The organism is Thalassovita litoralis, assembly GCF_900182725.1.
In the GTDB taxonomy this organism is placed as follows: Bacteria; Pseudomonadota; Alphaproteobacteria; order Rhodobacterales; family Rhodobacteraceae; genus Thalassobius; species Thalassobius litoralis.
The window spans coordinates 167507-212874 of the sequence record NZ_FXTO01000004.1; the positions used below are offsets into that span (position 1 = coordinate 167507).

At 58.6% G+C, this 45368-nt stretch carries 43 protein-coding genes (1 of these 43 cut by a window edge); 23 read left to right on the forward strand and 20 right to left on the reverse strand.

The features are described from left to right. The 6 genes from FN828_RS05690 to FN828_RS05715 all read right to left on the reverse strand — a co-directional run. Positions 1–1124, reverse strand: the 5' portion of a protein-coding gene (locus FN828_RS05690; RefSeq protein WP_142492428.1) for a branched-chain amino acid ABC transporter permease. The gene continues 178 nt to the left of window position 1, outside the view; the window shows 1124 of its 1302 coding nt (coding positions 1–1124); it begins with the start codon at positions 1122–1124; its stop codon lies beyond the left edge, outside the window. After that, a complete protein-coding gene (locus FN828_RS05695) occupies positions 1121–2131 on the reverse strand; it encodes a branched-chain amino acid ABC transporter permease (protein ID WP_142492429.1) in 1011 nt (336 codons plus the stop codon). Before FN828_RS05695 ends, FN828_RS05690 begins: the two co-directional genes overlap by 4 nt. A gap of 4 nt (positions 2132–2135) precedes the next feature. Beyond that, positions 2136–2963, reverse strand: a complete 828-nt coding sequence (locus FN828_RS05700; protein WP_185958941.1) for an ABC transporter ATP-binding protein — start codon at positions 2961–2963, stop codon at positions 2136–2138. Next, positions 2963–3745, reverse strand: a complete 783-nt coding sequence (locus FN828_RS05705) for an ABC transporter ATP-binding protein (RefSeq protein WP_142492430.1) — start codon at positions 3743–3745, stop codon at positions 2963–2965. Before FN828_RS05705 ends, FN828_RS05700 begins: the two co-directional genes overlap by 1 nt. Positions 3746–3835: 90 nt before the next feature. Continuing rightward, positions 3836–5023, reverse strand: a complete 1188-nt coding sequence (locus tag FN828_RS05710) for an ABC transporter substrate-binding protein (RefSeq protein WP_142492431.1) — start codon at positions 5021–5023, stop codon at positions 3836–3838. Positions 5024–5563: 540 nt separating this feature from the next. Continuing rightward, entirely contained in the window at positions 5564–6568 is a 1005-nt protein-coding gene (locus FN828_RS05715) for a GlxA family transcriptional regulator (protein WP_142492432.1), read from the reverse strand. A gap of 178 nt (positions 6569–6746) precedes the next feature. On the opposite strand from FN828_RS05715, the gene FN828_RS05720 reads away from it, so the two are divergent. Continuing rightward, complete coding sequence (locus tag FN828_RS05720) at positions 6747–8114, forward strand: class II 3-deoxy-7-phosphoheptulonate synthase (RefSeq protein WP_142492433.1); 1368 nt, start codon at positions 6747–6749, stop codon at positions 8112–8114. Between the two features lie 134 nt (positions 8115–8248). Here the strand turns inward: FN828_RS05720 and FN828_RS05725 are convergent, their stop codons facing one another. Further along, a complete protein-coding gene (locus FN828_RS05725; protein WP_235891410.1) occupies positions 8249–8959 on the reverse strand; it encodes a PAS domain-containing protein in 711 nt (236 codons plus the stop codon). A 260-nt stretch (positions 8960–9219) separates the two neighbouring features. On the opposite strand from FN828_RS05725, the gene FN828_RS05730 reads away from it, so the two are divergent. The 10 genes from FN828_RS05730 to phoB all read left to right on the forward strand — a co-directional run bounded on the left by FN828_RS05730 (position 9220) and on the right by phoB (position 18841). Further along, on the forward strand, positions 9220–10107 hold the full coding sequence (locus FN828_RS05730) for a YicC/YloC family endoribonuclease (RefSeq protein WP_142492434.1): 888 nt from the start codon (positions 9220–9222) through the stop codon (positions 10105–10107). A gap of 4 nt (positions 10108–10111) precedes the next feature. Beyond that, positions 10112–10762 carry a guanylate kinase gene (gene gmk / locus FN828_RS05735; protein ID WP_142492435.1) on the forward strand — a complete coding sequence of 217 codons (651 nt, stop codon included), beginning with the start codon at positions 10112–10114 and terminating at the stop codon, positions 10760–10762. Further along, positions 10759–11289, forward strand: coding sequence for a gamma carbonic anhydrase family protein (locus tag FN828_RS05740; RefSeq protein WP_142492436.1), 531 nt, complete (start codon positions 10759–10761; stop codon positions 11287–11289). The genes gmk and FN828_RS05740 overlap by 4 nt, the downstream gene beginning before the upstream one ends. Positions 11290–11320: 31 nt before the next feature. Continuing rightward, the gene (locus FN828_RS05745) at positions 11321–12361 is read left to right on the forward strand and encodes a sensor histidine kinase (RefSeq protein WP_142492437.1); all 1041 of its coding nucleotides are present in this window, start codon (positions 11321–11323) and stop codon (positions 12359–12361) included. Positions 12362–12658: 297 nt separating this feature from the next. Then, positions 12659–13699, forward strand: coding sequence for a substrate-binding domain-containing protein (locus FN828_RS05750; protein ID WP_142492438.1), 1041 nt, complete (start codon positions 12659–12661; stop codon positions 13697–13699). A 62-nt stretch (positions 13700–13761) separates the two neighbouring features. After that, positions 13762–15222 carry a phosphate ABC transporter permease subunit PstC gene (pstC, locus tag FN828_RS05755; protein WP_142492439.1) on the forward strand — a complete coding sequence of 487 codons (1461 nt, stop codon included), beginning with the start codon at positions 13762–13764 and terminating at the stop codon, positions 15220–15222. Beyond that, complete coding sequence (gene pstA, locus FN828_RS05760; protein ID WP_142492440.1) at positions 15219–16577, forward strand: phosphate ABC transporter permease PstA; 1359 nt, start codon at positions 15219–15221, stop codon at positions 16575–16577. The genes pstC and pstA overlap by 4 nt, the downstream gene beginning before the upstream one ends. Before the next feature lie 14 nt (positions 16578–16591). Next, the gene (pstB, locus tag FN828_RS05765; RefSeq protein ID WP_142492485.1) at positions 16592–17389 is read left to right on the forward strand and encodes a phosphate ABC transporter ATP-binding protein PstB; all 798 of its coding nucleotides are present in this window, start codon (positions 16592–16594) and stop codon (positions 17387–17389) included. A gap of 21 nt (positions 17390–17410) precedes the next feature. Continuing rightward, positions 17411–18145 carry a phosphate signaling complex protein PhoU gene (gene phoU / locus FN828_RS05770; RefSeq protein ID WP_142492441.1) on the forward strand — a complete coding sequence of 245 codons (735 nt, stop codon included), beginning with the start codon at positions 17411–17413 and terminating at the stop codon, positions 18143–18145. Between the two features lie 3 nt (positions 18146–18148). After that, positions 18149–18841: a phosphate regulon transcriptional regulator PhoB gene (gene phoB / locus FN828_RS05775; protein WP_142492442.1), complete on the forward strand. Its 693-nt coding sequence runs from the start codon at positions 18149–18151 to the stop codon at positions 18839–18841. 45 nt (positions 18842–18886) lie between these two features. Here the strand turns inward: phoB and FN828_RS05780 are convergent, their stop codons facing one another. Next, positions 18887–19795 carry a LysR family transcriptional regulator gene (locus FN828_RS05780; RefSeq protein WP_142492443.1) on the reverse strand — a complete coding sequence of 303 codons (909 nt, stop codon included), beginning with the start codon at positions 19793–19795 and terminating at the stop codon, positions 18887–18889. 113 nt (positions 19796–19908) lie between these two features. Between FN828_RS05780 and FN828_RS05785 the strand changes: the two genes are divergently transcribed. From FN828_RS05785 to FN828_RS05795, 3 genes are all read left to right on the forward strand, one after another. Beyond that, on the forward strand, positions 19909–21129 hold the full coding sequence (locus tag FN828_RS05785; protein ID WP_142492444.1) for an acyl-CoA dehydrogenase: 1221 nt from the start codon (positions 19909–19911) through the stop codon (positions 21127–21129). Between the two features lie 114 nt (positions 21130–21243). After that, positions 21244–22497: an NAD(P)/FAD-dependent oxidoreductase gene (locus FN828_RS05790; RefSeq protein ID WP_235891411.1), complete on the forward strand. Its 1254-nt coding sequence runs from the start codon at positions 21244–21246 to the stop codon at positions 22495–22497. 170 nt (positions 22498–22667) lie between these two features. Next, positions 22668–23450, forward strand: a complete 783-nt coding sequence (locus FN828_RS05795; protein ID WP_142492486.1) for a LuxR family transcriptional regulator — start codon at positions 22668–22670, stop codon at positions 23448–23450. A gap of 471 nt (positions 23451–23921) precedes the next feature. On the opposite strand, the gene tsf is transcribed toward FN828_RS05795, so the two are convergent. Beyond that, positions 23922–24797: a translation elongation factor Ts gene (gene tsf / locus FN828_RS05800; RefSeq protein ID WP_142492446.1), complete on the reverse strand. Its 876-nt coding sequence runs from the start codon at positions 24795–24797 to the stop codon at positions 23922–23924. Positions 24798–24879: 82 nt separating this feature from the next. Further along, positions 24880–25641 carry a 30S ribosomal protein S2 gene (gene rpsB, locus FN828_RS05805; protein ID WP_142492447.1) on the reverse strand — a complete coding sequence of 254 codons (762 nt, stop codon included), beginning with the start codon at positions 25639–25641 and terminating at the stop codon, positions 24880–24882. Between the two features lie 309 nt (positions 25642–25950). On the opposite strand from rpsB, the gene FN828_RS05810 reads away from it, so the two are divergent. The 3 genes from FN828_RS05810 (at position 25951) to FN828_RS05820 (ending at position 28556) form a co-directional block, all read left to right on the forward strand. Further along, positions 25951–26835 (forward strand): PfkB family carbohydrate kinase, encoded by an 885-nt coding sequence (locus FN828_RS05810; protein WP_142492448.1) that lies wholly within the window; start codon positions 25951–25953, stop codon positions 26833–26835. Beyond that, a complete protein-coding gene (locus FN828_RS05815) occupies positions 26832–27749 on the forward strand; it encodes a pseudouridine-5'-phosphate glycosidase (protein WP_142492449.1) in 918 nt (305 codons plus the stop codon). Before FN828_RS05810 ends, FN828_RS05815 begins: the two co-directional genes overlap by 4 nt. Before the next feature lie 99 nt (positions 27750–27848). Beyond that, on the forward strand, positions 27849–28556 hold the full coding sequence (locus FN828_RS05820; protein WP_142492450.1) for a DUF502 domain-containing protein: 708 nt from the start codon (positions 27849–27851) through the stop codon (positions 28554–28556). A gap of 8 nt (positions 28557–28564) precedes the next feature. On the opposite strand, the gene FN828_RS05825 is transcribed toward FN828_RS05820, so the two are convergent. The 3 genes from FN828_RS05825 to FN828_RS05835 all read right to left on the reverse strand — a co-directional run bounded on the left by FN828_RS05825 (position 28565) and on the right by FN828_RS05835 (position 32171). Next, the gene (locus tag FN828_RS05825; protein ID WP_142492451.1) at positions 28565–29605 is read right to left on the reverse strand and encodes a patatin-like phospholipase family protein; all 1041 of its coding nucleotides are present in this window, start codon (positions 29603–29605) and stop codon (positions 28565–28567) included. A gap of 66 nt (positions 29606–29671) precedes the next feature. After that, positions 29672–30445: a 3-hydroxybutyrate dehydrogenase gene (locus tag FN828_RS05830; RefSeq protein ID WP_142492452.1), complete on the reverse strand. Its 774-nt coding sequence runs from the start codon at positions 30443–30445 to the stop codon at positions 29672–29674. A 175-nt stretch (positions 30446–30620) separates the two neighbouring features. Further along, positions 30621–32171, reverse strand: a complete 1551-nt coding sequence (locus FN828_RS05835) for a helicase HerA-like domain-containing protein (protein ID WP_142492453.1) — start codon at positions 32169–32171, stop codon at positions 30621–30623. 440 nt (positions 32172–32611) lie between these two features. On the opposite strand from FN828_RS05835, the gene FN828_RS05840 reads away from it, so the two are divergent. Continuing rightward, positions 32612–33217, forward strand: coding sequence for an invasion associated locus B family protein (locus FN828_RS05840; protein WP_142492454.1), 606 nt, complete (start codon positions 32612–32614; stop codon positions 33215–33217). Positions 33218–33305: 88 nt separating this feature from the next. Here FN828_RS05840 and FN828_RS05845 read toward each other — a convergent pair whose 3' ends face one another. From FN828_RS05845 to FN828_RS05860, 4 genes are read right to left on the reverse strand one after another with little or no spacing between them, the layout of a single operon-like run. Further along, the gene (locus tag FN828_RS05845) at positions 33306–34514 is read right to left on the reverse strand and encodes a beta-ketoacyl-[acyl-carrier-protein] synthase family protein (protein ID WP_142492455.1); all 1209 of its coding nucleotides are present in this window, start codon (positions 34512–34514) and stop codon (positions 33306–33308) included. After that, entirely contained in the window at positions 34511–34771 is a 261-nt protein-coding gene (locus FN828_RS05850) for an acyl carrier protein (protein ID WP_142492456.1), read from the reverse strand. The genes FN828_RS05845 and FN828_RS05850 overlap by 4 nt, the downstream gene beginning before the upstream one ends. A gap of 32 nt (positions 34772–34803) precedes the next feature. After that, on the reverse strand, positions 34804–35895 hold the full coding sequence (gene lpxD / locus FN828_RS05855) for a UDP-3-O-(3-hydroxymyristoyl)glucosamine N-acyltransferase (RefSeq protein WP_142492457.1): 1092 nt from the start codon (positions 35893–35895) through the stop codon (positions 34804–34806). Positions 35896–35930: 35 nt separating this feature from the next. Next, positions 35931–37544 (reverse strand): L,D-transpeptidase family protein, encoded by a 1614-nt coding sequence (locus FN828_RS05860; RefSeq protein WP_142492458.1) that lies wholly within the window; start codon positions 37542–37544, stop codon positions 35931–35933. Positions 37545–37889: 345 nt separating this feature from the next. Between FN828_RS05860 and FN828_RS05865 the strand changes: the two genes are divergently transcribed. Together FN828_RS05865 and FN828_RS05870 are read left to right on the forward strand one after the other, a co-directional pair. Further along, a complete protein-coding gene (locus FN828_RS05865) occupies positions 37890–38459 on the forward strand; it encodes a YcbK family protein (RefSeq protein ID WP_142492459.1) in 570 nt (189 codons plus the stop codon). Between the two features lie 102 nt (positions 38460–38561). Further along, a complete protein-coding gene (locus FN828_RS05870) occupies positions 38562–40112 on the forward strand; it encodes a fused MFS/spermidine synthase (RefSeq protein ID WP_185958942.1) in 1551 nt (516 codons plus the stop codon). 67 nt (positions 40113–40179) lie between these two features. Here the strand turns inward: FN828_RS05870 and FN828_RS05875 are convergent, their stop codons facing one another. After that, positions 40180–40842 (reverse strand): cytochrome b/b6 domain-containing protein, encoded by a 663-nt coding sequence (locus FN828_RS05875; protein ID WP_142492460.1) that lies wholly within the window; start codon positions 40840–40842, stop codon positions 40180–40182. Then, a complete protein-coding gene (locus FN828_RS05880; protein ID WP_185958943.1) occupies positions 40835–42475 on the reverse strand; it encodes a tetrathionate reductase family octaheme c-type cytochrome in 1641 nt (546 codons plus the stop codon). The genes FN828_RS05875 and FN828_RS05880 overlap by 8 nt, the downstream gene beginning before the upstream one ends. Positions 42476–42648: 173 nt before the next feature. Between FN828_RS05880 and FN828_RS05885 the strand changes: the two genes are divergently transcribed. Then, positions 42649–43383, forward strand: coding sequence for a glutamine amidotransferase (locus FN828_RS05885; RefSeq protein ID WP_142492462.1), 735 nt, complete (start codon positions 42649–42651; stop codon positions 43381–43383). On the opposite strand, the gene FN828_RS05890 is transcribed toward FN828_RS05885, so the two are convergent. After that, positions 43371–44381: an LLM class flavin-dependent oxidoreductase gene (locus tag FN828_RS05890; RefSeq protein ID WP_142492463.1), complete on the reverse strand. Its 1011-nt coding sequence runs from the start codon at positions 44379–44381 to the stop codon at positions 43371–43373. The two genes, FN828_RS05885 and FN828_RS05890, sit on opposite strands and share 13 nt — an antisense overlap. Before the next feature lie 198 nt (positions 44382–44579). Between FN828_RS05890 and FN828_RS05895 the strand changes: the two genes are divergently transcribed. Beyond that, positions 44580–45023 carry a MobC domain-containing protein gene (locus tag FN828_RS05895; RefSeq protein WP_142492464.1) on the forward strand — a complete coding sequence of 148 codons (444 nt, stop codon included), beginning with the start codon at positions 44580–44582 and terminating at the stop codon, positions 45021–45023. Then, positions 45020–45277, forward strand: a complete 258-nt coding sequence (locus FN828_RS05900; RefSeq protein WP_185958944.1) for a hypothetical protein — start codon at positions 45020–45022, stop codon at positions 45275–45277. The genes FN828_RS05895 and FN828_RS05900 overlap by 4 nt, the downstream gene beginning before the upstream one ends. Positions 45278–45368: the final 91 nt, after the last annotated feature.

The following is a 45368-nucleotide window of genomic DNA, read 5'->3' on the forward strand; positions in this document are numbered from 1 at the left end:
CACAGGAACCAAATCAGGAAACCACCCAGAACCGCGCCCAGATTGTTGCCGGACCCGCCGACGATCACCATCACCCAGATCAGGAAGGTAAAGCGCAGCGGTTGATAGGTGCCGGGGGTCAATTGCCCGTCCAGCGTGGTCATCATTGCCCCGGCAATCCCGCAAACGGCAGAACCAAGGATGAAGATTTGCAGGTGGCGGCGGGTGACATCCTTGCCCATTGCCTCGGCGGCGGTTTCGTTATCGCGGATCGCCCGCATCATCCGGCCCCAGGGCGAATGCAGCGCCATCTGGGCCATCCACAGGATCACCAGCAGCACCACGGTAAACAGCACCGCATACAGCCCCTTGACCCACAGCGTTGACGCCGTGGTCGGGTCCAGCCCCAGCGATGTGGCTTTTTCCACGAAACTGGCGCTTTCCTGCAAATCAATCTCATAGGGAACCGGGCGGGGCAGGCCGATCACGTTTTTCACGCCACGGGCCAGCCAATCCTCGTTCTTCATGATGGCGATGATGATTTCAGCAATGCCCAGCGTGGCAATCGCCAGATAATCGCTGCGCAGGCCAAGGGCGGTTTTGCCGATGATCCACGCGGCCCCGGCAGCCAGAACACCGCCAACCGGCCACGCCAGCAACACAGGCAGGCCCAGACCACCCAGATTGCCCTGTGCGGCGGGGTTTATGGCTTCGACCGCTTCGACCGACGGATCAAACACCCAGCGGTAGGCCAGAAAGCCCACGATCAGGATTGCCAGAAGCGCCAATGTGCGTACCGCGCCTTTGGGTAGTTTTCTGTAAGCTGCGCTGGCCAGCACAATGGTGCCAGCCCCCATCAGCAGGGCAATCAGGATGCCGGGGCCGCCTGCTTTCCATGCCTCGGGGACGGGATCGGTGGCGACAAGAACCGTGGCCAGCCCGCCCAGTGCGACGAACCCCATGACGCCGACGTTAAACAACCCGGCAAAGCCCCATTGCAGGTTCACCCCCAGCGCCATGATGGCGCTGATCAGTCCCATGTTCAGAATCTGCAAGGCCGAGTTCCAGCTTTGCATAAGTCCGGTCAGCACGATCAGCGCCCCGACAAGGGCAAACAGACCGATTTTTCTGGTTGTATCGCTCATACCGATTTCCCCTTGAACAGACCCGTGGGCTTAAACAGCAGCACCACCAGCAGGATCGCAAAGCTGACCGCGAATTTATAATCAGTGGACATCAGTTGCACCAACCCATCCGGTTCCAGACTTTCCGGCATCAGATAGCCCAGCACCTTTTTCCACGCATAGGTCACTGTCACTTCGGAAAAGGCGATGACAAAACCGCCAGCAATGGCCCCCAGCGGGTTGCCCAAACCGCCCACGATGGCCGAGGCAAAGATCGGCAGCAACAGCAGGAAATAGGTGAAGGGCTTATAGCTTTTATCCAGCCCGTACAGCGTACCGGCCACGGTGGCCAGCGCGGCTACGATCACCCATGTGATGACCACCACCCGTTCAGGATCAATGCCCGACAACAGCGCCAGATCCTCGTTATCCGAATAAGCTCGCATAGATTTGCCGGTGCGGGTGCGGTTCAGGAACCAAAACAGCAGCGCAACAACGATCACGGCGGTGATTACGGTGATGCCTTGCGTGGTTTTGATGGCCAGACCTTCGTTAAGCCCGGTCAGTTTCTTGAATTCGCGCGCGCCGATGATAAACCGTTCCCCATCCGCGAAATTCTGTTCATTGGTCCCCAAAATGATGCGCACCAGCGCGTTCATGATGAACATCACGCCCATAGACACGATCACCAGAATGACTGGCTTGGCCTTTTGGGCGCGATAGAACCGATAGACCGTGCGATCCGTCAGCAGCACAAGCGCCGCACAGCCCGCAATCCCAAAGGGCAGGGCCAGCAGCGCGGTGGGCAACGGACCCAGCGAGATACCCCAGCTTTGAAACAGCCATGTCACCAGCACCACAACCATGGTGCCAAAGGCCATCGTGTCCCCATGCGCAAAGTTTGAAAAGCGCAGGATACCATAGATCAGCGTGACCCCCAGCGCCCCAAGCGCCAATTGGCTGCCATAGGCGATGGCCGGGACCAGCACGAAATTCGAAAGCGCCACAAAGGCGTTGAGCAAATCCATATCCTCAGCCCCCCAAGAACGATTGGCGGACTTCGGGATCGGCCAGAAGATCCTTGCCGGTGCCGGTATGGGCATTCGCCCCTTGCACCAGAACATACCCCTTGTCCGCGATTTCCAGCGCTTGCCGGGCGTTTTGTTCCACCATCAGGATGGAAATGCCGGTCCGCGCCACTTCGATGATGCGATCAAACAGCTCATCCATGACGATCGGGGACACGCCTGCCGTGGGTTCATCCAGCAGCAGCACCTTGGGCTGGGTCATCAGGGCGCGGCCCACGGCCACCTGTTGACGCTGCCCGCCGGACAATTCGCCCGCCGCCTGCCGCCGCTTTTCCTTGAGGATCGGGAACAGGTCATACACCTGTGCCATCGTATCGCGGTAATCGTCGCGCCGGATAAAGGCACCCATTTCCAGATTTTCCTCGACCGTCATCGAGGTGAAGATATTGCTGGTCTGCGGCACGAAGCCCATGCCCTTGACCACGCGATCCTGTGGCGACAGGTCGGTGATGTCTTCGCCGTCCAGCCGCACCGCGCCCTGACGCAGGTTCAGCATCCCAAAGGTGGCCTTCATCGCGGTGGATTTGCCAGCGCCGTTGGGACCGACGATCACCGCGATTTCGCCCTTGTTCACGGCGATGGTGCAATTGTGCAGAATATCGGGGCCGGTTTTGCCATAGCCGCCGGTCATGCTGTCCCCGATCAGGAAAGCGTCGCCCGTGTGCATCTTCGCAGCCGATCCGGGAGCAGAATCCATATGCCCGCCGCCGCTGCGATTGGTGATCGAGGCATCGTGATTGCCGTGATCGTCCTGATAGGGATTACCGCTCATCACGCACCCACCTTATCTTTGTTTTTCAGTCCGGTGCCCAAATAGGCCTCGATCACTTGTTCGTTGGCCTTGATTTCCGCCAGTGTGCCCTCGGCCAGAACCTTGCCTTCGGCCATGCAGATCACCGGATCACAAATCTTGTCGATGAAATCCATGTCATGTTCGATCACCACAAAGGTATAGCCGCGTTCGGTGTTCAACTGTTTGATCGCGTCGGCGATGGTGTACAGCAGCGTGCGGTTCACACCTGCACCCACCTCGTCCAGAAACACGATCTTGGCATCCACCATCATGGTGCGGCCCAGTTCCAGCAGTTTTTTCTGCCCGCCCGATACCTCGCCCGCCTTCAGATCGGCGATATGTTCGATGGTCAGGAATTCCAGAACCTCGTCCGCCTTGGCGCGCAGGGCGCGTTCTTCGTCCGCGATGCGTTTGCGCCCGAACCAAGTGTTCCACAGGGTTTCCCCCGATTGCCCGCCCGGCACCATCATCAGGTTTTCGCGGCAGGTCATGGAACTGAATTCATGCGCAATCTGGAAGGTGCGCAGCAGCCCCTTGTGAAACAACTCATGCGGCGGCAGGCCGGTAATGTCTTCGCCCTGCATGGTGATGCGGCCCGATGTGGGCGGCAAAACCCCGGCAATTACGTTGAACAGGGTGGTTTTCCCGGCGCCGTTTGGCCCGATCAACCCGGTGATTGATCCCTGTTGAATGGTCAGCGAGGCGCCATCTACGGCATGGAACCCGCCAAAGTGCTTATGAACGTCCTCGACGACAATCATAGGCATCCCCCGTCTATATGCGCATTTTCGCGCTGTCTTATGGAAACAGCCCGGCACATGGCCGGGCTGTTCAGTGGCGTCAAGCCTGACTTAGCGGTATTTCACCGTGGTGATCTTACCGTCTTTCAGTTCGATTTCGCGATAACCACCAGCCGCTTCGCCGCCGCCGATCATTTCCACTGCGGTTGCGCCGACATAGTCAACGTCACCGCCAGCGGCCAGAATTTCCAGCGCCTTGCCCAGTTGGCCGGGATAGATTTTTTCACCGGGTGCGTTGGCCACATCCATGATTTTGCCTTTGTAGTCGCCCGGTTCCATCGAACCAGCCGCCTGCATGGCCAACAGGATCAGGGCCGCAGCGTCATAGGATTCACCGACATAGGGGCCGTCACCGTTTTCGATGCCTGCCGCTTTGACGATGTCCGCCATCATGGCCGCGCCTTCGCTTTCGGTGCCGGGAACGGTGCCGATCGAGCCATCAATATCCGCGCCGAAATTGGTTTCCAGCGCCGAACCGATCATGCCGTCGGGCATGACGAACATGTCAAATGCGCCGGTATCCAGCGAAGCGCGGATGATGCCTGCGCCGCCCTGATCGACGTAACCGGCCACAACCAGCGCATCGCCACCAGCCGAGGCCAGTGCGCCCACTTCGGCGGAATAGTCGGCTTTGCCATCTTCATGTGCGGCGGTGGTGGTGACTTTGCCGCCTGCGGCTTCGTAAGCAGCGGCAAAGCTGTCGGCCAGACCCTTGCCATAGTCGTTGTTGGTATAGGTCAGCGCAACCGATTTGATCCCGCGTTCAATCAGAACCTCGGTCAGAACCTGACCCTGACGCGCATCCGACGGGGCGGTGCGGAAAAACAGGCCGTTATCTTCGACGCTGGACAGCGCCGGAGAGGTCGCAGAGGGCGAAATCATCACCATGCCATTCGGCACGGCCACATTGGCCAGAACCGCGCCGGTCACGCCCGAACAATCCGCGCCCATGATGCCTTTGACACCTTCCGAGGTAATCAGACGTTCGGCAGCAGCAGCGGCAGCGCCGGAGTCAACGCAGGTCGAATCCGCGCGCACGGGGGTTACGGTTGCACCACCCAGCAGTTTACCGCTGGCGGATACTTCCGCCATGGCCAGTTCGCCACCTGCGGCCATGGCCGGGGTCAGCGATTCGATTGGGCCGGTGAAGCCCAGAATCACGCCCAGTTTAACTTCGTTGGCCAAAGCCGGGCCTGCCATCAGGGCCGTCGCAACCGAGGCCATCAGAAACTTTTTCATAACTATCTCCCAAGTGTTGGAACAAAGGTCCGGTCTGAACCCTATCCGCGGCTTTTCAAAAAGAAAAGTGCCTTCGAGCGCTGTCAGGGGCGCGGGGGGATGTCCGGGACATTCGATATTTTCAGACTGCGGTCTAATCGGGAAAAGCGCAAGAAAAACCAAGAAAGAAGCCATATTTTCAAGGGGAAAATGCTTGCCGCATAAAGGTGAGGAGGGCGTAATGCTGTGGTTTGGATGGGGCCGCCAAAGCCATTGCCGATTTTGGCGCCCAAAGCTGACGTAAGGGCAGAGCGGGCCTGCGACCGTCTGGCTGTCAAGGTTTTCCGGGGGCGATTCTGCTTGTCGACGGCCGGATCAGCGCGGGGCAAAGCGGGTTGTGCCGCCTTGGCCTTTGGCTGTGCCTTGGAGGGCGTCATGCGTATTTTTGGCAAGATGAAACGCAAGGCCGCTTTCCGTTTCGGTGCATGAACCTTCGCTGTTGGTAAGGCTAATGCATTTGGGGCGGGGCAGAAGACTACGCCCGCCGCCTGTGTGTGGCGTTCAGCTTTCTGGCTTGGCACCGTGGCTGCCGCGTTCACGATAAGGGGTCGTGCTGTAATGTGCGCGATAGCATTTTGAAAAATGCGACGGGCTGGCAAAACCGCAGGCCAGTGCCACATTGATGACGCTCATATCCGTTTGCATCAACAGGTTGCGCGCCTTTTGCAGCCGCAGTTCCATATAATAGCGTTTGGGAGAGCGGTTCAGGTAGCGCCGGAACAGACGTTCCAACTGACGGGTGGACATGCCCACCTCTTGCGCCAGCGTGGCGGGGCTGATCGGTTCTTCGATATAGGCTTCCATTTTCTGAATGACCTGACCCAGTTTGGGGTGCCGTACCCCGATCCGGGTGGGGACGCTCAGGCGCTGGGTGTCCTGATCGGTGCGGATCGAACTGTAAATCTGCTGATCCGCGACCGCATTGGCCAATTCCGGGCCATAATCATCCGCGATGAAATTCAGCATCAGGTCAATCGACGACGTACCGCCCGCTGTGCTGAAACGGTTCCCATCCACCACGAAAACCGATTTCGTCAGGTCCACCTCGTCGAATTCTTCGGCAAAGCTATCCTGATTTTCCCAGTGGATCGTGGCGCGTTTGCCATCCAACAACCCGGCCTTGGCCAGCGTATAGGTGGCGGTACACAGGCCGCCCATCATCAGCCCTTTGCGGGCTTCGCGGCGCATCCATGAAATCAACCGTTTGGTGGTGGCTTTCTGAACATGGATGCCGCCGCAGATCAGCACGGTATCATCGCGCAGAAGATCCACCAGATCGTCATCCAGTTTGAATTCGGTTCCGGCGGAACATTGGATCATGTCACCGCCTTCGCCGATCAGTTTCCATGTGTACAGTTCCCGCCCGGCCATGCGGTTGGCAATGCGCAGGCTGTCCAACGCCGAGGCAAAGCTGAGCAGGGTAAATTGCGGCAACAAAACAAAGACGAACCGGCGCGGTTTACCCGGTTGCGGTGTCACATCCACGATTTGGCGGTTGTCTTCCATGACGAGGGGTCTTTCTGCAAACTGGCGGATACTTGATCAGGTTTGCGCGTCCCCTTCAAGAGCCGCTGAACGCGACGGACCAATGTCGTAAAAAGAAGTCCGTTTTTGCGTATGGCCTAGCCCTTTGTGATTCTGTATAGATAGCCACCTGAAACACAAGACCAACCGGAGTGGAACGATGAGTGAGTGGCAAAAAACCGATTGGCGCGCCAAGCCCAGGGTTCAGATGCCCGACTATACGGATGCGGCAGCCCTGAACACTGTTGAGGCGCAGCTTTCCAAATATCCGCCTCTGGTCTTTGCCGGGGAAGCACGCAAGCTGAAAAAAGCGCTTGGGGCCGCGTCGCGGGGCGAGGCGTTCTTGTTGCAGGGCGGCGATTGCGCCGAAAGCTTCGACCAGTTCAGCGCCAACGCGATCCGCGACACCTTCAAGGTGATGCTGCAAATGGCGATGGTGCTGACCTTTGGCGCCAAGGTGCCGGTGGTCAAGGTGGGCCGGATGGCAGGCCAGTTCGCTAAGCCGCGTTCAGCCCCAATGGAAACGGTGGATGGGCTGGAACTGCCCAGCTATCGCGGTGACATCATCAACGAGCTGGATTTCAATGCCAAGGCGCGTATTCCCGATCCGGCCAAGATGTTGCAGGCCTATACCCAATCAGCGGCGACGCTGAACCTGCTGCGGGCGTTTTCGACCGGCGGCTATGCGGACGTGCATCAGGTTCACCAATGGACGCTGGGATTCACCGAAAGCGAAAAAGCTACCAAGTATCGCGAAATGGCGAACCGGATTTCCGATACGCTGGATTTCATGAAGGCCGCAGGCGTTGACAGCGCGTCGAACCATTCGCTGCAAACCGTGGATTTCTATACCAGCCACGAGGCGTTGCTGCTGGAATACGAAGAGGCGCTGACGCGTCTGGATTCCACCAGTGGAAAATGGCTGGCCGGGTCCGGGCATATGCTGTGGATCGGCGACCGTACCCGTCAGCCTGACGGGGCGCATGTGGAATTCCTGCGTGGGGTGCTGAACCCGATTGGTCTGAAATGTGGGCCGACCACAACCGCCGAAGATCTGAAGGTGCTGCTGAACAAGCTGAACCCAACGAACGAGGCCGGTCGCCTGACCCTGATCGCGCGGTTTGGCGCGGGCAAGGTGGGGGAACACCTGCCGCGCCTGATCAAGGCGGTTCAGGAAGAAGGCGCGAATGTGGTCTGGTCTTGTGATCCGATGCACGGCAACACGATCAAATCGGCTACGGGCTATAAAACCCGCCCGTTTGAATCCGTGCTGCGCGAGGTGCAGGAATTCTTTGCGATCCACCGCGCCGAAGGCACGATCCCCGGCGGTGTGCATTTTGAAATGACCGGGCAGGACGTGACCGAATGCACCGGCGGCGTCCGTGCCGTGACCGAAGAAAACCTGTCGGATCGGTATCATACCGCTTGCGATCCGCGTCTGAATGCCTCGCAATCGCTGGAACTGGCGTTTCTGGTGGCCGAAGAATTGTCGGCGATGCGGCAGGAAAAGCAGGCCGAAGCCGTCTGATCCTGCAACCGTGCCGAATATAGAAAACGCGCCCCATCCGGGCGCGTTTTTTGTTTGTGCTTCACCTTGGACCGGGACGCGGGGCGCAAGGTTCGGCATTGAGTATTTTTGGCAAGATGAAACGCAAGGGGCGCTCACCCTTCGGGCTGAACCAAGCGCAGATACGGGTGCCGGGCCGTGCGGTTCGGGTGGCGCTGGTCCGGTTGGTCAAAGGGCTGCGGCGGTTCCGCCATGCTGTATATCTGGTTGGGCGTTGCACGGGGAAGCGGCACCGCACCGGAGAGCGGGTGCAGATTTTGGGCCGCCATGACAAAGCGGCGCGGGGCGCGACCGATGCAGCCTTGGGTACACAGACACCCAAGCGCCTGCGTGATCCGATTGTCACGGTCGGTCAGCGGCAGGATGATCAACCGCGCCTGACATTTAGGTTTGCCAAGCGCCCGTTCTGCGGACAGGTCCATGATCAGCCGCGCCGGGGCGCTGAACACCTGTTCCAGATAGTCGGCAAAGCGGCCACGGTTTTGTGGGGCGATCAGGGCCGACAAGGGCATTCCGCGCACATCCATGCCCATCAGGTCGTTCAGATGCGATCCGGCCAGCCGCAGCCGCGCGATACCCGGCGCAATCCGTTCCACAAGAAAGGCATGGGATAGCGCGCCTTCGATTCCGCGCGGGTCGATTTCCAGCCGCTCCGGCACCTGACGCGAGCCTTTTAGCGCGGTCCAATAGGCCTCGACCTCGGATATTTGCGGGAAACCGCCCTGCATCAGATGCGCCCCGATCCCGATCACATTTCCACCAAAAGGGCCGCGCCCCCGGTGGGTTTTATTTCCACCAAATACCATGACAAACCACCCCAGGTTTTTCGTGTCCCCCCGCTTTGACCTGAAACCATTCGTTTACATAGGTTTCACATTCAAAGCTTACCCAAGTGTTAACTTAACCGGATTGATAAAAATTGCAGTCGAAATCGAGGCAAATGGTTAACCCCTTGGGGGATAGCAAGGGGCGGGGCGTGGTGCTTCGGCTTGCCCCCGGTGGTCAAAATGGCATAGGGCATAGCGCAGCCTGTTCCATAAGGGGCCGCCAGAAGAAGGAGACTGCCTTGATCAGATCAATGACCGGATTTGCCTCGGGCACCGGAGAGCGCGCGCCCTTTTCATGGGCGTGGGAATTGCGGTCGGTGAATGCCAAGGGGCTGGATTTGCGCCTGCGGGTGCCGGACTGGATCGAAGGGCTGGAAACGGCCCTGCGCGGGGTTCTGGGTAAATCACTGGGGCGGGGCAGTGTCACGCTGTCGCTTCGATTGTCGCGTGATGACACCGCCGGAACGCTGACCCTGAACGAATCCGCGCTGGAGGCAGCGCTGGAGGCCATGAAGCAGATAGAAGACCGCGCCATCGCTGCGGGGCTGTCGCTGACACCTGCCAATGCGGCCGATTTGTTGGGGTTGCGCGGCGTTGTGGAAACCCGCAGCGCCGACGATGACACAACCGCGCTGCAAAAGACGCTGGTGGCCGATTTTCAAACCGTTCTGGCAAAGTTTCTGGATATGCGGGCGTCCGAAGGGCGGGCGTTGCAGGATATTCTGACCCGTCAGACCGATCAGATTGCCGCATTGGTTCAGGCCGCCCATACTGCGGTAGTGACCCGCAAGGACGATATGGATCGCAGCCTGCGGGCCGCGTTGGAACGGGTGCTGACCCATACAGATGCGGATGAACAGCGGATCGCACAGGAATTGGCGATGATCGCCGTGAAATCCGATGTGACCGAGGAACTGGACCGTCTGACCGCCCATATTGATGCCGCCCGCGAATTGCTGGCGCAAACCGGGCCGGTGGGCCGTAAGCTGGATTTCCTGATGCAGGAGTTCAACCGCGAAGCTAATACGCTGTGTTCCAAATCCCAAAATACCGACCTGACCCGCGTGGGGCTGGAATTGAAAACCGTCATCGACCAGATGCGCGAACAGGTCCAGAATGTTGAATAACCCAATGACACAGCCAATTCCCCGCCGCGGTCTTTTGATCATTCTGTCCTCGCCCTCGGGGGCTGGGAAATCCACGCTGACGGGCCGCCTGCGCGACTGGGATCCTGAAATCAGTTTCTCGGTATCCGCGACCACCCGCGACCCGCGCCCCGGCGAGGTGAACGGGCAGCATTACCATTTCATGACGCAGGACGATTTCCGCGCTGCCGTGGATCAGGACGACATGCTGGAACATGCACGGGTGTTCGGGAATTACTATGGTTCGCCCAAGGGGCCGATCCAGCAGGCGATAGAAAGCGGGCGTGATGTGCTGTTCGATATTGACTGGCAGGGGGCGCAGCAAATCCGCAATTCGTCGCTTGGGGCGCATACGCTTTCGATCTTTATCCTGCCGCCGTCGATCACTGAATTGCACCGGCGTCTGGTGTCGCGCGGGCAGGACAGCGCCGAGGTGATTGCCGGGCGCATGGCCAAAAGCTGGGACGAGATCAGCCATTGGGGCAGCTACGATTATGTGCTGATCAATGACGATCTGGACAAGACCGCCGCAGAATTGAAAACTATCGTCAGCGCCACACGTCTGCGCCGGGTGCAACAGCCCGCGCTGGTGGATCATGTGCGCAAATTGCAAACCGAATTCGAGGACTTGAAATGACCCTGTACGCTTTGGATGGTAAATCCCCGCAAACCCCGGAAAACGGTGATTTCTGGGTGGCGCCCGATGCCAATGTGATTGGCGATGTGGTGCTGGGCGAAGGGGCGTCGGTCTGGTTTGGCGCCACGTTGCGCGGCGATAACGAGGTGATCGCAATCGGGACCGGATCGAATGTGCAGGAAAACACCGTGATGCACACCGATATGGGCTATCCGTTGACGATTGGTGTGAACTGCACCATCGGCCACAAGGCCATGCTGCATGGCTGCACCATCGGCGATAACACTCTGATTGGCATGGGGGCGACTATTCTGAACGGCGCCAAGATCGGTAAAAACTGCCTGATCGGTGCAAATGCCCTGATCACCGAGGGCAAGGAAATCCCCGATGGCAGTCTGGTCATGGGCAGCCCCGGCAAGGTGGTGCGTGAACTGGACGCCGACGCAATCCAGCGCCTGACGATGAGCGCCCTGCATTATCAGGAAAACGCGCGTCGGTTCCGGGCCGGATTGACCCCGGTCGCGTAATTCTATCGAACGGGCAGGGGCCGCGCGGGATATGACGGAAACGCTGATTTCGGATACGGTTGCCGCGATCCCTATGCCTGCGTTGCTGGTGGGCACAGGGGAACGGGTGCTGGGCGGAAACCAGTTGGCGGCGAAGCTGCTGGCGACCGATCAACTGACCGGGCGGCATTTGCTGACGGTGCTGCGCCAGCCTTCGGTTCTGGATGCGATTGATGCCTGCCGCCAGTCCGGGCAACCGCGCGACACCCGGTATCTGACGACCGTGGGCCGCAATGATATGACCTATAAGGTGCATTGCGGGTTTATCCGGCACGGCGATCAATCGGGTGTTTTGGTGACATTCGAGGATGTCACCCATCTGGAAACCGCCGAACAGATGCGCCGTGATTTCGTGGCCAATGTCAGCCACGAATTGCGCACACCATTGACGGCGTTGCTGGGGTTTATTGAAACCTTGCAAGGCCCAGCCAAGGATGATGCCAAGGCACGGGAACGGTTCTTGGGCATCATGGCGAACGAAGCCGGGCGCATGGGGCGGCTGGTCAAGGATTTGCTGTCCTTGTCACAGGTGGAATCGCAGGAACGTATCCGCCCGGATTCTGCGGTAAATCTGAATGAACTGGTAGGGTCCGTGATCCGCAACCTGTCGCATCTGTCGGAAAAATCGCAGGTCACGGTGATCGCAGATTTACCGGATCAGCCGGTCGTGGTGCCTGCGGATGGGGATCAGATACGGCAAGTGCTGACCAATCTGGCAGAAAACGCCATCAAATACGGCGGCGATGGCGGGACGGTCACGCTGTCGTTGTCGGTGATGGAACGTGATCCGGCGCTGCGTGGTCCGGCGGCGCGTCTGTCGGTGCAGGATACCGGGCCGGGGATTGATCTGATTCACATCCCGCGCCTGACGGAACGGTTTTACCGGGTGGACAGCCATCGCTCGCGCGAAATGGGCGGCACCGGGTTGGGATTGGCGATTGTAAAACACATCGTCAACCGGCATCGGGGGCGGCTGAAGATCGACAGCGAACCGGGGCAGGGAAGCTGCTTTACGGTTATTTTGCCGCTGTAATTGCGCTGATTCTGCGATGCTTTATGACATCTCCGATGTCGGGGTATTGTCGTCAATTCGGGGATAATTCCCCCAATTTTCACCTATTGATTATATTCCTGGCTTCCGGATGCGATATTTGCGCGAAAGTCCCGGTGGTATTGATTGGGATTGTGACGTGAAAACACCCAAGGGTGCAGTTTGTCATGTATCTGTTACACTTGCGTCACAAAAGGTTGGCATAGCGTCGATACATCCCCGGTTCAGAGGCCGCAGCCAAATCAAAGCGGCCCACAAACCGAAATCAGGAGTTTCTTTATGTCCTTCGTGAAACTGACCGCCTCGACCCTGGCGATTGCAGCCGTTTCCGCAACTGCCGCTGTAGCACGCGATCAGGTGCAAATCGCCGGTTCGTCCACCGTTCTGCCCTATGCCTCGATCGTGGCCGAAGCGTTCGGTGAAAACTTTGATTTCCCGACCCCGGTTGTTGAATCGGGCGGGTCGGGTGCAGGCCGCAAGAAACTGTGCGAAGGCGTTGGCGAAAACACCATCGACATCGCAAACTCGTCCTCGCGCATCAAGCAATCGGATATCGACTTGTGCGCCAGCAATGGCGTGACCGAGATCATGGAAGTCCGCATTGGCTACGATGGGATCGTGTTCGCGTCCGACATCAACGGCCCGACCTATGCCTTTACCCCGGCTGACTGGCACAACGCACTGGCCGCCAAGGTCATGAAAGACGGCAAGCTGATCGACAACCCCTATAAAATGTGGAACGAGATCCGCGCCGATCTGCCTGCGCAGGAAATTCTGGCCTTTGTTCCCGGCACCAAACACGGCACCCGCGAAGTGTTCGACGAGAAGGTGATCGTAGACGGCTGTAAAGAAACCGGCGCTTACGATGCACACAAGGCCACCGTGGACGGCGACAAGAAAAAAGCAGGCAAAGCCTGTATGCAACTGCGCACCGATGGCCGTTCGATCGACATCGACGGTGACTATACCGAAACGCTGGCCCGTGTGGATGCCAACAAAAACGGTATCGGCGTGTTTGGTCTGTCCTTCTACCAGAACAACACCGACAAGCTGACCGTGGCCACTATGGGCGGTGTGATGCCGTCGGTGGAAAGCATCGCAACCGGCGAATATCCGGTATCGCGCCCGCTGTTCTTCTACGTCAAGAACGCACACCTGGACGTGATCCCCGGTATGCAGGAATATATCGAGTTCTTCGTGTCTGACGACATGGCTGGCCCCGATGGCCCGCTGGCCGCATACGGTCTGGTTTCGGACCCGGAACTGGCAAAAACGCAGGAAATGGTTGCCAACCGCACCCCGATGGGCGCGTTGAAGTAATCTGATCCAAGGCGGGTGGCGTGTCATGCGCCGCCCGTATTCTTTTATTTGGCGGTAAGCTTATGAGCGCAGGAATTCTTTCGCTGATCGTGATTGGCCTTGGGGTTTTGGGATATTTCCTTGGCCGCGGTCGCGCATTGTCATTGGCCACGGCAACGGGGCGCAAACTTCATTCCCTGCCCGGATATTATGGTCAGTCGGTTGCACTGTTCACTGCGGTGCCGGCTTTGTTGCTGATGGCTGCTTGGTTGTTTTTGCAGCCGGTTCTGATCGATTCACGCGTCAATGCAATGATCCCCGACAGTGTCATTCCCGAAGGTGGGGCGCGCAGTCTGGTGATGGCCGATGTCCGGCGCATTGCTGATGGTCTGGACGCGATGATGGCAGACGGCGGTATATCCGAAAATGAACTGGACCAGATGCGCGCGGATATAACGAACATCCGGTCGCGTCTTGCCAATGTTGGCGTTGCGCTGGGGTCGGATGTTCCTGTGGCCGTATTCGATGCCGCCAAAGAAATGCGCCAATCCAGCAAAACCGGCGCTTTGGCGATGACCATTGCGGTTTTGGTTCTGACGCTTGGCGCCGGGGGCTGGACACTGATGCGGATCAATACGGATCTGCGGGCGCGTAATATCAGCGAAAACTTTGTAAAGGCGCTGCTGATCGGGGCGTCGCTGGTGGCGATTTTGACCACTGTCGGCATTGTTTCGTCGCTTCTGTTTGAAACGATCAACTTCTTCAAAATCTACCCGGCCAAGGATTTCTTCTTCTCGACCGTGTGGAACCCGCAATTCCGGGGCGGTTCGGATCTGGGTATTCTGCCGTTGCTGTGGGGGACGTTCTATGTGTCGCTGGTGGCGCTGCTGGTGGCCGTGCCGGTGGGGCTGATGATTGCAATCTATCTGGCGGAATACGCCAGCAAACATGTGCGCAGCGTTGCCAAACCCGCGATCGAGGTGCTGGCTGGTATTCCCACGATTGTTTACGGTCTGTTTGCGCTGATCACCGTTGGCCCGTTTTTGCGCGATTATATCGCTGAACCGCTGGGATTGGGGTCGTCTTCGTCCTCGGTTCTGACGGCGGGGTTGGTGATGGGGATCATGCTGATCCCGTTCGTGTCATCGCTGTCGGATGACATCATCAACGCGGTGCCGCAATCCATGCGCGACGGGTCTTATGGGTTGGGGGCCACCCAATCGGAAACCATTAAACAGGTGGTATTGCCTGCGGCGCTGCCCGGTGTGGTTGGGGCTGTCTTGTTGGCGGCCAGCCGGGCCATTGGCGAAACCATGATCGTGGTCATGGGGGCAGGGGCCGCGGCCAAGCTGGGCCTGAACCCCTTTGAGGCGATGACCACCGTGACCGTCAAGATCGTCAGCCAATTGACCGGCGATACTGAATTTGCCAGCCCTGAAACGCTGGTGGCCTTTGCGCTGGGGCTGACGTTGTTCGTCTTTACGCTGGGTCTGAACATTCTGGCGCTGTACATCGTGCGCAAATATCGGGAGCAGTACGAATGACCGATTTCACTTCTTCCCCGACTGGCGCGAACGGGCGTCGGCGTGGCGGGTCTTTGTTGGAACTGGACGCGCGCACCAAACGCCGCAATGCCTCGGAGGCGCGGTTTCGTCTGATGGGCGTGATTGCCGTGTCCATCGGGGTGATTGCACTGATTGGGTTGCTGTCGTCGATCCTGATGAATGGGGCCTCTTCCTTTCGGCAGACCTATATCACGCTGAACGTGTTCCTTGATCCGGCGAAGCTGGACAAGGCAGGCGATGGTGATCTGGAAAAAATCGCCAAGGTCACGACCTTTGGCTATGCGCCCCTGATCCAAAAAGCGATGGAGGCCGCGATCAAGGAAAACGGCGCCGCCGTTGACGGTTTGAATGCCAAAAAAGCGGCTGAACTGATTTCCAAGGAAGCCCCGGCAGATTTGCGCCGCTTTGTGCTGGCGAACCCTGACAAGATCGGGGAAACCGTTGAATTCAGCCTGCTGGCTGCGGGGCGGATTGACGGCTATTTCAAAGGTCGCGTGACGATGGAAAGCGCCCAACTGGACCGCAACATTTCGCCGGAACAACTGATGTTGGCCGATAAGCTGAAACAAGCGGGCGTTTTGCAGATCAAGTTCAACTGGGCGTTCTTTACCGCGCCGGATGCGTCTGATACGCGCCCCGAAGCGGCCGGTTTGGGTGTGGCGATCCTTGGGTCGATTTACATGATGCTGATCGTGCTGTGCCTGTCGCTGCCGCTGGGGGTTGCCGCGTCGATCTATCTGGAAGAATTTGCGCCGCAAAACCGCTGGACCGACCTGATCGAGGTGAATATTTCCAATCTGGCTGCCGTGCCGTCCATCGTGTTCGGTATTCTGGGTCTGGCAATTTTCATCAACATTGCCGGTTTGCCGCAATCGGCCCCGGTGGTGGGCGGTCTGGTGCTGACCCTGATGACCCTGCCGACGATTATTATTGCCACCCGCGCGGCGCTGAAGGCCGTGCCGCCCTCGATCCGGGATGCGGCGCTGGGAATTGGCGCGTCCAAAATGCAGTCCGTGTTCCATCATGTATTGCCGCTGGCGATGCCGGGTATCCTGACAGGTACGATCATCGGTCTGGCGCAGGCCTTGGGCGAAACGGCACCGCTGCTGCTGATCGGGATGGTGGCCTTTGTCCGCGAATACCCTGCCAGCCCGCCCGAAGGGTTCTTTGATCCGGCCTCGGCCCTGCCGGTGCAGGTCTATAACTGGACCACACGCGGCGACCCGGCCTTTGTGGAACGTGCATCGGGCGCTATTATCGTGCTGCTGGTGTTCCTTGTGATTATGAACATTGCCGCCATCATGCTGCGGCGCCGGTTTGAACGCCGGTGGTAAGAAAAGGTATGACCATGTACGACGCCCCAAGTCTGGAGAAAACCGTGGACCAGAAATCAACCAAGATCGCCGCTAAAGATGTGCAGGTCTATTACGGCAATACCCACGCCATCAAAGACGTGAACGTGGATCTTCTGGATAAAACCGTAACCGCCTTTATCGGCCCGTCGGGCTGTGGCAAGTCCACCTTCCTGCGGTGTCTGAACCGGATGAATGACACGATTGACGTGTGCCGGGTGGAAGGTGACATTCTGCTGGATGGCGAAGACATCTACGATAAACGTGTCGACCCGGTGCAATTGCGCGCCAAGGTGGGCATGGTCTTTCAAAAACCCAACCCGTTCCCCAAGTCGATCTATGACAACGTGGCCTATGGCCCGCGTATTCACGGGCTGGCCCGCAACAAGGCGGAACTGGATGAAATCGTGGAAAAATCCCTGCGCCGCGGCGCCATCTGGGACGAGGTCAAGGACCGTCTGGATGCCCCCGGCACCGGCCTGTCCGGTGGTCAACAGCAGCGTTTGTGTATTGCCCGCGCCGTGGCGACAGAACCAGAGGTGCTGCTGATGGACGAACCCTGTTCGGCGCTGGACCCGATTGCCACCGCGCAGGTCGAAGAACTGATTGACGAGTTGCGGGAACAATATTCCGTGGTGATCGTCACCCACTCGATGCAGCAGGCCGCGCGTGTCAGCCAGAAAACCGCCTTTTTCCATTTGGGCAATCTGGTCGAATACGGCGACACCACCCAGATTTTTACCAACCCCGTCGATCCACGCACCGAAAGCTATATCACGGGCCGGATCGGGTAACAGCGGGTCAGGAGAATAACCATGTCCGACAAACATATCGTATCGTCCTTTGACCGTGATCTGGAAGGCATTCAAACCCAGATCATGAAAATGGGCGGGCTGGTCGAAACAGCCATTCTGGAAGCCGCGCAGTCATTGGAAGAACGGGACGAGGAACTGGCCGAAAAGGTTCGCGCCGGGGATCGTGCCATTGATGCGCTGGAAGAGTTGATCAACGAAAATTCAGCCCGGATGATCGCGCTGCGGGCACCTGCTGCGGTGGACTTGCGGGTGATCCTGACCGTGATGAAAATCTCGGGCAATCTGGAGCGCATCGGGGATTACGCGAAAAATATGGCCAAGCGCACGGGCGTTCTGGTGCAGATGACCCCGATCAACGGATCGCACGCCGCGCTGCGCCGGATGGCCCGCGAAGTGCAGTTGATGCTGAAGGATGCGCTGGACGCCTATATCCGCCGTGATGCCGAACTGGCGATGGATGTAATCCATCGCGACAGGGACGTGGATCAGATGTATAACGCGCTGTTCCGCGAATTCCTGACCTTTATGATGGAAGACCCGCGGTCCATCACTGCCTGTATGCACCTGCATTTCATCGCCAAAAACACCGAACGGATGGGGGATCATGTGACCTCGATCGCGGAACAGGTGGTGTATCTGGTCACGGGGTCGATGCCTGATGATAACCGGCCCAAGGGTGACATGACCTCGGTCAATGCTGCGTTGGGGCAGATCGGTGACGAGGACGAGGACTAACACATGTCCGCACAAACTCAGCCCACTGTTTTGATCGTCGAGGACGAACCCGCACAACGCGAGGTGCTGGCCTATAACCTAGAAGCCGAAGGGTTCCGTGTGGTAAAAGCCGAAAACGGCGAAGAAGGTCTGATCATGGTCGAGGAGGAAACCCCCGACATCATCGTTCTGGACTGGATGCTGCCAAATGTTTCCGGGATCGAGGTGTGCCGCCGTCTGAAAACCCGTACCGAAACCCGCGCAATCCCGATCCTGATGCTTTCGGCCCGGTCCGAAGAGGTGGACAAGGTGCGCGGATTGGAAACCGGGGCGGATGACTATGTGGTTAAACCCTATTCGGTGATTGAATTGATGGCCCGTGTGCGTGCGCAACTGCGCCGCACCCGTCCGGCCACCGTGGGCGAGCGTCTGGAATACGAAGACATCATTCTGGATGCCGAAACCCATCGTGTGACCCGTTCGGGCGAAGCGTTGAAGCTTGGCCCCACCGAATTCCGCCTGTTGTCCACCTTCATGGAAAAACCGGGTCGGGTCTGGTCGCGTGAACAGCTTTTGGATCGGGTCTGGGGGCGTGACATCTATGTGGATACGCGCACCGTGGACGTTCACATCGGGCGCCTGCGCAAGGCGCTGACCCGTCACGGCGGCGAAGATCCATTGCGGACGGTACGCGGCGCTGGTTACGCGCTGGGATAAAGGGCAGGGGGGGCGATGGCCCCCTTTTTGCTGTTTGCGCATATGTCAGCGCGGAAGCCCGTCTTCCAGTTCGACCTGACCGGCCAGCCAATCACGGAACAGGCGCAGCGATTTGTTGCGGGATTTTTCCTGTGGCCAGATCAGGTAATAGCTGCCCAAGGATCGCGTGGCCGTCCCATAGGCCGCCACCAAACGCCCGGATTGCAGTTCCGGCTGCGCCAGATAATCCGGCAACAGCGCGATACCCAGCCCGTGAATGGCCACCTGTGTGATGGTGCTGAACTGATCGTACAGCGTGCCGGTGATCCCTTGGGCCTGCACCCCGTAAGAGGCAAACCATTGCCCCCACGCATAGGGGCGGGTCTGAATTTGCAGTAGCGGAAAAGACAGCAAATCACGCGGGTGCGCGATGGTTTCCCCGGCAATCAAACCGGGGGCACAGACCGGCAATACCTGTTCATCCAGCAATCGCAAATACCCGGTTCCGGGCCAATCCGGTTTTCCATAATGTATAGCTGCATCAAATGGTTCCTGCGCAAAGTTAAATCTTTCCAGTCGCGTTGCCATATTGATTGTCACCTCTGGGTGCAGGCGGGCGAAATCTGCCAGACGCGGCACCAGCCAGCGCATTCCGAACGTGGGCAGGATCGCCAAATTCAGGCTGCCGCCTTCGGGGTTAACCTGTAATTTCACGCTGGCCTGTGCGATTTTTTGCAACGCGGCCCGGACCTCGGTTACGTAATCCTGCGCCGCTGGGGTCAGGCGCATTTTCTTGCGATCGCGGATGATCAGCGCCGTTCCAAGCTGGGTTTCCAATGCCTGTAGCTGACGGCTGACCGCGCTTTGGGTTTGGTTCAGCTCCTCGGCTACGGCGGTGGCTGAACCAAGGCGGTCCAAGGCCTCTAACGCGCGCAGCGAGGCAATCGAGGGCAGGAAACGGCGAGGCGCAAGCATGTATTCTGAAAACTCATATGTTGATGCCAAAGAATTGCTGTTCGCAGCCCGAAACTCAAGCTATCCTTGGGCAATTCTGCAAAAAACTCATGCACAAGATTGGACCCTGACGAATGAGCGACAAACCCACCCTTCGCGCCAAAGACGCCCCGGACCTGAACAGCTTTGTTTGGGACGATCCCTTTAAGCTGGAAGATCAGCTCACCGAAGACGAGCGGATGATCCGCGACAGCGCCCGTGCCTATTGTCAGGAAAAACTGCAACCGCGGGTTCTGAAGGCGTTCCAAGATGAAACCACCGACCCGGAAATCTTCCGTGAAATGGGGGAAATGGGCCTGCTGGGCACCACCATCCCCGAGGAATACGGCGGGTTGGGCGCGGGGTATGTGACCTATGGTCTGGTCGCCCGCGAGGTCGAGCGTGTGGACAGCGGCTATCGGTCGATGATGTCGGTGCAATCGTCGCTGGTGATGTATCCGATCTACGCCTATGGTTCTGAAGAACAACGGAAAAAATATCTTCCCAAACTGTCCAGCGGTGAATGGATCGGCTGTTTCGGCCTGACTGAACCCGATGCCGGTTCGGACCCGGCGGGCATGAAAACCCGCGCCACGAAAACCGAAAACGGCTATGTGCTGAACGGCGCAAAGATGTGGATTTCCAACAGCCCGATCGCAGATGTGTTCGTTGTCTGGGCCAAGTCCGAAGCCCACGGCGGCAAAATTCGCGGCTTCGTGCTGGAAAAAGGCATGAAAGGCCTGAGCGCGCCGAAGATTGAAAAGAAAATGTCGCTGCGCGCCTCGATCACCGGGGAAATCGTGCTGGACAATGTGGAAGTGGGCGAAGATGCGCTGCTGCCGCATGTCGAAGGCCTGAAAGGCCCGTTCGGCTGTCTGAACCGCGCACGGTATGGCATTAGCTGGGGCGCTTTGGGGGCCGCTGAGTTCTGCTGGCACGCCGCGCGCCAATACGGGCTGGATCGTCACCAGTTCAAACGCCCGCTGGCCGCGACGCAGTTGTATCAGAAAAAACTGGCCGACATGCAGACCGAAATCGCGCTGGGGCTACAGGCCTCGTTGCAGGTGGGGCGTCTGATGGACAAGGCGCAGGCCGCGCCCGAAATGATTTCCATCGTCAAGCGTAACAACTGTGGCAAAGCCTTGGATATTGCGCGGATGGCCCGCGACATGCACGGCGGCAATGGCATCAGCTTGGAATTTGGCGTCATCCGCCACATGGTCAACCTGGAAACGGTGAACACCTATGAAGGGGCGCATGATGTTCACGCGCTGATCCTAGGCCGGGCGCAAACTGGGATTCAGGCGTTCTTCTGATCTGATCTTGCACGGGATTTCAACGGGGGTGGCGCAGGCTGCCCCCGTTTCGCATCCTGCGGCTTGCATGGCCCCGCATGGGGCAGTACCGCTGTTGCCAAAGGAGTGCCCCGCATGAAAAACCTATGGTCTGATACCTGCGCCGAAGATTTCCACGCCGCCCCTCTGAGCGGTGAAATCAGCGCCGATCTGGTGATCATTGGCGGCGGTTTCACCGGCTGTTCCGCCGCATTGCAAGCTGCCGGGCAGGGCGCGAAGGTGGTCCTGCTAGAGGCGGAAACCATTGGCTATGGTGGATCGGGCCGGAATGTGGGGCTGGCGAATGCGGGGCTGTGGTTGCCCCCTGATCAGGTGATGGCACAGATGGGGCAGCAAGCGGGTATTCGGCTGAACGCCGTGCTGGCCGAGGGACCGGACCGCGTATATCGCTTGATCGAACGCCACGACATCCAATGTGAACCTGTGCGCAACGGCACCCTGCATTGCGCACATTCCGCGGCGGGGATGGTCGATTTACAGGATCGGTATCAACAGCAGGCGGTTCGCAAGGCGCCCGTGCGTCTTTTGGACATTAAAGACGTCTTACAAGCTATTGGTTCAAAATGGTTTCATGGGGCATTACGGGACCAAAGGGCAGGGACTGTACAACCGCTTGGCTATGTCAAGGGACTGGCACGGGCCGCTGCCGAACAAGGTGCTGTAATCCACGAGCATAGTGCCGTAACCGGGGCTTCCCATGACAGAGATTGGACGATCACCACTACCCAAGGCACAGTCCGCGCCCCGGCTTTGTTAGTGGCAACCAATGCATATAGTAAAAAATTCAAAGGCTTGCAGGCCACACCGACCACGCCGGTCCATTTCTTTCAACTGGCAACGAACCCACTGCCAGACCGCATATTGGCCGACATATTACCCAACAACGAAGGGTGCTGGGATACCGGGCTGGTCATGACTTCGTTCCGCAAGGATCAGGCTGGTCGGTTTATTTTGGGTGCGATGGGATTGCCTGATGCTTTGGGCATTCACCGCAGTTGGGCGACACGCGCACTGGCGCGGCTGTTTCCCCAATTGGCAGGGCAAGCATTCAGTCACTTTTGGTCAGGTCGCATTGGAATGACGACCGATCATATCCCGAAAATCCAAAACCTTGGCCCGAATGCCTATGGTGTCTTTGGCTATTCCGGGCGCGGTATTTCACCGGGAACCGTATTCGGCGCAGCCTGTGCGACGGCCTTGTTATCGCAGAATGAAACAGATCTTCCCGTTGCGCCGATCCGAGGACATCAAGAACGCCTGTGTACGGCCAAAGGTCTGTATTACGAAACAGGGGCGCGGCTTATTCATGCGTTGGCTATGCGGACATAGAAATCGCATAATCAATATTATGTTAATAATTATATAATGGCCGAATTGCCCGCTTAATTTAATTTTTACTCTTTGGTCCAGTGTTCACTCGACAAAATTCTATATCAACGTGTAAAACAAAGTGTTATCGGTTCCCACTCACCGATTGATAGCCACATTTGTTTCGTATGATGTGGCGCATTTTGACGGAGGAAAACGTGAAGCTTTCCGAGTATCTGACGGCTCTGACAAACACACAGAGCATCGAAGAACTTTGGGATATGCATACCCGCAAGATGGCGACCTATGGGTTTGACCGCTTGCTGTATGGTTTCACGCGTTATCGTTCGGGAAACTCTTTGGGAGATCCCGAAGATTATGTTGTCCTGTCCAATCACGACCCCGAGTATACCGATGTGTTCATGGGCCAAGGTCTGTATTTTCATGCCCCGATGGTAAGATGGGTGCTGGAAAATGAAGGCGCTTGTAGCTGGAACATTATTCCTAAAATGAGCGATAGCGGCGCGTTGAGCGAAAGCGAACGTAAGGTGATTGCATTTAACCAGTCCAAGAAGGTCTTGGCGGGATATTCGATCAGTTTCCGCTCGATTTCACCGCGGACTAAAGGTGCGATTGCGTTAACTGCGCGGCCTGACATGCCTCAGGATGAAGTAGACGCCATGTGGGCGCGGCATGGTGATGACATTCTGGTTATCAACAACGTGGCGCATCTGAAGATCATGACCCTGCCCTATTCCGGCCCTGGACGGCAATTGACCAAACGCCAGCGTGAAGCCCTTGAATGGGTTGGCGATGGGAAAACCACGCAGGATATCGCGCTCCTGATGGGCCTGACCTCGGCCACGGTGGAAAAACACCTGCGGCTGGCGCGTGAATCGCTGAACGTTGAAACCACGGCGCAGGCCGTGTTGAAAGCCGCGCTTCAGAACCAGATGTTCGTCATGGAAGTCTGAGCATTTCATTGCCATTCCACTCATACGCGAGCAGTGCACACCGCGTCTGAAACCTGACCCCAAAATGGGTAAGGAATTCCATACTTTTTGCGATTCCAAAGGGATAGAAGGCGAAAGGTAGGGAATCCCATACTTTCTTAACGTCGCGTTAACAGGCAACCTGCAATTGTTCCGTGAGTGGTGGCTTTGGCCAAGGGACATAAGGAAAAGCATCCCCGCAATTTTCGGGGGTCTGTCGATCCTTCCGGTATCCAATCCGGACGTCGGTGCGCGGGTGAATTTCCATTCGCGAACCGGCACTTCAGACCGGCCCCCGCTCATCCCCAAATAGTCCGGGGGTCGGTCAAACCATCCCCGCGGTGCTGTCCCTTGTGGGCTGCACCGTTTTTTCATGCCTTACCCCCACAAAAGCCCATAAAAAAAGCCCCGGACAATTCCGGGGCTTTCTGCATTTCAACGCTAAGGGTCGTATTAGCCTTTAACGGCTTTCGCCACTTCTGCGGCGAAGTCTTCTTCGACTTTCTCGATGCCTTCGCCAACTTCCAGACGGATGAACCCGGTGATTTCGGCACCGGCTTCTTTGGCGGCGGCTTCCACCGTCAGATCGGGGTTCACAACGAATGCCTGACCCAGCAGGGTGCTTTCGGCGATGAATTTCTTCATCCGGCCTTCGATCATTTTCTCGATCACGGCTTCGGGCTTGCCCGATTCACGCGCGATGTCGATTTGAACCTGACGCTCTTTTTCAACGATAGCGGCGTCCAGATCCGCTTCGCCCAAGGCTGCGGGATTGGCTGCTGCGATGTGCATGGCAACCTGTTTGCCGAATGCTTCGTCGCCGCGGTTCATGCCAACCAGAACGCCGATTTTGCCCATGCCGTCTGCGGCTGCGTTGTGGATGTAGGTCGCAACCTGAGCTGCTTCCAGCTTGGCCATCCGGCGCAGGGTCATGTTTTCGCCGATGGTGGCGATTTTGTCGGTCAGCACGGTTTCAACCGATTTCCCGCCCAGATCGGCTGCCTTCAGCGCGTCAACGTCAGCGACGTTCAGCGCGGCTTCGGCAATGCCTTTGACCATGGTTTGGAATTCGGCGTTCTTCGCAACAAAGTCGGTTTCCGAGTTCACTTCGACGGCCACGCCTACGCCACCGTTTACAGCAACGGCCACCAGACCTTCGGCGGCGGTACGACCGGCTTTCTTGGCGGCTTTCGCCAGACCTTTGGTACGCAGCCAGTCAACAGCGGCTTCCATGTCGCCGTCATTTTCGACCAACGCTTTTTTCGCGTCCATCATGCCAACGCCAGTGGATTCGCGCAGCTCTTTTACCTGTGCAGCAGTGATCGCCATTATGGCTCTCCTCGAATTAGAATGCGTTTATCGGACGCGGACAGTGCCCGCGCCCCGTATCAGTTTGATGACGGTCCTGAAATCAGGCTTCGTCGGCCACGGCTTCTTCGATCGGCGCTTCTTCCAAAGCACCCAAATCAACGCCAGCAGCACCCATTTGCGCGGTCATGCCGTCCAGCGCCGCACGGGCCACCAGATCGCAATACAGGCTGATTGCGCGGGCCGCGTCATCGTTGCCGGGGATGATGTAATCCACACCATCGGGCGAGCAGTTGGTGTCGACCACGCCCACAACCGGGATACCCAGTTTTTTAGCTTCTGCGATGGCCAGCGATTCTTTTTTCACGTCGATAACGAACAGCAGGTCCGGCACGCCGCCCATTTCACGGATACCGCCCAGCGAAGCTTGCAGCTTCTGCTGATCACGTTCCATGTTCAGGCGCTCTTTCTTGGTCAGACCTTCAGCGCCGCCTTCCAGCTTCTCGTCAATCGCTTTCAGGCGGTTGATCGACTGCGAAACGGTCTGCCAGTTGGTCAGCGTGCCGCCCAGCCAGCGGTGGTTCATGTAATATTGGGCCGATTTTTCGGCGGCATCTGCGATCGGCGCTGCGGCCTGACGCTTGGTGCCAACGAACAGCACGCGGCCGCCCTTGGCTACGGTTTCACGGATCACATTCAGCGCCGCGTCCAGCATCGGAACGGTCTGGGTCAGGTCCATGATGTGGATGCCATTGCGCGCGCCATAGATGAACTCGCCCATACGGGGGTTCCAACGCTGCGTCTGGTGGCCGAAGTGAACGCCTGCTTCCAGCAGCTGGCGCATGGTGAACTCGGGAAGAGCCATGTCTTTTTCCTTTTCCGGTTTCGCCTCGGCGGGGGTAGAAGCGGATGCTTCAACCGGCGGACATATGGGGATGTCTCCCCCACAGGCCCAACCCCGCCTGCGGGTTGAGTGCGCGTCCTTTAAACCAGCCCTTTGCCCCACGCAACCCCGCCCTCGGCCTCAAAACCGGCTTTTTTGCTTCTTTCTGATCCAAAATACTCGAAATCCCGGCTTTTCGCCACGTACCACCGGCTATTTCATGCCCCTGCCCCGACGCTTGCCCCCAAGACGGGCTTGCCAATCGGTGCATTCCGGGCAAAGGCTGACGGCATGACAGATATAGTATGTATAGGCTCCGTGCTGTGGGATGTGATCGGACGGTCCCCCGTGGTGATGCGGCAGGGATCGGACGTGCCGGGGCGGATCACCCGCCTGCCCGGTGGCGTGGCGATGAATATCGCGATGGCTCTGGTGCGGTTCGGGATGCGGCCCGCGGTGTTGACGGCGATTGGCCGCGATGCCGAAGGGGATGAACTGATTGCGGCCTGCGAACGGCTGGGGGTGGATACTGCGCTGGCCTATCGGTCGGATGATTTGCCAACGGATCGCTATATGGCGGTCGAAGGGGCCAATGGGCTGATCGCGGCAATTGCCGACGCGCATTCGCTGGAATTGTCTGGCTCAAAAATACTGGCTCCGCTGACCGATGGCCGCTTGGGGGATGTTGACACCCCGTATGAGGGGCTGATTGCGCTGGACGGCAATCTGACGCTGGCGCTGTTGCAGCAAATTGCTTCCGACCCTGCCTTTGCCCATGCGGATCTGCGGGTTGCGCCCGCCTCGCCCGGCAAGGCAGAACGCCTGTTGCCCTTCCTGCGTCATCCCCGTGCCGTTTTGTATGTCAATCTGGAGGAAGCGGGGTTGCTGTGTAAATCCGATTTCCCGGATGCTGCCACCGCCGCACAGGGGCTAACGTCCCGTGGTGCCGCCCGTGTGCTTGTGACCGATGGCGGCAACCCCGCCGCCGAATCCGGGCCGAATGGCATTCTGACAGCCACCCCGCCACAGGTTTTGGTGACGCGTGTCACCGGGGCCGGGGATACATTCATGGCGGCCCATATCGCCGCCGAACGCGCCGGGATCACCGGCGCCCCTGCCCTGCATCGCGCCCTGACCGCCGCCGCCACCTATGTAGCCGGAGAAAACCCCGCATGATGAAACTGCCCCTGACCCTGTCCCCCGATGTTGCGGCCGCGCTGGCCGAAAATCGCCCTGTTGTGGCGTTGGAAAGCACCATCATCACCCACGGAATGCCGTGGCCGCAGAATTATGAAACCGCCAAGGCCGTCGAAGGTATGGTCAGCGATATGGGCGCAACCCCGGCCACGATTGCCGTCCTGAACGGTGTGCTGCATGTGGGGCTGACGGATGAGCAGCTTTCGCAACTGGCGCAGGCGGAAAACGTCGCCAAACTGTCCCGCGCCGATCTGGCGGCCTGTCTGGCGATGGGCGGCACCGGGGCCACCACCGTGGCATCCACCATGATCGCGGCGGCGCTGGCGGGGATTTCGGTTTTCGCCACCGGCGGTATCGGCGGGGTTCACAAAGGGGCCGAAGACAGTTTTGACATTTCCGCGGATCTACAAGAACTGGCCCAGACCCCTGTCACGGTGGTTGCCGCCGGGGCCAAGGCCATTTTGGACGTGCCCAAAACGCTGGAGGTGCTGGAAACCCTTGGCGTGCCGGTCATCGCCTATGGGCAAGACAGTTTCCCGGCGTTCTGGTCTGCATCGTCCCCGCTCAAAGCCCCGTTGCGCATGGATCAGCCGGATCAGATCGCCCGCGCCCATGTGATGCGGGCGGCGCTGGGACTGCCCGGCGGGCAGTTGGTGGCCAATCCGATCCCCGCAGATCATGAAATCCCGCCCGCTGAAATGAACCCCATCATTGCCGAAGCCACCGCCAACGCCGCCGAACTGGGGATCACCGGCAAAGAGGTCACGCCGTTTCTGTTGCGCCGGATTTACGATCTGACCGGGGGACGGTCGCTTAGCGCCAATATCGCGCTGGTTCTGAACAACGCTGCACTGGCCGCGCGGATTGCCGCCGATATGGTCAAACTTCGGTGACAGCCCCGCGCAAGGTGCCGACGCCCATTGTGACGTTGCGGTAAACCACTTACATAGCGCTAACACAGCCCCTTGTGGCCCCTTGCGTGGACCCCGACTATGAATACGCCCTTCGACGAAGATCACATTCCGCACCGCCGTCCGGGGCTGTTTGCCCGGCTGCGCTCCAGCTTCCTGACGGGGTTGGTGGTGATCGCGCCGGTGGGGCTGACGATCTGGCTGGTCTGGACGCTGATGGGCTGGGTGGACAGCGTGGTGCTGCCGCTGGTGCCTGAACGGTTCCAGCCCGAAGAATATATCGGCATCAACCTGCGCGGTGTCGGTATTATCTTTGGCATCGTCTTTACCATCATCATCGGCTGGGTCGCCAAGGGGTTGTTGGGGCGTTCACTGATCCGTTGGGGGGAATCGCTGGTGGATCGGATGCCTGTGGTGCGCTCGATCTATTCGGGGGCGAAACAGATCGCCGAAACCGTCTTTGCCCAATCCGAGCGCAGCTTTGAAAAGGCCTGTTTGGTCGAATACCCGCGCAAGGGCATCTGGGCCATCGGGTTCGTATCCACGCAGGCAAAGGGCGAAATTTCCCGCCGCGCCCCGACCGACGATACGCTGATGAGCATCTTTGTCCCGACCACACCGAACCCCACATCGGGGTTTCTGCTGTATTTCCCGAAATCCGATGTGATCGAACTGGATATGACCGTGGAAGACGCAGCCAAACTGGTGATTTCCGCCGGGCTGGTTTACCCCACCGCGAAAGAGGCGCAAACCGCAGTCGAAGAACAGGCCCATAAACGGCGGAAATAACCCCCGCACTACAAGAACATCGCGTCCAGATCCACGCTGCTGCGCGCGTTCAGATCCCCCTTGTGATCTCGCAAAAACGCCTCGGCGGCATTCCGTCCGGCCATTTTCATGCGCACCAACAGGAACGGGCTGGGGACCAGCTTTGTTGTCACGGATAATTCCGTCATCAGTGCGTCATCGGCAATCATGTGGATGTTGATATTCTTCATCCCGTCCAGATTGCGATCCCACGCGCGGCGCATCTGCTGCGCGTAGGAAATCACCCGCAATTCCCGCAACAGGGACGAGTTGAAACTGATCTCGTTAATCCGGTTCTGAATTTGCTGCGGCGTCATCGGGACGTCTGCCCGCTCCAGCGGGTTGATATTCACGATCAGGATGTCTTCGGGATACTCCTGCCCAAACAACGGAAACAGCGCCGGGTTGCCGGTATAGCCCCCGTCCCAAAATGCCTCGCGCTGGCCGGTCTGCGGGTCGTCGATTTCCACCGCCTTGAACAGCGTCGGCAAACAGGTCGAGGCCAGCAACACCTCGGCTGACATTTCATCACCGGAAAACACCCGGATACGCCCGGTTCGTACATTGGTTGCGCCAATGAACAGGCACGGCCCTTCGCGGGCGCAGACCTTCTCATATTCAAAGGCTTCTGCGATTTGCCGCAGCGGGTTTTGGTAAAACGGCCCCAACGCATAGGGCGATGACAGCCGCGATACCGTATCGGCAAAGGTAAACGGCAGCGAATATTCCAGCGCCGTGTTCATCAACCCGGTGGTGTCTGGCATCAATCCGGCCAGCCAAGTGGTCATGCGCATATCATGCACGGCCCCCAGCTTGCCCCATAGCCAATCCAGCTTGGCCCGCGCCCCTTCGGCGCCGCCTTCGATCCAGCCGGATTTCAGCGCTGCGCCGTTCATTGCCCCGGCCGATGTGCCGGAAATTGCCGCGATTTCCAGATCCTCTTCTTCCAGAAGCCGATCCAGAACACCCCAAGTAAAGGCACCATGCGCCCCGCCGCCCTGCAATGCCAGATTAATACGTTTCTTGGCCAAACCGCCCTACCCTTTTACCATGCTCTGTCGGGCGGCCACAAACCGCCCAACAGTTCGTTTCACCGTTTACAGTGCGGTCCAGCCGCCATCCACGCTGATCGTGGTGCCGGTGATTTGCGCGGCGGCATCTGAACACAGAAACACCGTGGTGCCGCCCAACTGTTCGACCGTGGCGAATTGCTTCGAGGGTTGCCGCTCCAGCAGCACCTTTTCCACCACTTCGTCGCGGCTCATGTTGTATTTCGCCATCGTGTCGGGGATTTGCGCCTCGACCAGCGGGGTTGCGACATAGCCGGGGCAGATCGCGTTACAGGTGATCGGTTCGCGTGCGGTTTCCAACGCCGTGACCTTGGTCAGGCCCACCACACCATGTTTCGCCGCCACATAGGCGGATTTGAACGGGCTGGCCGTCAGCCCGTGGGCGCTGGCGATATTGACCACCCGGCCCCACCCGGCGGCCCGCATTTTCGGCAGTGCCGCTGCCGTGGTGTGAAAGGCCGAATTCATATTGATCGCGATGATCGCATTCCACTTATCGACCGGGAATTCATCAATCGGGGCCACATGCTGAATCCCGGCGTTGTTCACCAGAATATCGCAGGCTCCGGCTTGTTCGATCAGCGCACGGCATTCATCGCCATTGGACATGTCGGCCTTTACATATTTGGCGTCTACACCAAATTCAGCGGCGATTTCGGCAGCCAGCGCATGATCTTCGTTCCGGTCGGTAAAAGAGTTCAGCACCACATTGGCCCCCGCCCGCGCCAGTTCCCGCGCCACGCCCAGCCCGATGCCCGAATTCGATCCGGTGATCACAGCGGTTTTACCAGTCAGCGACATATGCCTACTCCTCTTTCTTTGCACTTGCAGCATTACAAACGCAAATAGCACGAACCGTCAAACAGTGGGGAAAAATTTCCATGCGTGTAAACCCGTATACTACGGGAATAGGCCATAGCTGACGCGCCGGGCAGCAGGCCGCGCCCGGCGCTTTCATTGCACGGCCTTGTGGGAGTTAGCGCCCCTTGAACAGGCTGCCCAGAATGCCGCGCACGATGCGGCGGCCCGTGGTGCCTTTCAGTTCCTTGATCAGCGCCTTGCCCAAGGCCTCGCCCATCGTGTCGCCGCGCGAATTGCTGCGGGTTGTGCGCGAACTGGACCGCGTGACGCGAGTGCCGGAATAGCGGCGGGCGGATTTATATTCGCGTTCGGCGGCCTCGGCTTCGGCTTCGCGGCGCTCTGCCTCCTCGGCGGCTTTTGCGGCATCCTGCGCCCGCTGTGTCAGAATTTCATAAGCCGAATGCCGATCCTGTAGCGTTTCATATTTCCCGGCGATGGGGGATGTATCAATCAGCGCCCGCCGCTGGGCCGGATCAATCGGCCCAAGCTGTGACGACGGGGGGCGGATCAGGGTGCGTTCCACCACCCCCGGCACGCCCTTTTTTTCCAGAAAGGATGTCACTGCCTCGCCCACGCCGACCTCTCGGATGGCCTGTTCCGTATCAAAGCGCGGATTGTCCCGATAGGTTTCCGCCGCCATGCGCAGTTCCTTGCGGTCCTTTGCGGTAAAGGCGCGCAGCGCGTGCTGCACCCGGTTGCCCAACTGTCCCAGAATATCCTCGGGGACATCGGCGGGGTTTTGGGTGATGAAATAGACCCCGACCCCTTTGGATCGGATCAGGCGGGCGACCTGTTCCACCTTGTCGACCAGCGCCTTGGGCGCGTCGTCAAACAGCAGGTGCGCCTCGTCAAAGAAGAAGACCAGCTTGGGTTTGTCGGGATCGCCCACTTCGGGCAGTTCCTCGAACAGTTCTGACAGCAGCCACAGCAGGAAGGTGGCATATAGCCTGGGCGAGGCCATCAACTTATCCGCCGCCAGAATATTGATCCGCCCGCGCCCATCGGGGTCGGTGCGCATGATGTCCGCCAGTTCCAGCGCGGGCTCCCCGAACAATTGCGTGGCGCCCTGATTTTCCAGCACCATCAGGCGGCGCTGAATGGCCCCGATCGAGGCGGGGGAGATATTGCCATAACGCAAGGACAGTTCCGCCCGGTTTTCCCCCATCCAGACCAGAAGCGCCTGTAAATCCTTCAGGTCCAGCAGCGCCAGCCCTTGTTCATCCGACAGGCGGAACGCGATGTTCAGAATGCCCTCTTGGGCTTCGGACAGTTCCAGAAGACGGCTAAGCAGCAACGGCCCCATTTCGGCCAGCGTGGTACGGACCGGGTGGCCCTGTTCGCCAAACATATCCCAGAAAGTGACAGGAAAGGCCGAATAGCTGTAATCGCCCAATCCGATTTTGGTGGCGCGTTCACTAAAGGCCCCGTGCAGTTTGAACTGCTCCGACCCGGATCGTGCCAGCCCGGACAGGTCGCCCTTCACGTCCGACAGGAACACCGGAACGCTCGCCGCAGAAAATCCTTCGGCCATGATTTGCAGCGTTACCGTTTTCCCGGTCCCGGTGGCCCCGGCAATCAGCCCGTGCCGATTGGCATATTTCAGCAGTAATTTCTGCGAAGTGCCGTAATTTTCATCACCGCCACCGATAAAAATGGAATCCTGCACAATCGCCCCCAAATTAATTTCACGGATGAAAATACACTCTTAACCCTTTTATGCCACTGTGAAATTTGTCCCCCGCGCATATGTCCTTCGGGTGCGGGGGCAGACTTCCTCCCTGTCAGACTGGCCGCGCTTTGATCAGCGCGGCCTTTTTTTGTAACAAACCCTTGAAATGGCGGTTGACGCTTCCGTGTACTTGCCCTAGCGTCCCTTTCAATGACTAAGTCGGCCGGTCCGACGGGGAGCAAAATAAAATGGAAAAGGGGACCATTCGGTCCCTTTTTCTTATTTCACCCTCTGGGTAAGCGGGAAAAATCACACACTGACAATGGCTTGGCAGTTTTTCGCCCGCCCGGCACTGGTGTGCCGAAATTGTGTCCTGACAGTTGCGCCCCCGCGTGATAAGCCCGCCACAAACGAACCGCATGTAAAACGGGGAACCTATGTTCAAACCTCTTACCACCCTGCCTTTTGCTCTGATGATGGCGCTGGCTGCCCCTTTGGCCGCCCAGCAGGCCGATGCTCCCAAAACCGAAGAAGCCAAACCGGCAGCCGATGCCGGGCTGGATATGGGGCAGGAAGTGAAAGACAGCGTTCAGCCCTATTTCCGCGAAGAATCCGGGGATTGGAAACTGGAATGTCTGAAAACCGGGCAAGATGTCGAACCCTGCCAATTGTTTCAGGCGGCGTTCGATGATCAGGGCAACCAACTGTCCAACATTCGCCTGTTCCGCCTGCCTGAAGGTGGTCCTGCGGTAGCCGGTGCCGTGATCGCAGTCCCGCTAGAGGTGCTGCTGACCGGGCAACTGACGCTGACGGTGGATGAGGGCAAAACCAAACGCTACCCCTTCTCGGTCTGTGATCCGCTGGGCTGTTATGCCCGGATCGGTCTGACCACCGAGGAGATCAGTGAACTGAAACGCGGTGCCAAAGCAACGATTCAGGTTGTGCCGTTTGTGGCCCCCAACGAACGGATGACTGTCACCCTGTCGCTGAAAGGATTCACGGCCGGGTTCGACAAGATTACCCCGATTGAAATGCCGAACTGACGCAGCCACGCCGTTTCCCGGCTGTCCGCTGAAACACAAAAGGCCCGCGTAATGCGGGCCTTTTTTTCGTTTTCACCTGACGCGGAATTTACACTTTGCGCAGCGCCAACACCGCATTCAGCCCACCAAAGGCAAAGGCATTGGACAGCGCGTATTCCACATTTGCCTGACGCGCTTCGTTTGGCACCACGTCCAGCGCACATTCGGGATCGAATTCTTCGTATCCGATGGTTGGTGCAATCACCCCGTCCCGTACCGCCATGATACAGGCCAGCAATTCCACAGCCCCCGTCGCCCCGATCAAATGCCCGTGCATAGCCTTGGTCGATGACATCATCAGCTTATCGGCGTGCCGCCCAAAGGCATCGGCCACCGCCGCGCATTCGGTTTTGTCATTGGCCGCCGTGCCAGTGCCATGCGCATTGATATAGCCGACCTGATCGGGATTGATCCGCGCATCCGTCAACGCCCCGGAAATCGCCCGCGCGGCCCCCTGTTTCGATGGCATGACAATATCCGCCGCGTCCGAGGTCAGCGCGTACCCCACGACCTCGGCCAGAATTTCGGCCCCACGCGCTCGGGCGTGGTCGTAATCTTCAAAGACGAAAACCCCGGCCCCTTCGCCCTGCACCATACCATTGCGGTTGGCCGAAAACGGGCGACAGGCGTCCTTGGACATCACGCGCAGCCCTTCCCACGCCTTTACCCCGCCAAAGCATAGCATGGATTCCGATCCGCCCGTCACCATCGCCTTGGACATGCCAGAGCGCACCATTTGAAACGCCTGCGCCATTGCATGATTGGACGAGGCACAGGCCGTTGATACGGTAAACGATGGCCCCTTCAGGTTATATTCCATGCTGACATGCGACGCAGCGGCGTTGTTCATCAGCTTCGGCACGACAAAGGGATGAACGCGGTTTTTTCCCTCTTCGTAAACGGTGCGGTAATTGTCGTCCCATGTGGACACCCCGCCCCCGGCGGTTCCCAGCACCACGCCCGCGCGATTGGCCAGCTCGCCGCTGAATTCCAACCCGGATTGTGCCACCGCTTCCTTGGCGGCCATCAGGGTGAATTGGGTAAACCGATCATACAGCGTCATTTGCTGACGGTTGAAATGGCCCTCGGCCTCGAACCCTTTGACCTGACCGCCGATCTTGATCGCCAGCCGCTCGACATCGCGGAATTCCAGATCGGAAATGCCACAGCGCCCTTCGCGCATTGCTGCCAGCGTTTCGGGAACATTATGCCCCAGCGCGTTGATCGTGCCAGCCCCGGTGATGACAACACGGTTCATGCTGATTGCTCGGCCACCAGTTTTTCAATGCCCGCGATGATCGTCGCCACCGAGGAAATATCGAAATCGCTTTTTTCCGGTTCGTTGGCGTTGAACGGAATGGTGATATCGAACGACTCTTCGATGGCGAAGATGCTTTCCACCAGCCCCAAGCTGTCGATGCCCAGACTTTCCAGCGTGCTGTCCATAGATACGTCCGATGGTTCCAGCACAGCTTGTTCTGCGATGATTTCGATCACTTTGTCCTTGATGCTCATGATCCCGGCCCTTCCCTCGTGATGAGGCTTAATTAGTCATTGTCAGCCGTCTTTGAAACCGATTTCTGTAACAAAGATACGTCACGGAACAGCCGCGGCAATCTGCGCAGGGCTTTGTAAACCTCGATATGGGTGTCCATCTTCATCGCCGGATAGCCCAGCATCACACGGCCCGCAGGTACGTTGGCCAGCACTTTGGTGGCGCCGCCGGTGATGACGTGATCCCCGATGAAAATATTGTCACTGACCCCGGTTTGTCCGCCCAGAACCACATTATTGCCAATCCGCGTGGACCCGGCCACCCCGACCTGCGCACAGATCAGGCAATCGTTGCCGATTTCAACATTGTGGCCGATCTGCGCCAGATTGTCGAATTTCACCCCGTTGCCGATCCGGGTGTCGCGCACGGTGCCGCGATCAATGCAGCTATTGGCCCCCAGTTCGCAATCGTCCCCGATGGTCACATTGCCCAAGCTGTGAATCCGGGCATAGGATTGCGCCCGCAATTCCCCCTGATCGCCAAGGCTATCGCGCACCCGTTCCACGCTGGATTGTTCCGGCGTGACAAAGGAAAACCCGTCTGCCCCCACCGTGGCCCCCGGTTGGGCGATGAAATTACGCCCGATGCGCACCCGTGCGCCCAGTTTCACGCCTTCGCGCAGATAGGCGTTTTCGCCCAGTTCCACATCCGTGCCGATAAAACACTGCGGCCCGATCACCGATCCCGCGCCAATCCGCGCCCCGGCCCCGATCACGCACAGCGGCCCCACCGACACATCCGCGCCCAGCGTTGCGCTGGGATCAATCACGGCGGTGGGGTGGATGCCGGGGGCGAACCCCTGCCCCTTGTCCATCATGGCGCTTAGGCCGGACATGGCAAACCGGGGGCGCGGCGCGACAATGGCGGCTTGCAGCCCCAGCGATTGCCAATCTGCCCCCTGCCACAACATCGCCGCGCGGGCCTGTCCGTCTTTCAGGCCTTCGGCATATTTCGGGCTCATCGCCAGCGCCAGATCACGAACACCGGCCATTGCAGGTTCGGCCACGCCATCAATCGGCAGATCAACGGCGCCAAAAGCCTGTGCCCCCAGCGCCGTTGCGATATCTTTGACCGTATGGCCCATGTGCTTGCCTCCAGCAGAATGCTCTGGCGGCAGATTTAGCCCCGAACGCCGCCCAAGGCCACCCCTGCGCGTTCCAGTGCGTTCCAAATCTCTGCATCGCGGCCATAGACGTCGCGGCGGAATTCCAGATCGCCCTTCGCCGTGGTCAGGGCTGTGCGATAAATAATGTGAACCGGGATTTTCTGTTCCAGATTCAATTGCGTTTCACGTCCGGTCTTCAGGTGCTTGTGGAACAGCCCCTTGGGATCATCGGTTTGTTTCGCCAGCAAGGCATAGGCGAATTCAAACGGTTCATGCAGACGAATACAGCCGTGGCTGTAAGCACGGGTTTCGCGTGCGAACAGGTTCTTGGCCGGGGTGTCGTGCAGATAGATGTTATAGCGGTTCGGGAACATGAATTTCACCAGCCCCAGCGCGTTGCTGCGCGATGGGGGCTGTTTGATGTCGAACGGGAAATTGCGTTCGTTATATTGTGAAAAGTCGATATTGGCCCGGCTGACCGACTGACCACGCGAATTGATCAGGTTCAGATGCCCCGCAGCATTCGGGTTCCGTTTCATCATCGGCAGGTATTCTTTGACTGCGATCGAACGAGGCACATTCCAGGTGGGGTTGATCACCATATGCTCCATCTCGTCGGAAAATTCCGGGCTGCGGCGATCATGGCTGTTGGCCCCCACAACAGATCGGGTGCGGAACGTGACCTTGTTATCATCCACGATCTTCGCGGTGAAATCGGTCAGGTTCACCCAAATATGGCGCTTGCCGCGTTCAAAATTGGTCCAGCGTTCGCGCTCCATCGCCACCAGCACGGATTCCAGCCGCTTTTCCGGGCCAACATTGATTTCCGTCAGCGTTCCGCCCCCGGCGACGCCATCGGTTTCCAACCCGTGTGCGGCCTGAAACTTCTGTACCGCCTGCGTCATGGCCGCGTCATAGCTGCGGGTCGCGCTGCGGGACATATAGCCCATTGCCACCAAACGGTTCCGCAGGGCCACCACAGCAGTGCCACTGTCGCCCGGTTCCAGCTTGGTTCCCGGAACGGTCGCGCCCCAACCACCATGCGCAAGCTGATATTCCAGCTTCAGCTTGGCTTTCATCAGTCGGGCATATTCGGGGTTTTGCGGCGGCAGGGACCGCATGAATGCGCCCGGTGTGCTTTGGACAAAGGCCGTCAAATAGGATTTACGATCCCGCAGCGGCACCTCGCGTTTGATGCCGTCGTCAATCTTCGATGGGGTCAGAAGCCCGGTTTGCACGTCGCGGGCATAGGCAAGGAACGCTTCGGACAGCGCCACTTCGACCCGGCCCAGATCGCGCGGGCTGCGGACATCGCGTAACATCTGCGCCAGCCCGTCTTCGTTATATCGTGCGGACGGTAGCCCATGCGAGGAAACATTATCCAGCGCCGCAAACAGCGCCTTGCGCCGGGCCAGATGTTGCGGGGTTTCATCGGTCCAGATCGGGGCATATCCCGATTCCCGATAAAATTCCGCCAGATCACGATCCAGCGCCGCTGCTTCTGCGACAGCTTGTTTGAATGCAGTTACTTCGGCGCGTGCAGTGCCAGCCCCCGCGGAAAAAGTAATCAACAGTGCCGAAATGGCACAAATATACCGGACAATGCCGGAACGGGTCAGCGGCAGCATGATCTCGTCCCTTTCAGGTTATGAATGCGCGACAGGTTATTATTCACCGTCACAAACAGGTTAAGCACCTGTCTAATCACATTTCCTTCATCAGGGAAAGCCGCATCGGTTTGATGCAGAATGGTTGCACAATGGTCTTGGTTATTTCCCAAATCTTCACAACATTGCCACAAACCCGAAATATTCAGCAAAAATTCGCCGATCCCTCTTGATTTCCGAAGAATCTGGCAAAACGGCGTTGGTCACGGGGAAATGTTGTGACATAAAACCCGTGCATCTGGGGATGATGTAGGCAGGTGCCGCGTAACATCGCGGCCAGGAAAGAAGCGACGGGACGGCGCTATCATGACTAAAGACAGCTCCACGAGCATTTCGCGGCGTGCGCTACTGGGCGCGTTTGCAGCAACCACTCTGACGGCAGCACCGACATTTTCAAATGCAGCGGGTTTCCTGCGCGGCGCTGGCGATATTCGGCGGATCAAGATGTATTCCGGTCGGACCGGCGAAAAGCTTGACATGATCTACTGGATCGAAGGCGAATATATCAAAGACGCCCTGAAAGAGATCAATTTCTTCATGCGCGACTGGCGCACCAATGGCACCGTATCCATGGACGCCCGCACAGTGGACATCATTGCCGCCACGCATAACCTGCTGGATGTGAACGAACCCTATATGCTGTTGTCCGGCTATCGTAGCCCGGCCACCAATGCCATGCTGCGGTCGAAATCGCGGGCGGTGGCGAAAAATTCGCTTCATATGAAAGGTCAGGCAGCAGACCTGCGGCTGGGATCGCGGTCGGTTGGCCAGATTTCGCGCGCGGCTTCGTCCTGCCATGCGGGCGGTGTGGGTCGGTACAGCCGGTCGAATTTCGTCCACATGGATTGCGGTCCTGTTCGTAACTGGGGCGCTTGATCCACTAACGCCCCACATTCCATTCCGTTCCAAGTGGCCCGTCGATTTTCGGCGGGTTTTTTTCGTCTTGATCTTTCGTGCGGCGATTGGCCTTCTGACGGAATGACCGAAAACAGCCTGACAGAAAGCAAATCCCGCGTGACACACCGATTGCCCTCGATCCCGATGCTTGTGGTTTTACAAGGCGGGATTTCCGCCGCGTCGCTGGTGGTGGAAATCGTCGCCGGTCGCATGTTGGCCCCTTATGTGGGTATGTCGCTTTATACTTGGACGGCTGTCATTGCCGTGGTGCTGGCCGGGTTTTCCGCAGGCCATTGGTGGGGCGGGCGGATTGCAGAACGCCCCGCCGCGCGGGCCTTGCGATCAACGGCCTGGGCTATGATAGGTGCGGCGCTGTTTACCGGCGGGTCGGTGATATTGCTGCGTTGGGCCGGGGCGCTGTTGCCGCATTTCAGCGATCCGCTCAGCGGTATTCTGGCGCTGACGCTGCTGGCGTTTTTCCTGCCCTCGCTGTTTGCGGGTATTCCTGCGCCGGTTTTGGCACAGATCAGTGTATCGGCCAGCCCTGATGCCTCGGGGCGGGCCTTGGGGGCGATGTTTGCCGCCGGGGCTGTGGGGGCAATTGCCGGAACGGTGTTGGCGGGGTTTGTCTTTATTTCATGGCTGGGATCGGTCGGCACGATCTTGGCGGTGACGCTGTTCTATGCGCTGTCTGCGACGCTGTTGTTCCGGCTGGCCCGCCGCGCAGGTGGCCCCGTCACCGGACCTACCGGGGCGGCCATGTCCGCGTTGGCTGTGCTGGGGGTTGGCCTGTCGGCATTGCAAAGCCCATCGCCCTGCACCACTGAATCGCAATATTTCTGTATTCGGTCGATGGATGTCTCCGCCGATCCCGCCCATCCGGTATGGATGATGGTACTGGATCATCTGGTGCATGGCATGACCGCACGGGAATTGCCGCATGTGATGTTTACCGATCATGCAGCGCTGCTGGATGAGCTGGCCCGCGCCCGGCATGTCCCCGGATTTTCGGCGTTTTTCATCGGGGGTGGCACGTTTTCCATCCCGCGCAGTTGGGCGGCATTGTCACCCGCCCCGCGCATGACCGTTGCGGAAATTGATCCGGTCGTAACTGACATTGCCGCGCGGGATTTCTGGTTCGATCCGGCCAGCGCGCGGGTGCTGAACATGGATGCCCGCCGCGCCCTTCTGATTGCGCCGGATCGCTATGATGTGATCCTTGGGGATGCTTTCACCGACATCGCCGTGCCGTCGCATCTGATCACACAGGAATTTTTCCAACTGGTGCAATCCCGCCTGACGCCCGGCGGCACCTATCTGATGAATGTGATCGACCACGCCGACCGGCTGGAAACGCTGGTGTCCTTGGCGCATACGCTGCAAACCGTGTTCCCTGTCGTCGAAATCTGGACCGAGGCGAAAAAGGCAGGCCCGCAAGAGCGGATGATCTTTGTGCTGGCCGCAGGCGACCGCCCCACCCCGCGCGACCGGATTGAAACCCTGTCGCCCGATCCGATCCTGTTCGCCCGCCTGCCTGATGGCGCATTGGACCGGCTGCGCCAGCGTATCCCGCCCACCCTGCTGACCGATGATTTCGCCCCGATTGATCGGCTGATGGGCTTGCGGCTGTAGCGTATATTACCAAAAAAGAACCCCAGCCACAGGCCGGGGTCAAGTTACGCACATACCAAAAGGCCCGTTATTTCGCTGGTTTCAGGCGATCAGGCTCATTCTTTTCTAAATAGGCTTCTTGTTCGGGGGTCAGGTCGATCACATCATAGCCGGTGATCATCGGGGCCACATGGCTGCGGAACCCATGCCCCACGGTCAGCAGATACACATGCACGATGACAAAGGCCGCGATCACATAGGCTGCCAGCAAATGCAGGTTGGCAATCACCGAGATCAGGAATGTACCCTGCGCCCCCTGTCCCCAGAAATTATAGGTCAGATACAGGATGCCCGTGACCCAAATCGCCGGAAACACAAACCATTTCAGCCCGAAATAGGTGGCGGCCTGAAGCGGGTTATGTTTACGCCAGAACAGTTTTTTATAGGGGTGATCCTCGCCCCGGAACACACCCCACGCGTAAAACCGGGCCACCTCGATCATGCCTTCGATTTTGGGGATGAACTGTTTCCACGTCCCGGTGGTAAACAGCCAGAACGTAGCGAAAACCCACAGTGCCAGCAGCGCCAGCGCCGCAACCGTATGCAGCATCACCGCCGGACCAAAGGGGATCACCGAATGCAGCCCGTTCAGCCCCAGCCCGGTAAACAACAGCGCCATGATCAGCGCCACCTGCATCCAGTGCCACAACCGTTCAAACCGGGGATAAACCTTCACGCAACGCTTAGTCATGATGCGTCCCTTTCTTACCCGAGAAGACCCGCAGCCCGGCATGTAGCAACACGCCCGCCAAAGCCGCCAGAACCAGCAGTTTCCCCAACAGCCCCACCGGCCCATTCGGATTGGTGCCGGGCAGGAAAACGCCCGCTAAATTCTGCATCCGCCCGTCCTGTGCGTGACAGTCCTGACAATCCACCGCATCCTTGGCCGGGGCCACCATATGCGTGATGGGCCAATACATATAAGTATCCACGAAATCGAACTGCCCGGAATAGGGCTGATGCGCGGCTTTCATCCCGGCCTTGATGGATTTGGCCCAGTCGAAATTCGTCCAGAATGCGCTGTCCGTGGTTGGCCCCCATACATGGGTATAGACCAGCGTATTGTTCACACTGTCATAGGCCTGTCGCCCTTTCATCCGCTTGAAGGGCCAAATCCGGCTATCGGGGCTGTCGGGTGTGCCGTTGATCCGGTTCACGTCGACCACGCCGCTGGGGTCGATCTTGCGGTCGATGGTGGAATATTCCACCTGACCGTTAAACCATGCGTAATATGGCTGAACATTTTCACCATACTCAAAATCGCCCTTGGTCGACAGATAGGTATGCAGATGTTTCCCGGTCGAGGACGTATAGCCATCTTCGCTATAGGGTTTGCCAGCCTTCAGCTTACCCGCCGTGGACCAGTCCCACAGGGTTTTCGTAGGCACCCCGCCCCGCGCAAAACTGGGGATATGGCAGGTCTGACAGGCCAGCTTGTCGGTGTGATCGTTCAGCTTGACCCCCTTTAGGTTCACCGGATGCGGTTCGGTCCCGTGGCAGCTTTGGCAGGTCGACACCTCGCGCCGCTGACCGGGCTTGCCGGTGCCAGTGGTATCCACCGCATGAACGTTATAACGCGACCCGTCCCATTTATGCTGATCCGACACGTGACAGGTGGAACACACCATGCCTTCGCCACCATCGGCCACGGCGGACATATGTACATCCACGTCATGCGCGGGGTCATACAGCGCCGATGACAAATCCCCGTGCTTCACGTTATCGCCACCCCCGCCATAGAAATGGCAGTTGCCGCAATTGTCACGTCCCGGCATCCCCACGCTTTGCGCGGCTTTGCTCAGGTCCACGGCCCAAGCTTTTGCCCCGGTGATGGTGGTTCCTTTCGCCTCTAGGGGCGGGTGGCCTGCGCCGGTGGCCAGTTTGGTATAATTGCCCGAACGGTCATGGCAGACCAGACAATCCACCGCGTTGGATTGCTGCGGCGGGGGTTGGTTCATATCTTCCCAGCCATAGCCCGCATGACAGGACGTGCAGCGCGGTTCATTCCCTGCCACCGATCCACAAAAGGAATTGATCACGTTCCGCTTACCCAGCTTTTGCCCGGTTTCGGGATGGGTGTAATCCCAGCTAAAATGGATCGAATGCATCTGCACCTGATCGTCTGCTTCGGTATGGCAGGACAGGCAGGCTTCGGTCACTTCGGGGCCGGATTTGAAATCTTTCTTCAGAATCTCGAACTTGGAATGGTCCGCCGTGCTGTTTGATCCGGGGATTTGCGGGACGGGTGTTTGTTGCGCCAGCCCCGCACCAGACAGGACCAAACCCAGCCCGATCGTCGTCATAAGCAACCGGATTTTACGCATGGTTGGCCCTTTCATACTCGCGGAATCACATTCCATCATGGGAATGTGATTGTTACCGGGTAACGTTGATCCAGATCAAAAAGGCCAAAAACTTATGTGGAAAATTGATCTTTTCATGCCTGTTCCGATCTTCTATCCCCGTCTGACACCCCATTCGGACAGGAAAATTTTGAATGAAACCCTTTCTGATCCTGCAACTTCGCCCAGAAGCCGAAGCCTCGGACGATGAATACGCCGCCTTTCTGGCCAAGGGCGGGCTGCGTCCCGATCAAACCCGGCGCATTCGTTTGGAACAGGAAGATTTACCCGAACTGGACCTGTCCGATTTCGCCGGTGTGATTGTGGGCGGCGGGCCGGGCTGTGTGTCGGACGCGCCCGACACCAAAGACCCGCTGGAAGCCAAGATCGAAACCGAAATCCTGTCCCTGATGCCGCAGATCACCGAACAGGACGTGCCGTTTATGGGCTGTTGCTACGGGATCGGCATTCTGGCGCATCATCTGGGCGCCACGGTCAGCAAGGCGCAATATGGCGAGGCTGTCGGCCCGTCCCTATGTGAACTGACCCCCGAAGGCGCTGCCGATCCGCTGCTGGCGGGCTTGCCCGCGCAGTTCCACGCCTTTGTCGGCCACAAAGAAGCAGTGCAGCATTTGCCCGATGGCGCGGTGCATTTGCTGGCCTCGGCCCCCTGCCCGTTCCAGATGATCCGCTACAAACAGAACGTCTATGCCACGCAATTCCACCCCGAGGCCGACAGCGCCGGGTTTGAATTGCGCATCCGCATCTACCGCAACAAGGGTTATTTCCCACCCGAGGAAGCCGACAGCCTGATTGCCATGTGCCGCGCCGCCGATGTTCACACGCCGGAAAAAATCCTGCGCAATTTTGTGGCCCGTTACGCCGTCTGACCAGCGGTCTGCCCTATGGTCCGCATCGCCTGCGCCGCCATCTGAAACGATGCGATCCGCTTGTCGATGTCGTGGATCTGGCCGTTGATGATTACCTCGTCCGGTTGGTATTTGGCGATCAGCGCCGCCAGTTGCGCCTGAACGGTATCCGGCCCACCCACGGCAGACACGGACAGCGCCATATTCACCATCCGCAACATGGCCGGGTCTACGTGATCCTCGATCCGGTCCACCGGGCGCGGTAATTTCCCCGGCTGCCCGGACCGCAATCGCGCAAAGGCCAGTTGCATCGAACTGCGCAGGAATGCGCCCTCCTCGTCATCGGCCCCGGCGAATACATTTACAGCCAGCATGAAATGCGGCTTGTCCAGAAAATGCGAGGGCTTGAACGTGCTGCGATAGACCTGCACCGCCTGTTCCAGATCACCGGGCGCGAAATGCGACGCAAACGCATAGGGCAGCCCCAGATAGGCCGCCAGTTGCGCCCCATACAGCGACGATCCCAAAATCCAAACCGGCACCCCGGTCCCGGTGCCCGGAAAGGCGCGCACGCGCTGGCCCTCTTTCGGCTGTTGGAAATATTGCACCAGTTCCATCACATCCTGCGGGAACCGATCCGGCCCGGACATATTGCGCCGCAGCGCGTGCATGGTTTCCTGATCCGTCCCCGGCGCACGCCCCAGACCCAGATCAATCCGATCCGGGTATAGCGTGGCCAAGGTGCCGAACTGTTCCGCAATCACCAGCGGCGCATGGTTGGGCAGCATGATCCCGCCCGCCCCCACACGAATACGCCGGGTCTGCCCCGCGACATGCCCAATCAGAACCGAGGTCGCCGCACTGGCAATCCCCGGCATGTTATGATGCTCGGCCATCCAGTAGCGGGTGAACCCGGCCTCCTCCGTGGCCTGCGCCAGATCGACAGTATTGGCCAAAGCCCGAGCAATATCATGCCCTTCAGGCACCGGGGACAAGTCCAGAACGGAAAAAGGGATCACACGCGCCTCCTGCAAATATTCTGGCCGAAGGTAGCACGGCGACAGTCAGCGTCCAGCCCATGCCGCAACGATCAGGATATTCAATGTCGTGACAATGGCGCGCCTTGAAGGAGAAAGTTCGAACTCCTTCTTCTCTGATCTGGAAGACTGGGAAGCCCAGCTCAAGCCGCATGAAGCCTTGCTGCCGGAGATGGAGCCATGAGCCATCTCTGGCAAAAATTCGCCGAGTCTGAGCCTATGGCTCCCGCCAAACCTTCGACACGGAAGCCACGCAAGAAGACCCCTCCGCCGTTCTCTCTGCGGCTAAACAAAGATGAACGCGCGAAGCTGGAGGTGGCAGCGGCGGGCATGCCGCTCGGTCCTTTCATCAAGGCCAAGCTGTTTGATAGCGATCTGACACCGCGCCGAACACGCGGACAAGCTCCGGTCAAGGATCACGCCGCGCTGGCGCGGGCGCTCGGTCTGCTGGGCAACCTTCGCCTGGCGAACAATCTCAACCAGCTTGCCAAGGCTGCAAACAAGGGCGCGCTGCCGCTCTCTCCCGAAGTTGAAGAGGAACTGTTTGCAACCTGCGCAGCGGTGCTTGCCATCCGCATGGAACTGATGAAGGCGCTTGGCTATGAGAGCGAGGATCGCTCATGATCATGGTCGGCAACCAGCGTGGCAACGGCCTCAAGTTGGCCGCCCACTTGATGAATATCCACGACAATGATCACGTCGAAGTGCACGAGCTACGCGGATTCACGGCGGAGAACTTGCACGGGGCGTTTCAGGAAGCCGATGCGGTCTCCAAAGGGACAAAATGCCAGCAATACTTGTTCTCACTGAGCATCAGCCCGCCTGAGACAGAGAAGGTCTCGACCTCTGAAATTCTCGAAGCCATTGAACGGGCGTAAGGTTCCGCCGAGGGCCGTCTTGCCTCAGCAGCTCTTCTCGTCGGCCATGATGCTCTCGACGACTTTGGGATCACACTGTTCGTCGCGCAGG

What these genes read in the sequence shown, in the direction of transcription:
- FN828_RS05885 (WP_142492462.1), top strand. Translation starts at nt 42,649, where the DNA reads ATGAAACCCTTTCTGATCCTGCAACTTCGCCCAGAAGCCGAAGCCTCG.
- FN828_RS05705 (WP_142492430.1), bottom strand. Translation starts at nt 3,745, where the DNA reads ATGATTGTCGTCGAGGACGTTCATAAGCACTTTGGCGGGTTCCATGCC.
- FN828_RS05860 (WP_142492458.1), bottom strand. Translation starts at nt 37,544, where the DNA reads ATGCTGCCGCTGACCCGTTCCGGCATTGTCCGGTATATTTGTGCCATT.
- phoU (WP_142492441.1), top strand. Translation starts at nt 17,411, where the DNA reads ATGTCCGACAAACATATCGTATCGTCCTTTGACCGTGATCTGGAAGGC.
- FN828_RS05900 (WP_185958944.1), top strand. Translation starts at nt 45,020, where the DNA reads ATGATCATGGTCGGCAACCAGCGTGGCAACGGCCTCAAGTTGGCCGCC.
- pstC (WP_142492439.1), top strand. Translation starts at nt 13,762, where the DNA reads ATGAGCGCAGGAATTCTTTCGCTGATCGTGATTGGCCTTGGGGTTTTG.
- FN828_RS05785 (WP_142492444.1), top strand. Translation starts at nt 19,909, where the DNA reads ATGAGCGACAAACCCACCCTTCGCGCCAAAGACGCCCCGGACCTGAAC.
- FN828_RS05895 (WP_142492464.1), top strand. Translation starts at nt 44,580, where the DNA reads ATGAGCCATCTCTGGCAAAAATTCGCCGAGTCTGAGCCTATGGCTCCC.
- lpxD (WP_142492457.1), bottom strand. Translation starts at nt 35,895, where the DNA reads ATGGGCCATACGGTCAAAGATATCGCAACGGCGCTGGGGGCACAGGCT.
- FN828_RS05810 (WP_142492448.1), top strand. Translation starts at nt 25,951, where the DNA reads ATGACAGATATAGTATGTATAGGCTCCGTGCTGTGGGATGTGATCGGA.
- FN828_RS05820 (WP_142492450.1), top strand. Translation starts at nt 27,849, where the DNA reads ATGAATACGCCCTTCGACGAAGATCACATTCCGCACCGCCGTCCGGGG.
- tsf (WP_142492446.1), bottom strand. Translation starts at nt 24,797, where the DNA reads ATGGCGATCACTGCTGCACAGGTAAAAGAGCTGCGCGAATCCACTGGC.
- FN828_RS05715 (WP_142492432.1), bottom strand. Translation starts at nt 6,568, where the DNA reads ATGGAAGACAACCGCCAAATCGTGGATGTGACACCGCAACCGGGTAAA.
- pstB (WP_142492485.1), top strand. Translation starts at nt 16,592, where the DNA reads ATGTACGACGCCCCAAGTCTGGAGAAAACCGTGGACCAGAAATCAACC.
- FN828_RS05700 (WP_185958941.1), bottom strand. Translation starts at nt 2,963, where the DNA reads ATGAGCGGTAATCCCTATCAGGACGATCACGGCAATCACGATGCCTCG.
- FN828_RS05740 (WP_142492436.1), top strand. Translation starts at nt 10,759, where the DNA reads ATGACCCTGTACGCTTTGGATGGTAAATCCCCGCAAACCCCGGAAAAC.
- FN828_RS05795 (WP_142492486.1), top strand. Translation starts at nt 22,668, where the DNA reads ATGTGGCGCATTTTGACGGAGGAAAACGTGAAGCTTTCCGAGTATCTG.
- FN828_RS05870 (WP_185958942.1), top strand. Translation starts at nt 38,562, where the DNA reads ATGACCGAAAACAGCCTGACAGAAAGCAAATCCCGCGTGACACACCGA.
- FN828_RS05710 (WP_142492431.1), bottom strand. Translation starts at nt 5,023, where the DNA reads ATGAAAAAGTTTCTGATGGCCTCGGTTGCGACGGCCCTGATGGCAGGC.
- FN828_RS05830 (WP_142492452.1), bottom strand. Translation starts at nt 30,445, where the DNA reads ATGTCGCTGACTGGTAAAACCGCTGTGATCACCGGATCGAATTCGGGC.
- FN828_RS05850 (WP_142492456.1), bottom strand. Translation starts at nt 34,771, where the DNA reads ATGAGCATCAAGGACAAAGTGATCGAAATCATCGCAGAACAAGCTGTG.
- FN828_RS05790 (WP_235891411.1), top strand. Translation starts at nt 21,244, where the DNA reads ATGAAAAACCTATGGTCTGATACCTGCGCCGAAGATTTCCACGCCGCC.
- gmk (WP_142492435.1), top strand. Translation starts at nt 10,112, where the DNA reads ATGACACAGCCAATTCCCCGCCGCGGTCTTTTGATCATTCTGTCCTCG.
- FN828_RS05815 (WP_142492449.1), top strand. Translation starts at nt 26,832, where the DNA reads ATGATGAAACTGCCCCTGACCCTGTCCCCCGATGTTGCGGCCGCGCTG.
- pstA (WP_142492440.1), top strand. Translation starts at nt 15,219, where the DNA reads ATGACCGATTTCACTTCTTCCCCGACTGGCGCGAACGGGCGTCGGCGT.
- FN828_RS05845 (WP_142492455.1), bottom strand. Translation starts at nt 34,514, where the DNA reads ATGAACCGTGTTGTCATCACCGGGGCTGGCACGATCAACGCGCTGGGG.
- phoB (WP_142492442.1), top strand. Translation starts at nt 18,149, where the DNA reads ATGTCCGCACAAACTCAGCCCACTGTTTTGATCGTCGAGGACGAACCC.
- FN828_RS05840 (WP_142492454.1), top strand. Translation starts at nt 32,612, where the DNA reads ATGTTCAAACCTCTTACCACCCTGCCTTTTGCTCTGATGATGGCGCTG.
- rpsB (WP_142492447.1), bottom strand. Translation starts at nt 25,641, where the DNA reads ATGGCTCTTCCCGAGTTCACCATGCGCCAGCTGCTGGAAGCAGGCGTT.
- FN828_RS05880 (WP_185958943.1), bottom strand. Translation starts at nt 42,475, where the DNA reads ATGCGTAAAATCCGGTTGCTTATGACGACGATCGGGCTGGGTTTGGTC.
- FN828_RS05695 (WP_142492429.1), bottom strand. Translation starts at nt 2,131, where the DNA reads ATGGATTTGCTCAACGCCTTTGTGGCGCTTTCGAATTTCGTGCTGGTC.
- FN828_RS05745 (WP_142492437.1), top strand. Translation starts at nt 11,321, where the DNA reads ATGACGGAAACGCTGATTTCGGATACGGTTGCCGCGATCCCTATGCCT.
- FN828_RS05720 (WP_142492433.1), top strand. Translation starts at nt 6,747, where the DNA reads ATGAGTGAGTGGCAAAAAACCGATTGGCGCGCCAAGCCCAGGGTTCAG.
- FN828_RS05780 (WP_142492443.1), bottom strand. Translation starts at nt 19,795, where the DNA reads ATGCTTGCGCCTCGCCGTTTCCTGCCCTCGATTGCCTCGCTGCGCGCG.
- FN828_RS05865 (WP_142492459.1), top strand. Translation starts at nt 37,890, where the DNA reads ATGACTAAAGACAGCTCCACGAGCATTTCGCGGCGTGCGCTACTGGGC.
- FN828_RS05750 (WP_142492438.1), top strand. Translation starts at nt 12,659, where the DNA reads ATGTCCTTCGTGAAACTGACCGCCTCGACCCTGGCGATTGCAGCCGTT.
- FN828_RS05875 (WP_142492460.1), bottom strand. Translation starts at nt 40,842, where the DNA reads ATGACTAAGCGTTGCGTGAAGGTTTATCCCCGGTTTGAACGGTTGTGG.
- FN828_RS05725 (WP_235891410.1), bottom strand. Translation starts at nt 8,959, where the DNA reads ATGGTATTTGGTGGAAATAAAACCCACCGGGGGCGCGGCCCTTTTGGT.